Below are 57,671 nucleotides of genomic sequence, written 5' to 3'. Positions count from 1 at the left end.
TTACACAATTAAGTATTTCGGTTATGCTGCTTAGCTTGTTCTTACAGATGTTTGCTAGTTCTGCGAATGCTCAAGGGATTACCCAAGTCACAGGCAACGAAATCGTCAGTAATGGCTATTATGTGTTTGCAATCCCAGGGATCAACAGCTACTTGCAGGGGCGTGGCCAATATGCACTCTCCTCGAATCCTAACACGAACACATCGCCGTTACTGCGCAGCCATATCAAATTTGATGAGACACTTCCTCAGGTAAACGAGGCAATCGTATGGCAGGCAATACCATTCGGTTCAGGCTACAGTCTGAAAGCCTACTCTGAGGATGGAACCAATGCCTACTTGAATATTTCGGAAGTGGACTTGACGCTTGGCGAACAGCAGGAGTTAGTCCTGACAGTAAATGATAACGGCACTATTCTCATTAGTCGTGAGGTAAACGGTACCTATTATTATGTGCGGTTCACCAATGCAAACGGCGTAGGCTGGCAATCCAGCCCGGATAATTCATACCTGCCAAGTATGTCATTCCGTGTATTCCCCGTTACAGAAAATATGATTATTTCAAATGATAGAATCCTAGAGATTAACGCGCATGAGATCGTCAGCGGCGGGTTCTATTCACTCTCTATTCCCGGAATTAACAGCAATACGCTTGGGCGGGACGAATATGCTCTGGCAAGCGAGAGCAATGGCAATGCTGCCCCCTTATTACTTCGTCATATTCCATTTGATGTCGGTCTGAAGAGCATATCAGCTGTTCTCGTATGGCAAATTGAAAGCTATGGAAGTGGCTATAGCCTGAAAGCCTATTCCAAAAGTGGAGGCGCTTCCTACTTGAATCTTAATGGAAATGATTTGACGCTGGGTGAACGGCAGGAACTAAGCCTGATTATCAATGACGATGGAACCGTACAGATTTCCCGCAATGCAAACGGTTCGATTTATTATGTGCGGTTCACTAATTTAAACGGCGTAGGCTGGCAATCCAGTACAGACGCTTCTTATAAGCCAAGCATGTCATTTCGCGTGAGCGCTGTTCCGCTTTCCTTGCTTGAGAACAATCCGATCAAGCCTGTTTCCTCAAGCAATATGCATAGCGGGGGGTATTATATCTTTGCCCATCCCGGCATTGGCAGCACCGACCAAGGCCACGGTCAGTTTGCTTTATCCGGTATCGAAAATATCAATTCTAACAACCCTATGCTCAGACATGTGAAGTACTCTGAATCACAATATGGTCTGGATGATACCATCGTATGGAAGTATGAAGCTTACGGGTCTGGCTTCAGCTTGAAGCTGCTCGGTGCTGACGGGACGGACAGCTATTTGAACCTTGATATGAATGGTTCAACCGCTAGCGCAACACTCGGGCCCAGGCAAGAATTGAAGTTTACTAGAAACGCTGACGGAACGGCAAAAATTTCGCGTAGCCTGAACGGGACCACCTATTACGTTCGTTTTACGACGGCAGGCGGCGTAGGCTGGCAGGCAGGCACTTATGATAGCAGCAATGCTTTCCGAGTGTTTGAGGTTCCTAGCGCTCGTATTATGCCAATGCCAAACATCGTCAAAGGTCAGCAATTAACGGAAGGCACGAAATATATATTGGCCATCCAGAATATTTCCAGTAACGATCAAGGCAGAGGATTGTTTGCGCTATCCAGTAAGCCAACGGCATACACGGATCAGAAGCTGTTCCAGCACGTGAAGTTCAGCGATACTGTTCAACCTCCGGTGAATCCAAGTCTGGTATGGGTTTTTGAGAAATTTGGCGGTGGTTATAGCTTGAGGGCAGAAGGTGTTGAGGGAGACAACAATTATTTGAATATCAGCATGGCAAACAGCAAGCCCAATGCATATCTGGGTTCAAGGCAAGAGCTGAATGTGGTTGTCAACGAGGACGGGACAGTAATGCTGTCTAAAGCCTTGGAAGGAATCCCTTTTTATATCCGGTTTACGAATTTAAGAGGAATCGGATGGGAAGCAGCTCCTGCAACAAGCTCTGCATCGTTTCTGCTATACCAAGTATCCGATGTTCCGACGCCTAGACCGACTTACTACAAAGTCGGGGCAACTCACCTAACGAGCGGCAACGATTACGTACTTGCGATTCCGGGCATTACGCCAACTGGCGGCACCAAGGATCAGTATGCCGTTTCCAGTGAGAATACAACGAGCTCAGACCCATTGCTATTGAAGTATGCCAGCTTTGATGCCTCTAAAGACACAGTGGACTATCGACTGGTATGGAAATTCGAACAAGTTGAAGGTGGATGGGCGATTAGGTCTCATAATGAAGCAGGTGAGAACAGTTATCTAAACATTCATCTAAGTAACAGCAATCAACCTTCAATTTCACTTGGGCCTAAACAAACATTGACTGTTAATGCTGATGCTACAGGACTAGCGAGCGTGTCCCGAGTCATTGACGGCAAGACGTATTACGTTCGTTTTACGACAGTGAATGGTCAAGGCTGGCAGGCGAGCGCGACGAACAGCAACAATCTCTTCCATGTGTACGAAGTGAACATCGATAAGACAAAGTTGGATCTGGAAGAGCCTCGTGAACAGCCTTTGTTTACGATTTCGGCTCTGTCTGATTTGCATGTTGATTACGGTTTGCAGGATAATCCGGACGTGATTAGACCGCAAATTCGCGCTGCACTTGGAACCATTAAGACGAATGAAAATCCGGATCTGGTCGTTGTGACCGGGGACAGTTCGAGTACAACTGGCAGCATCCCATGGGGTCAAGAGACATACAATAAGTTTGTTTCGCAGGTGACAGGCGCTTTCGCAGAGACGAGCAAATACGGAAAAGTGCTATATGTTAACGGGAATCACGATTATGAAGCAGGTTCGACTGCGTACAATTCCGGCGCCTATATCGATTCAACGATGCTAAGCAGCCTTGGGCAATATGAAGATGTGTTATATGAAGGTGTAGATCGGACTTCCAATCTGTTGGCTTATCACTACATGATTAACGGAATTCACTTTATCGGGATTAATACTCCGTATAATGGGGACGAAACCATCGATTCCAATGTGTATACGCCCGAAGCTATCGATTTCGTGGAGAACACACTTTTGACCATCGGCAATACCGAACGGGTTATCGTACTTGGTCATTATCCTCTTCAAGGATCAAAAGCATTAACTGCGCCAGCGAAAGCTCTCTCTGATGAGAATGGCATGAACACCCGCTTGCATCGCATTTTTTTGAACTATCCGAACTTGATCTATCTCTATGGCCACGACCATGGTGGTCCTTTCATCGAACAGGACACTTTCGAGCGGGTGACAGCCTATAACGCTGACGGCAGCATAGAACAGGATCGTAACGTTCGCTCTACAGGCTATGTCTCTAGCTTTGCAGGTTCACTAAGCTATTATAACAATCGATATAATCCAGGGCCGCTCTCAGCCGAGCAACCTGCAGTAATCCAGTCACTCATGGTCTATGTTTATGAGGACTATGTAGATTTGCAGATGAAAAACTATGGGGAGCGGAACGGAATTAAGAAAAACCTTGCGCCGTATACGATTCCTTTCAGGGAATGGATAACCTCTCGGACATACACGATCGATCATACGGCGGGAACGGTTACGGACATTCCACACCAAACGACCATTGAAGCCTTTTTGGCCGGGTTTGATCAATCGGAAGAGCTTTCCGTATTTGGATTGGATGGGAATGAAATCACTGATCATAGCAGAATCATCCGTTCTGGGATGGAACTGAAACGAATGAGCGGTACAGCTGTGCTGGACTCCCTGCAGGTGCTTGTTAATCAGGCTGCCGTGACAACGCTGCCGATCGAGGGCAACTCGAAGGTTCCTAGCTCGGCAGAAACCGAGATGGTTGCGCTTACGGATCAGCAATTCAATAAAATCGTTGTATACAAGCAGGATAGCCCAGATTGGAATGATCCGAATGCAATCGTATGGAAGTGGCAGCCGACTACCGCATTAGGATTTACGGGAATTAGCACCTTTGACCTTGTGACGGATGCGAAGCTTCGCTATAGTGAGTTTTATGGCGGATATGTTGTTGTGACGACCGCTTCTCGTGGATTTGTGGGTATTATTGATTACGAAACTGGTGAACGGCTATATAGCCGCGCTACGAAGAATGAGGAGAATCCTCATTCCATTGAATTGCTGCCGGACGGAAACATCGTTGTGGCAGATAGTGTCGGCAACGCTGTGACCATATACGCGTCCAGTCAGGGGGATGCAAATGGTTATTATTACCGAGTAGAGCTTCCTGGAGCTCATGGCTTAGTTTGGGATAACCAGCGCAAGCTGCTATGGGCAGTTGGAGATTATGAGGTGGTCGCTTATGAAATCACCGGCACGACAGAGCGGCCAACTCTAACATTGAAGGAAGGTTTGGGGGCTGATCTCCCGGCAATGGAAGGCAAAGAAGGGGCTTGGGGCCATGATTTGTTCCCTGTTACGGAAGGCGGGGACCTGCTCTGGGTGACAGCCCAATATGAAGTGTATCAGTTTAATATGGTTACTGGAGAACTGTCTAACACATTCGACTCGCATGATGATATTTTTAGCACTCATGTCAAGTCCATTGGAACACAGCCGTATACGGGCAACATTATCCGTACTGTACCTAATGGAACGATGGCATCTTGGGCCACGAATGCGGTGGATATATTCCGTTTCGATGGACAAGGCAGCTACACGCATGATCTAAGAATTCATAACAGCGAGGCGTACTACAAGGCGCGTACCTGGTATCCTAGCATTCGGATGATCAATGATATGATCAAGGAGGAACCTTCAAGTCCACTGGCGACAGACAAACCCGGCAAGCCGGTATTGTCGAGTGACAGTGGGTACGACACGGGCCTAAGAGACGGCAACTACACGATTACCATGAATCAATGGTGGGGCAATAATGGGACGACATACAAGTTGTATGAGAATGGGGGGTTAATCGATACGCAGTCATTAATTGATAAATCTCCTGATGCCCAGACGGCTGCAACCGTCCTAACAGGCAGAATTAACGGCACTTATGTATACACATGCGAATTGATTAATTCCTACGGGACGACAAATTGCGATTCGATAACCGTTGTTGTTGCAGATGCCTTACCGGGTAATGCTGTGCTCTCCAGCGATAACTGGGATGGGGACGGAAGCTACAACGTGATGATGAATATGTGGTGGGGAACCAATGCAGCTACCTTCGAGCTCTATGAGAATGGGGAATTGGTACAATCCGTTCCTCTGCTCGAAGCGACACCTGGAGCTCAATTCGCAACGGTAACCATGACAGACAAACTAGCAGGAACGTATGAATATTACGGTAAGTTAATCAATGCAGCTGGTGAAACGATAACGGAAAAAATTGTCGTACATGTATCTTAAAAAGCAGTGGAGATCTAATAGTGGAGAACAGCTAGCTTAGCAGATGATACCGGGATCCCCACTGCTAAGCGGGGATTGCTTCTTAGGAAAATGATGATAGAAAAGGAGGGGAATGAAGGGGTCGAGGTGATCATTACACCCGATGCTCCGAACGAAAAGTGGCAGGCAGGGAAGGAAATGTCCGGTATCGTTGAAGCGATATTGACGGGGATCAACCATTCCATCCCGCAAAGGAAATATGTACTGACGGCCAGTGGGGCGAAGGCGGACTGGATCCGGCAAAATTTGCAGATCGGGGAAGCGATTTCCGTTAAAATAGAGATAGACGGCGGCCTCGAGGAGGCTGAGTATGTCTTGGCCGGGTTCAACCATAGATTCGCTAATGTCTTGGTTCATGAGGGCAAAGTGAGCGAAGCCGTTCTGAATATCCAGGATCCAAAGATCATCGTCTAACTGACAGGTTAACGAAACAGAGGAGAGTGAAACGGATGAGGCAACCGGAAAGATGGAAGGTCGGTACTTCTTATAATGTCAAGAATACCGCCGGACTGGAAGAGATCAAGAGTGCCGGATTGGATTGTATTGAATTGGTATTGCACAGCAAGGACTGGAACAGTCAGTTCCAGGAGCTTTCCGAGCAGTTTACCGCGATCGTTCAGGAAGCCAATCGCCTGAACCTGCATATATGGTCCGTCCATTTGCCCTATGGCCATGATTGGGACGTTTCCTGCCCGGATGACGCCAAGAGAGAGGCGATCATAGCCAATCAGTATAAATTGCTGGAGCTGGCAGAGAGTTGGGGAGTAGGCCGGGCGGTACTGCATCCGAGCTATGAGCCGATTCCGATTGAGGACAGGCGCCGTCGGTTAAGCATATGCCGGGACGGACTGCAGCAACTGGCCCGCCGGGCGGGGCATCTGAATATTCGAATAGCGGTGGAATGCCTGCCCAGAACCTGTCTCGGAAATACGAGTGACGAAATTTTGGAGTTGATCGGGTCTGAAGATCGATTGATGGTTTGCTGCGATGTTAACCATCTTCTTCAGGAAACCGCGGTCGATTTCATCAACAAAGTCGGTTCGCGGATCATTACCGTTCATATGTCCGACTATGACGGGGAGGATGAGAAGCATTGGATGCCCGGAGAAGGAATTATAGACTGGAAGAATGTTCTTCGAGCCCTCGCCGGCCACGGATATGAAGGTCCGTTTATGTTCGAGGTGAGAAACCCTTCCCCGGAAGATCTTACGGCATGCTGGAGGCGGCTGTTGGCATTGAATCCTTAATTATGCGTCATTCTTCTTGGAAAGGCTGCTTGGCAGGACCGCCTGCTAAGCGGCCTGCTTGTTTTTTACCAGAGCTATTAGCCTTCGATGTGCTTCCGGTATTCATGACAAGAATCTACATTCGTTTATAATGACGGATTGGATCGAAAAAATGAATATTCATCATCCGACGGTGCCGAATCAACGGCAGGGCTTCTTGAAAATCCATCAATTTTCATCATCTGCTGGTGCCGCGGCCAGAGGCATGGGAGTCTAAATGGATTTTTAGAGGCTGTCGATTAATGGTGTACGATTATGATCATGGAAACCTGCACGGTTTGGTTTTAACAGAACCAGACGACCTTAATCGCTCCAAATGGGCCTTTCGGTCATTTTAACGGAACTAGATGACCTTATTCCCAAGAAATGCAGGCGAAAGTAGGATAATTCTATGAAATAAGCGCGTCTGGTTCCGTTAGTCTAAAAAAACCGCCTATTTTGACGAAATAAGATCTCCCAGTTCCGTTACGTTTACGCTTTTATCCATTACTAGTTTCATTGATGCTACACAATTTTGCTTTTACTATTACATTCATCCAGTTGAACACCTTTTCCACATTAAATCGACTGCCTCTTTTTATACAGTTAGTTTACTCCTACGAGGTGAAAAACTGAAAACTACCCTGAAAATCCATCAATTTTCATCATCTGCTGGTGCCGCGGCCAGAGGCATGGGAGTCTAACTTCTTTTCTCTAGCCGTCACCAATTTTGGATATACTTATGTTGAACGAAACCGAGTTACCGCCCTATGGACTTTCAATTACCGCATTTATGCTCAAATGATTGCCTTTATGGAAATGGAGCGTATATGGTCGATAGGATTGGAAACAACGTTAAATAGTGTTGCGAGTTCGGCTGGCACCAGAATGACGGGTAACTTTTTTGGTTTTTTTGACCTCGGAATCTCCTGTATGTCCCATGTGCGATGGAACGTGTTGACATACAGAAATTTCAAGGCGCTGTAGATCACGTTGGAGACTGACCAACCACCACGCGAGGGGTCGGGAGCTTTCACATACAGCGCACTGGCACGCTTTCCCGGCACGCATTGTAGTGAAGATATTTTTGGATTTCAGCTGTTCCAAGATTTACCCTCCCCAAGAGCGATCAGGGGAACTCCTGTTTCCGCCAGTTCAAAGAGGCGACGGGGCTCGAAACTGGACCTAGGTCCAGGATACGACTTGCCTGAAGTTGGAGGTAACCACTGTCTAAATATGTTAATCTGTTTAAAGAACAGGACTACAGGACGGGCGAAGGAGGAAAGGAGTAGTCGTATGAATGCTAAGACGATTTTAGGAGCGGTTTTGCTTCTTCTCGGGGCGTTTTTGTTTTTAAATCAGGGGGAGACATTCGGAGTGGGGACGATTTTCGCCCTATTCTGGCCCAGCATGTTTATTATTCCGCTAGGCTTGTTTTTCCATTGGATGTACTTCTCGCTGACGAACCGTCAAGGGGTAGGGCTGCTTGTTCCCGGCGGGGTGCTCCTGACGGTAGGAGTTGTCTGCCAAATCTCCATGCTGTTTGACAGTTGGGGCTACATGTGGCCGGGATTTATACTGGCTCCGGCAGTGGGACTGTTCGAGCTGTATTGGTTCGGGGGCCGCAATAAGTGGCTGTTGATCCCGATCAATATTTTGACGGTGCTGTCTCTCTTGTTTTTTGCCGTCTTCTCTATCGGCTCCATGCTTACGCATCTGTCCAGCGGTTGGCCGATCTTCCCGATACTGATGATTCTTGTGGGAGCTTTTATGCTGGTCTGGAAGAAGAGAGAAGTTTAATGTGAAAAATATGTAAGGCCGTCGCATGTAATGACCAGTCTTGCCGGCAAAGGGGCTGTCTCACAAGTCGATTTATCATTTTTCAAGCCCCGCCTGGAGTTAAATCTGGCTGTTAGCAAAGGACCCTGTTCCTACAAAATAGTGGGATTGGAGGTCCTTTTTGCTTCATTTTGGAATGTTCCCGTTTTATGCAAACGCTATTGAGACAGCCCCTGCTTTGTGGGGTATGAACAGGCTCCGCCAGGGGCTTTTTTTTATTTTCAGGTTAGGAAATGACTTGGCGTAAATGACTTGGTGTAACGGCATTACCGGAATGATCACACTCCGCCGGTAGTTTCTGCTTCGCTAGCATCGATCTGTCCCCTATAAAAATTGTATATAAAAATTGAGCATTGAATAACGGCCGGAAAACCTGTTATTGTGCTAGTACCGACAAGAAAGGAGTGTACGCCTGAATGCCGCCACACACTGAAGCCGCGCCCCATTTCAAACCCGGTCTGGCGCCGCGCATGAAGAATTATGCCCGCTTCCTCAAGAAAGATTTGCTCCGCAATAGAACGATCTATTTGATGTCGCTGGCCGGTCTCGCGTATTACATTTTGTTTAAATATGTCCCTATGTACGGATTGACCATCGCCTTCAAAAATTTTACGCCTGCCAAAGGCATTATTGGTAGTCCGTGGGTGGGATTCACACATTTCGAGCAGTTCTTCAACAGCCATTACTTTTGGCGCATCCTGAAGAATACGCTGCTCATCAATGCGTATGAGCTTATATTTGCATTCCCGGCGCCGATCATTCTGGCTTTGCTGCTAAATGAGGTGAGGAGCACTTTTTTCAAACGTTCTGTGCAAACGGTTACATACCTCCCGCATTTCATCTCTACAGTTGTAATTTGCGGTATGATCGTTGATTTCACAAGCAAAAGCGGGCTGATCAGCTCAATTATCGAAGCCTTCGGAGGAGAGCGGTCGAATTTGCTGCTTAATCCGGATTACTTCCGAACGATCTTCGTCGGTTCGGGCATTTGGCAGGGAGTTGGCTGGGGATCGATTATTTATCTGGCTGCCCTGTCCGCCATCGACCCGCAGCTGTATGATGCCGCAACGATCGATGGGGCCAACCGATGGAAGCAGATGCTTCATGTCACGCTGCCCGGTATTAAGCCGACTATCGTCATCATGCTCATTCTGAACATCGGCGGGATTATGAACGTCGGATTCGAGAAGATTATTCTGCTGTATAACCCGATGACCTACGAAACGGCAGATGTCATCTCCAGCTTCGTGTACCGAAAGGGAATACTCGAAGCGAGCTACAGCTACAGCACTGCAGTCGGCATGTTCAACTCCGTGATCAACTTCATGATGCTTGTTCTGGCCAACCGAATCAGCCGTAAGTTCAACGAGACAAGTCTGTGGTAGAGAAAGGGGGGACTTCTATGAAGAGAAAGAAAAGTTTGGGCGATCTTATTTTCGATACGTGCAATTATATCCTTTTATTCGCTTTAATGCTGGCCACGCTGTACCCTTTTGTCTACGTCATCTTTGCTTCCGTCAGCGAGCCGCAGCAGCTTGTAAAGCACACCGGCATTTTGTGGAAGCCTTACGGTTTCACGCTTAAAGCTTATGAGATGGTGCTGAAAAATCCGATGATCGCCATCGGGTATCGGAACACGCTGATCTATGTAGCCGTCGGAACGGTACTCAACGTATTGATGACGGCGATGTTCGCCTATGTATTGTCCCGTCGGGGTGTTCACCTAAAGAATTTGATGATGATGCTCGTAGTGTTCACGATGTTCTTCGGAGGCGGACTGATCCCGGAGTACATCCTGGTCAAAAATTTGGGGATGCTGGACACACGCTGGGCATTGATTATCCCCGGGCTTATCTCTACCTGGAATCTGATCATTATGCGAACCTCCTTCATGTCCATTCCTTACGAGCTTGAAGAATCCGCACGGATAGACGGAGCCGGCGATTGGACCGTCCTATTCCGGATCATTCTTCCGCTATCGATTCCGCTGTTGTCGGTCATGGTCCTTTTTTACGGAGTCGGACATTGGAATGCTTGGGCCAACGCTCTGATCTTTCTCAAGGACCGTGAGCTGTTCCCTCTGCAGCTTGTCCTTCGCGAGATTCTGATCGTGAACAGCACGACCGAAATGACGGAAGATGCCGGGGCCGGAGACGATTTCGCGCTGTCGCTCATTATCAAGTATGCGACGATTCTGGTGGCGACTGTGCCGATTCTTCTGTTGTATCCGTTAATTCAGAGGCATTTTACGAAAGGGGTAATGATCGGGGCGTTGAAAGGATGACTCGTGCGTGGTTTTGGAGCCGTATACCAGCAATGGGCGGCTTTGAAAATAAAATTGAAAAATCATGACTGAAAGGGGTTCCAACATGAGAAAATGGAAGAAGTCGACGATCAGCATGTTAGCCGTCGCATTAAGTTTCACGGTTGTAGCGGGCTGCGGGGGCGGGGCGGACGAAACGCCAGGAAACGGACAAGGCAGCGGTGCGGGGGATGACAAGCCGGTGTCGCTCACCTTTTACGTGCGGCCGATTAACAACAAGTACTTGAAGAGCTATAAGGACATTGCCGCCTTCCAGGAAATTGAGAAGAGAACCAATACGAATGTGAACTGGCAAGAGCCTTCGGCCGGCGATACTTCGCAGCAATTCAACATCATGCTTGCATCCGGCAGCTATCCGGACATGATCTACTGGGTTACCGACAGCTATCCGGGCGGATTAAGCAAGCTGATACAGGATGAAGTGGCCGTCAAGTTAAATGATTTGATCGACAGCCATGCTCCGAATTTCAAAGCACTGCTTGACGGCAATCCGGAATTGAAAAAGCAGATTATGCTGGATGACGGAACGATCGCCCTGTTTCCCAAAATCGAGCTCGACTTGCAGCGCAACGCTTATACCGGTTTCCAGATTCGGAAGGACTGGCTTGATCAGGTTGGTATGGATGTTCCAACGACCGTTGATGAATGGTATGCTGTTCTGAAAGCGTTTAAGGAGCAGGATCCGAACGGCAACGGCGAAGCGGATGAAATCCCGCTCGGTGAACAGAAAGGAATGGAGGCTATTAAAAACTTCGCTGCGGCTTGGGGGATACGAACAGGCTTATATCTCGACCCGGCTTCCCGGAAAATAGCCTATGGCCCGCTGCAGCCGGCTTTCAAAGACTATATGGAAACGATGCATAAGTGGTTTGAGGAAGGATTGATCGAGCCGGAATTCGCCTCCTTGGACGGCAAGGCATTCGATGCCAAATTTACGAACAATCAATACGGTGCCATGGTTGGATACATGTCCTGGTTTGACAAGTTCAACAACTTGATGAAAGGAGAAAATCCGGATTTTAAGCTCATTGCCGCACCGGATCCGATCGGCCCCGGCGGGAAGCCGTACAGCAGCAATGACGGGTTGATCCGTTACGTAAGCGGGGAAGGCGCCTTCATTACTTCACAGAACAAAAATCCAGAGCATTCGGTGAAATTCCTTGACTTTATGTATGGACAGGAAGGCTCCGATCTGTTGAACTGGGGCATCGAGGGCGAATCTTACCAGGTGGATAACGGCAGCAAAAAGTATACGGAAAAAGTGTTGAAAAATAGCGAAGGTTTGACTCGGGTCGATTACACGCTCCGATACGCCATTCCCATTTACGGCTTCACCAAAGTAATGGATCGCGAAGCGTGGGCTCAGCTCAGTGTGACAGCGGATGAAGCCAAAGAAGCGAATGAGGTCTGGTATCAATCGGACAAATCGCTGCTGCTGCCGAGTTTGACCTTGACAGCCGAGGAAAGTCAGAAATACTCTCAAATAATGAGTGAGGTCAATACCTACTATGATGAAATGTTCATAAGGTTCATCATGGGAGTCGAGCCGCTTGATAAATGGGACGCTTTCGTCGCAACGCTGAAGAAGATGGGAATTGAAGAGGCGGTTCAAATCCAACAGGCTGCTCACGAGCGCTACCAGGCAAGAAAATAAGCGCGGCTCTAAGGGAGGACACAGGACTCCCTTAAGCTGCGTAGGGCATGCTTCTTTCTCCAATAAGATCGCTATCTGCCTTATAATCCCTCCGTTTACACCGGAATTGGTATGGAGAAAGGATGGTTGCAGTTGATTCTCGGAAAGAAGTTCCAGTTTTTTGTAAAATACTTGTTCTCTTATGTCATTATTTTGCTGCTTCCGTTGGTGCTGATGGGGTTATTTGTACAGAGCTTTTTGATCGACACTTTGAAGAATGAAATAGTAGTGAATAATTTGAACAATTTGAATCGGGTGAAATATGTTCTGGATCAACAGGTGCTGCAGCTTCAGAATACAAGCACGCAGTTGATGTATGTAAACAATAATTTGAAACCGTTTTACCAACTGAACCAGGATCCGCTGAAAGCCCGGAAAATCATGAACGAGCTGCAAAAATATACGACGACAAACCACTTTATCCATGAAATGATGATTTATTTCCGCGGGGAAGAGCGGCTGTATTCCAATCGCAGCGTATACACCCTGTCCATGCTGTCTGATCATATTTATCCTTATCCGAATTGGAGCAAGGAAGAGATTTACCGCGATTTGAACCGGTTGACGGAACCGCTGATCCGGCCGGCCGAAATGCTGCAGGACGAGGGAAGGTTCATTACGTTCCTCTATCCGATATTGCCGAGTTCCTCCACTCCATATGCTGCGGTTATTTTTATTGTGAAGGAAGAGGCGGTCCATCGAATACTCGAGGATGAGTTCAAAAGCTACAACGGAAACACCTTTATCCTCAATCAAAACAACGAATTGATTACCAGTTTGGACTCTGGCGGATCTGATCTGCCGGAACAGGTTATAAAGAGGCTTCCGAACGACTTCGAATCTTTTACAGAGACCATAAGGCGGGGTGGAGAAACCTATTATTTCCTCTCCGTGCAATCGAAGGAAACCGGCTGGACCTACGTATCCACGCTGCCGGTCAGCCAGGTGTTGGCCAAGGTAACGGCGGTGCAAACCTGGTTTGTGCTCGGAATCATCGTCATTCTTACATTGGGCGTAATGGTGATATACGGAAGCATGAATATGAATTACAGGCCTCTCAATCAACTAAAACGGTATACCGAGAGTATTTGGAAGCATGCGGAACCGATGAATGAGCTGGAGACGGTCCGTCTGACCATCGATTCGCTGTTTACTGAGAACCGTGCGCTTAACGTCAAGGTCGAAAGCAGCCGTGAAGCTGCCGAAGATTATTTGCTGGATCAGCTGCTTAAAGGGCGGAGTACGGATGCGGAGTCTTTCAACGAAGCCGGAAGGGAATGGGGAATCGTTTTTACCAAGCCGAAAATCCGGGTCGCTATTTTACACTTTCACGGATCTCAAGCCCCCATTTCTTCTGACGAAAAGCGGGCTTTGCTGAAATCATTGAGTCAAGGGCTGCCGAAAAGCTACGAAGGGTACTGGCGGGATCATCTCGACGAGAACAAATGGGTGATGGTGCTGGCCTGCGATGCAGAGGAGGAAGCCGATCCGTCCGATGCGCTGTCATTCTTTCATCAATATGTACGAAATCTGCTGCAGCAAGGCATTACCATTGGGGTGGGCGGCGCTGTCACGGATTGGCGAGAAGTGCCCAAATCCTATTTCGAAGCGGCCACGGCGATTGATTACCGGTTTATCAAAGGGAAGGAACAGGTCATTTTCTCCAAAGACATAATCATCGATCAGCAAACGCTGGAAGCCTATCCCCGTCAGGAAATGGCGGAACTGAGGAGCGCGATAAAGCAGGGTAATTTGAACAAAATCGAGAAGCTGCTTCAGCAGCTGCAGCAATATTTGAAAGAGAACAATATGCCTCTTTTCATTGCCCGCGGCTTGTGCTTTGATCTAATTAATGTGGTGATTCAGACGATGGGCGACATTCCCTCCCAGGGGACATCCCCGGGCCTTGACGATTATCCGGATGTCTTCCTGTTGGAGAAATACGAGACCGTTGAGGAATTCACTTCCCTGGTGAAGCAGATCTGCCGGGATGTCGCAGTTCACCTTGACCGTCTGGCAGGAGAAGATCATCTGGATTTGGACATGCGAATGATGCTGTATATCAAGCAGAACTATGCGAATCGGAATTTCTCGGTTCAGGAGATGGCGGACTATTTCAGGATGGCGCCTCCGAACCTCAGCCATTATTATAAGGATCGGACCGGTCAAACCGTGCTGGACTTTGCGACGCAGCTCCGCATCGATAAAGCAAAACAGCTTCTCCTGTCAAGTACGCTTTCCGTTAAATCTATAGCCGAACAAACCGGCTTCGATAACGTATCCAGCTTCATCCGCCGTTTCAAGCAATGGACGGGGGTAACACCCGGGGAATTCCGCAGCCGGGGTGAAGCGGTATAAGATCAGAGCCTTGATCCGCTTGCGGACATTCTGACCGCTTATCCGCTAATTTTGCAACGCGCACCCTCCGGCGCGCGTTGCGCGTCAGGCCAGGAATGGCTTTTGTTTCAAATATTAGAAAGTATAAGCTTCATCGAGAAACTGTACGTCCTTGGACAAGGACGGCGATAGCCGTTTATCCTTGGGTCCGCTTAATCTATTTCGGCGACAGGCTGATCCAGCACCTCCGCCTGCAGCCTATGCAGCTCTTCCTTAAGCTTCACGACGGTCTCCGAATAGGCCGGATCTTTATACACATTGTTCATTTCATAGGGATCAAGCTGCAAATCAAACAGCTCCCACTCCGGCTCGCGGTTCTCATCCGCAGACCCGGTAGTTCCCAAGGCTTGGGCATAGTAATAAATCAGCTTGTAGCGTTCGGTCCGAATGCCGTAATGCGAATAAACATTGTGATGCTCGTCCAGATGCATCCAGTATCTGTAGTACATCGATGTCCTCCAGCCTTCGGGAGTAGACCCTTCAAAGATGGAGCGAAGCGAGCGGCCCTGCATTTCGGCAGGAATCGGCACTCCTGCATAATCCAAAAACGTCACCGGAAAATCGATGTTCAGAGCCATCACTTCTGTTACGCTTCCGGCCTCGATTACACGCGGATAACGAACGATGAACGGCATTCTCAATGACTCCTCGTACATAAAGCGCTTGTCAAACCAGCCATGGTCCCCTAGGAAAAAGCCCTGGTCGGAGGTATAAATCACTATGGTGTTATCCTCGATTCCTTCTTCCTCCAAGTAATCCAGCAGCCTGCCGACGCTCTCATCAATAGAAGCCACACACCTTAAATAGTCTTTTATATACCGTTGATACTTCCACCTTTTCTGCTCCAGTGCGCTTAACTCCTCGGGAGGTCTGCCCTTGACATCCGATTCTCTCGTATCGCGGTCAATCCGCATTTTGGCCTCGACCGCCGCCTGCGAGCGATTTTCATAAGTATCATGGAAGGTTTCCGGCTCCGGGATTTCTACGTCTTCATACCATTGAGCGTATTTGGCTGAAGGCTGCCAGGGCCGGTGCGGCGCTTTATGATGGCACATCAGCATGAAAGGGCGGTTGGAATCCCGCCGGCTCAACCAGTCGATGGACAAATCCGTAATGATATCGGTAACATAGCCTGAATATGGTTTCTCGCCCTCTTGATCAATGAAGGTAGGATTATGGTACAGTCCTTGCCCCGGCAGGACGTTCCAATAATCGAAGCCAGTAGGATCCGCATCCCCTCCATGGCCCAGATGCCACTTGCCGATCATGGCCGTTTGATACCCGCTTGCCTGCAGCAGCTTGGGGAAGGTCATTTGACGCCCATCCAGATGATCCTCGATCGATTTGACGCCGTTCAAATGATTGTATTTGCCCGTCAAAATGGCAGCGCGGCTGGGGGAGCATATTGAATTCGTGCAGAAGCAGTTATCGAAGCGCATTCCTTCGTCGGCAATCCGGTCGATATTCGGTGTCTGATTGATTTGGCTGCCGTAGCAGCTCATCGCGTGCGAAGCATGGTCGTCTGACATAATAAACAGAATGTTAGGCTGCCGGTTTGGTTTCAAGCGAGATCACCTCTACGTTAAAATTTTCGTTCTATACGTTTAAGAATGAAAAGCTCATATGTTCATCCAAAGCGAAATTGGCTGCCCCTAAAGCTCCGCCGATATCCTTGAAAATGGCCGGATGCACAACCGTGGAAGCCGAAAGCAAATGAATCGAGCGCTGGCGCATAACTTTGACGGCGGTTTCCAGGTAAGTGGAACATTCCATCGGAATCATGCCGCCGAGAATAATCGCCTCGGGATTTAGCAGATTCACCAGGTTGGCCATCGTCATTCCCAAATAGGTGGCTGCGTTATTCACGACTTGCACCGCCAGTTCATCTCCTTGATCCGCCACCTGGCAAATTTGCTTGGCATTCAGCAGCTGAAGGTCAAATTCGGGTTCCCGCAGCAGCGAGGAATCGGTATCTTCCCGAAGCCGCTTCCGGGCCTCGAGCTCTATCGCCGGCGCTGCTGCATACATCTGCAGGCAGCCTCGATTTCCGCAAAGACATAATACACCGTCGAGCTCCACCGAGGTATGGCCAAGTTCCCCGGCTCCGCCGATAGCGCCATGAATGAGTTCGCGCTGCACATAGATGCCGGCGCCGATGCCTGTATCAATCCCGATGTAAATCATCTGATTATAATGTCTGCCCGCTCCGTAACGGCTTTCCGCAAGTCCTCGTGCCCGGCTCCGGTTAAGGACAACGACTGGCCAGCGCAGCTTGTCCGTCATCATTCTGCTCAGCTCGACCTGCCTCCAGCCCAGAACGGCGGAGCTGTGAAGAAGTCCGCGATTCGTGTCCACGAGGCCGGGGATACCGAGACCGATAAGCGGAATCGGCTCTTTGTCCAGCTTGTTCACAAAATGGGGAAGCTCTTCGGCCAAAGCCTGAACCGCCGCTTCCGGCGTCGGTGAAGCATAAGGGATGCGCTGCATCAGCAGAGTGTTCCCCAGCAGGTCGAATGCGCCCAGGACCCAGGCCTGATCGATCAGATCAGCGCCCAGAATGATGTGTGAGTTCGGAACGAGCTCCAAATTAATGGCAGGGCGGCCCCCGGTTGATTGCTGCGGCTCGGTTTCGCGGATGAGCCCCAGCTCAATTAATTCATTCACCGCTATCGAGATTGTGGCCCGGCTTAAATCCGTTAATTTGGTCAGCTCCATTCGGGAGATGGAGCCATGAACTCTTAACATCTGAATGATCGTAGCCTTGCTTCCTCTCTGATCCTTGTATTTGCGGACGGTCTCCATACAATCTCCTCAACTATAGTCTAATTTATACGTAAGTGTCCTTTCGAATATAACAAAACAGATCGAATATAGCAAACCGTTTTACACAGTTTTTTACCCATATTTTTGATGAGTTCAGAGCCTGATTACCAGCTTCCCAAATGAATGGAATTTTATTTTATTGTCGGCGGATACTTTGTTTATATATTGACAAAAGTGGGGAGCGATTTTATGATGGAAGCAATGAAAAAGCCTGTATCGGGAAGGACAAAGGATGTAGAGGCTTTTCAAATGGAAGCCGCCATACCATTAAAATTAAGGGGATAGAAGAGCATGAACTTATATTGGGGAGATCTGCATAATCATTGCGGGATAAGCTATGGCTACTGCAGTCTTGAAAACGCACTGAAGGCGGCCAAGGGGCAGCTCGATTTCTGCGCGATTATCGGACACGCGTCCTGGTTCGATATTCCGGAACGGAAGGAACCGCTGGAGTATCTGGTTGATTTTCACAAGGAGGGATTTGCCAAGCTCCAAAGAAATTGGGAGGAAGTGCGCAGAACGGTCAGAGCTTATAACGTTCCGCATGAATTTGTTACTTTTCAAGGCTTCGAGGCGCATTCCAGCAAGTACGGCGACCATCATTATTTATCTCCTGACGATGAGATACCTCTAGTTGCCGGAGAAACGCCGGAGGAAATCATTGCCAAGCTGAGCCCGCATCGAGCAATTGCGATTCGGCATCATGTCGGCTATACGCCAGGATATCGCGGGGGAAACTGGGAAAGCTTTAATTCGGCCATCAGCCCTGTGATCGAGGTGTACTCTAAGCACGGCTGCGGCATGTCTGAGCAAAGCCTGTATCCATACTATCACGATATGGGACCGCGTGATCCGAGAAGCACCGTCTTTGCAGCTTTGGCCAAGGGACATCGCTTCGGCTTCGTCGGTTCGACCGACCATCATGCGGGATATCCGGGGTCATACGGAGACGGAAGACTGGCGGTGCTTGCCGGGGAGAAGACTCGTGAAGCGATCTGGGAAGCGATTCTGGCCCGAAGAACCTATGCGGTGACCGGAGACAAAATAGCCTGCCGCTTTAAATTGAACGGCCATGATATGGGCAGCGAGGTTCAAGCCGGCCAAAGAACTCTGTCTCTCGATGTAAGAGGCTGCGATCAACTCGATAAAATCGTCGTCTATAAAAACTTAAAGCCATGGAAAATTATTAACGGCGAAGAGCTTCGCCGGGCAAAGACGGCAGGGGAGCAGAAGTATAAGATCAAAGTCGAATTAGGGTGGGGCAATAACAAAACCGGCTTCAAATGGAAAGCCTCCGCCTCCGTTCATGGAGGCAAGCTGATCTCCGTAGAGACCTGTTTCCGCGGACGGAGCGTCCTTGCTCCAACTCCGGAAATGCGGGAAGACCCCGATATGAACGCCTTAGGCAATGAGGTCGTTTCACAATCGGAGAGTAGTGTGGTATGGAACTGTACGTCATTTCCTAACCCGACTACGCTGCATCCGCACACCTCAGGTGTCATTCTGGAAGTGGCCGGTCATGCTGATACTCGAATAGAGGTCCGGGCTAATGGAAAGACGATTACGGCTGCGATCGGCGAATTGCTGGCCGGCGGCCAAAGCGTGCATTTGCACCCTTACAATTCGGAAGCGATCTTCGTTCATCGCGCCGTACCGGAGGAGCTGTATAGCTTCCATGGACAATGGGAGGACAGTGCGGCCGAAGCGCCATGCGATGTGTATCATGCGGAAATCCGGCAGATGAACGGGCAATGCGCCTGGATTTCGCCGATCTATGCTTTGGCTTGATTGTAAGGGGTAAGGAAGCGTTCGCGTGGAAGGCCCGCCGCTTGGTCGAAAAACCGGGCCTATACCGGGACAATATGAATTCGGTACCGCAGTGGAAAGTTGAATACGGGGTAGTTTCGACTGTTGTTAACCTTGTTTTAAAAGGCCGCCCAGTCCGTTAGGCTGCGCGGCTTAACCGCTAATATTGTTAAAATGCGAGGTGGACCTGCAATAGTGCAGGTCTTTTTGTCGCAGCTATAAGGACACGTACGAAACCATCCTATGGGGAAAGGGAGAACCCTGCGCCTCTTTAGAACGGCACAGGGTTCCATGAAGAAACTGATAGTTTGTAAGCTTCTAATCGGACGAACAATGTTCACCGGAGAGCTTAGATAGGAATGAATGGATTGCAAGCATGACGTAATGGCCGGACCGCTCGACTACGTGCTGTTCTGACTCGCCCTGGCCTTAGCCCCGAGAAAATCCCGATATATTCCTGGAGTGGAATCCGGAATCAGAAACGCGCCGACGCTCTTCTCATAAAATTCGGCGGGCCCTACGCCGCCGATGATGGCATAGACATAGCCGGCTTCCCGCATGCTGTGAAGGCACTTAAGCAGCAGCGCTTTGCCGATACCTTTGCCCTGTTCCGAATCCAGCACGCGGGTGGGGCCGAAGAAATTGGGCGCGGTAGCTTCATAGCAAGCGTAGCCGAGGATGTCTGCGCCCCGGGTGGCTATGTAGCAAGTAACCGGGGTACGGGAGAAGCTGACATCGCATTCTCCCGAAGCATTGCGGCCGGAATGCTCCGCCACCCACTCGACGACCCGGTGCTTATCCGGAGCCAGCGCGCGATGAATGCGAATTCCCTCCCGTTCCAACCGGGAGAGAAGCTCCTCCTGTGGAGGCAGATTGAGTAATGGGACAAGCATATCGGCCATTCAAGCTCACTCCTTAATAGGTAATCAATTTGTTAGCCTCTATCATTCATTCGCCACGGCACCATCGGAAAGGCTGCTGCCATCCCGGTTCCCGTTCCCTGCGGCTGAACGGCTTCTCACGTCACGGATCGCCGCCTTGAGCCGGCCTTCGTGCCTGTTCAACAGTGCTGCCGCTTCTCCGGCATCCGTACCGGTCTCCAGCATCAGAATCGCGGTCTTCACATGGAGCCCGGCTTGCTGCAGCGCCTCGGCAGCCTGCGGCTCGGAGACTCCGGTCACCTCCCGCACGATGCGGATGGAGCGGTCGTAAAGCTTCTTATTGCTGGCTTTCATGTCTACCATCAGATTGTTATAGACTTTGCCCAGCTTGATCATAACGCCGGTAGTCAGCATATTGAGCACCAGCTTCTGTGCGGTGCCGCTTTTCAATCGGGTGGAGCCGGAGATTACTTCCGGTCCGACAACGGGAGCGATGCAGATGTCGCACAGTTCGCTCAGTCGGGAATTTTTGTTGGTGACGACGCCCACCGTCGCGGCTCCAATCTCCCGGGCTTGGCGAACGGCGCCCAGTACGAAGGGGGTCGAGCCGCTCGCGGTGATTCCGATGACCACATCGCCCGGACGGACACCCTTCTCCCGAATCAGCTGCGCTCCGCTCTCCGAATTATCCTCGAAGCCTTCCACGGCGGTGCGGAGAGCGACATCTCCGCCGGCAATGTAAGCCTGGACCAGCCCGGGATCGGTTCCGTAGGTAGGAGGGCATTCGCTGGCGTCCAGCACGCCCAGCCTTCCGGATGAACCGGCGCCCACATAAAACATCCGTCCGCCGTTCTTTAGCGAGTGAACCAGCAATTCTACCGCTTCGGCAATGGCATCAATCTCCTCGCGGACGGATAAGGGAACCCGCTGATCTTCATCGTTCATAAGAAGCAGCATTTCCCGGGTTCCGCATTCATCGATAGAGGCAGTAGCCGGATTATTCATTTCCGTTGTCAATTGCGCAAAGTATGAAGTCATTCGTCATCCATCCTTTTCTGGGAGGCATAGAGGTTGATTCCGTCTAACGCTCTGCGTATTATTGAAATTTAAGCCGGCTCAGCCCTTGACGGATCCTACCGTCAAGCCGGCGACGAAAAAGCGCTGCAGCATAGGGTACAGAATGATGATGGGCAGCGTTGAAGTAATGATGACGGCCGATTTAATGGACATGGCGATGGTGCTCTTGTCTGCCGAACCTGCCCCGTCTCCAACCATAGTCGTTCCGTTGACGATGTTGCGCAGAAACAGCATGACCGGATACTGGTCAGTGTTGAGATAGATCAAGCCGTTGAACCAGTCGTTCCAGAAGAAGACAGCGGTGTACAGACCGATCGTTGCCAGCGCCGGAGTGGACAGCGGCAGAATAACACGCCGCAATATCCCGAAATAATTCAAGCCGTCGATGATAGCGGCTTCTTCTATTTCCGAGGGGATAGCCCGGAAGAAGTTGATCAGAATAATCAGGTTGAACTGGTTAATGGCGAAAGGCAGCAGCATCGCCCATACCGTACCGGTCAGATGAAGATTGGAAATCAGGAGATAAGTCGGAATCAGCCCTCCCGAGAAAAACATCGAGAATACAATGAGCTTCATGACGATCTTATGACCTACAAGAAAACGCTTGGACATGGCATAGGCGAACAGAGAACTCAGAAATAGAGAGATCAAGGTACCGCCAGCCGTATAGAAAATGGTATTACCGTATGCCCTGAAAAAGTTAGGGTAGTTAAAAATTTGGAGATACGCTTCAAAATTTAGCCCAACCGGAAGTAATGTGACTTCGTTGTTGATGATTGCATTAGGGCTGGACAAGGATAGGGCGAGCATATAGAGAAACGGGACGAAGCATATCAAAATAACGAAAAACATGACAGCATAGATGAGCATATCAACGATCGTCAAGGGACGAAATTTTCGTTGCTTGTGCATGGAGGCCGCTCCTTTCGATTAGTAGATGCTTTCGCCGGTCGCCTTCCTACTGAGCCAGTTGGTGCTGGAGACAAGGATGACACCGATGATCCCGCTGAACAATCCGATGGCTGTGGCGTAAGAGTAATTCTGATTGGTCAGACCGGTGCGGTAGACGAGTGTGTCAATAATGTCGCTCACCATGGCATTGGATGGCGTATACAGCAGAAGCACCTTCTCGAAGCCGAGACTCAGCAGCGATCCGACGTTCAGGATCAGCATGACCATGATCGTTGACATTATCGAAGGAATGGTTACATAAATGACCTTCTGGAACCGGCTGGCCCCGTCGATATCCGCCGCTTCAAAGAGCTCCCGATTGACCCCGGTAATGGCGGCCAGATAGATGATGGCGGTCCAGCCCGTGTACTGCCAGGTTTCGCTGAGAATATAGATCGGGCGGAAGTATTCCGGCTCATTGACGAAATAGATCGGCTCCATTCCGAACAGTTTTCCCAGCAGCTGATTTAAAAGACCGGAGCTCGGAGAAAGCAATTCGCTCAGAATCGCAATGACCACCACCGTGGAAATAAAGCGGGGCATGTAGGAAACGGTTTGCACAAATTTGCGGAAGCGCGGGGCCCGCACTTCATGCAGCAGCAGGGCGAAAATGATCGGAATCGGAAAGTTGATCAAGATGTTCCCGAAAGACAGTATGATCGTATTGTAGAAGGCGCGCCAGAATGCCGGGTCTTGGAAAAAGCGTTCGAAGTAGGCCAGTCCGACCCAATCGGAACCGTACGGCCCCATCCCCGGGCGGTATCGCCGGAAAGCCAGGACGTTGCCGATCAGGGGCGCATATTTGAACAGTAAAAAATGGCATAAGGGCAGAATCATCATCACGTAGAGCTGCCAGTATCGGCGAAAATGGCGCCTCGCAGGAGGACGGCGGGTTTCAAGCTGCCGGGTGGATTTCGGGAGAGTTGTCGTATCGGTCATATCATTCACCTTCTTCACTTGGTTGAGAGACGATAATGGCGCACATATCCGGAATAGCAAAGACCTGCTGAGAGAACATCGGTCAACCTGTGACTCCATTGATCCCCAGCAGGTCTTTATTCAAGTCTTTTGCAGCGGAAATTCCGGAATCCTAGAAATTATTTCAAATTATCGTTATATAGCTGGGTGAAGCGTTCAATCTGCAAATTTTTCATTTCCTTGACATATTGATCCCAATCTTTATCCAGGTTCTTCTTGCCGGTCAGGAATCCGTCCGCCCAGACTTCAAATGTATCGGAAAGAGGAGTCTGAAGTGAACTGGCTTCCTCCGCCGTCATATCGTCAAACATCGGTGTCGGGGGAATGCTTTGAATCGCGTTGTCCATGGCAGCTACCGTGGCATTGATCTGACTGTAATTTTCATCGTATTTCGTCATCTCCCGCGCGTTCACCCAAACCATCTGGGTAACATCGGACCCGGCGCCATACTTCAACTGCATTTCCTTATAGATACCGTTAGGCGAATTAACAATTTCGTCGGCGTACTTGATCTTATCGCCATCCATCGTGTAGGTTTGTCCTTCGACACCGAGGCACCATATTTTAGCACCTTCCTCGGAATAGAAAATTTCGTCGATGGCCTTCACCAGACGTTCGAAGTCCGGACGGTCCGCCGTCTTCTTAGGGAACAAAATTCCGCTGCCGGTGCTGCTCTTCGGCTGATGGTGCGCCCCTGCAGGACCTTCTAGAGGAGGATACATCTGCAATTTGAACCCGGGCTCAGTTGCTGCACTTTCTACGCCGCCGATCTGGTCGTAATACGCATAGGTGGCGAAGGATTTACCGGTGGCCAGCTTCTGGGACCACTTGTCTCCGTCGATCGGATCAGCCATTTCCGGATCCAGCAGGCCTTCCGCGTACAGCTTGGAGAAGAACTTCATATATTCCTTGTATTCGTCGCTGATGGCGCCGGGGAAGTAGGTTTGCTTATCGTAATCCCAGCTTAGCGTATTCGTGCCGGAAGCACCGTTCTTGCCGACACTGATGCCGAAGGAAGGCATCGTCATCCGGTACAGAACCCGAGGTCCGGCGAGAATCGTCAGCGGATAGGAATCCGGGTTCTCTTCCTTGAATTTCTTCAGAACAGTATACAGATCATCGAACGTCTTGGGCGCATCCAGCTGGTATTTGGCCAGCAGATCCTCTCTCATGATGAGACCGCCATCATAGAAGGGCTTGTCATAAAGCGATGGCAGGTAGTACCGCTTGCCGTCCTTCAGCTTGAGGGCATCGACTTCCTTCTCGAGACCGAACTCCTTGACGCGGGCATTGAAATTGGGTGTCCAATCGGAATAATCGCTGATAGGGACGATGGCGCCGTTCAGGGCCAGAGAAGCATTCTCCCCTTTGGTGGATTGATACAGGATCACATCCGGAGCATTGTTGCCTGTGTTAAGGGCAAGAGAGACCTTCGTCTGATAGTCCGCGATCGGAATCACTTCAAAGTCGATATCGACGTTGAAGCGTTTCTCCACTTCCTTGATCACCAGCCAGTCCTTCTGGAAGGGGAGAGTGGCGTTGTCCGAATAGAAGACTTTAAACTTGAGCGGTTCTTCCGTTTTCCCGGGTGTTGCCGCATCCGGGCTTGGGCTGGTGCTTGTCGGCGACGAGGAAGGCTCACTGCTGTTAGTCTTGGTGTTACACCCTGTAAGCGCTGACATAAACATGATAGATGCAAGACTGATAACTGCGGATTTCTTCTTCAACATACTTGCGATGACCTCCCTGATTTCGAATGTAAAAAGCAGGTTTGGCGGGTCCAATTTCCGGCAAACTCCTCTGAATTCATTGGAGTGGCGCCATGTTTTGGTACGCTTGAGCGAATAATAACATATTTTATTTCCGCGGTCAATGGCATTCTATGAAATATTATTTCAATCGCGGAGGTGTGTCCACAAGCTGCAGCTTACCGGCGTTGAATCGTTCAATGGATTGGTCTAGAATAAGGAAGAATTCATAACGTCAGGGAAGACTGAAGACTGCTTCTTCCCGCAATGTTTGCAAGCTTCTCAAGAGCGATAAGTACTACAGGTGGGTAGCAACGCTGATGAAGATAATCATTGAATAGGATGGGGACAGATACTATGGGAAAAATTGCGGTAGTTGGAAGCCTTAACATGGATTATTTCATCGAAACCGACGTACTTCCCAAGATGGGGGAGACGGTTCTCGGCAATCACTTCTTCCGCTCCCCCGGAGGAAAAGGCGCTAACCAGGCGGTGGCTGCCTCCAGACTGGGCGGTGATGTGACCATGTTCGGTTCGTTAGGGGAGGACGAGAACGGTCACGCCATCCGGGAACATTTGCAGAAAGAGAGAGTTGATCTTGCCCACCTAAATCTTGTGGGGGATAGGCCGACGGGCGTCGCCTTTGTCGAATTGTGCGGCGGAGATAACCGGATCATCGTAGTTCCGGGTGCGAATCGCTCCACGAATGTGAACTACATGCAGAGGATTACGACGGAGCTCTTGAGCTATGACGTCATCGTATTCCAGTTCGAAACGCCGCTGGAAATCATGGATTTCATCATTCCTGTTCTTCACCGGCACGGCAAGATCATCATTGTCAATCCAGCGCCTGCCGCCAAGTTAAACCAGACGATCATCGACAAAATCACCTATTTAACACCTAATGGGCATGAATTTCAAGCGCTGTTGGATACGAATGGGTCGATTGATGAAATACTGCAGGCCTATCCCAACAAGCTGATCATCACGCTTGGAGATAAGGGAGTCTCTTATCATGACGGCGACCAGGTGGTAAACATACCTTGTATTGAAGTGACGCCTGTCGATACGACGGGCTCCGGCGACACTTTCACGGGAGCACTGGCCACAGCGCTTGCGGAAGGAAGGAATTTGCATGATAGTATCTTGTTCGCCAATACGGCAGCAGGGCTTTCGGTGACTAAACGTGGTGCGCAAAGCGGAATGCCCTACCGGAATGAAGTGGAGAGTCTGCTCCGTGAGAGATGATGACTCACGAGTTTCAAATTTCAATCGCATTTTCCCGGAGCCTGCACTATTGCTGGCATTTTTTTACCACATTAGAAAGTTTAAGTTCATTAAAGTATTAAAATGGAACAACTTTCTAATTGGCATAAAAAGCCACCTTTAAAATCGGGTTATTCGTCTTCGAAGAGGCTCCGTTAGGAGCTTTTTTTAAAATATAAGAAATTATAAGTTTTCATCTATACCTGTTCTCATATTTCATCGGTAAACGCGCACGTCCTAAGGACGGCGATAGCCGTTTATCCTTGCCATTTTAGAAAGTATAAGTTTCAAGAGCTTATTTAGTTCCTTATTTAAAACCGAAAGTTTTGGCGGATAGCTCTTCTTTCAATCAAGGGGCTGCCCCAAAATCCAGTTTGCGATTTTTCAGCACCGCTAGACCGGAATTTTTCGTTTCATAGTGAACTTTTTTGGAAAACCCCGGATCGTCCACCGGATGGTGTAAAAGATAAGCAAAACTGCAGGTCTTTTTTGGAAAAAAACGTGGAGTGCCCTATTCTAAGGCGATAATGCACGTCTTTTTGGAGAAAAGTCGCCACATACCTGATTCTAGAGCAAAACTGCAGGTCTTTTGAGCGATTTTTGCGAAATGGCCCCATTTTGTGAAAAAGACCTGCACATTTGAGCGTCTTTCGCCTTCTTTTTGGAAAAAGGGACAATTTTAATGTATTTTTGCTCGTCTTTCCGATGTCTTTACCGACCCGGATGCGACTTGTGGCTTTCCCTCAGGGCTCCGTTAGGAGCTTTTTTTACCACATTAGAAAGTTTAAGTTCATTAAAGCATTAATGGAACAAACTTTCTAATTGGCATAAAAAGCTACCTTTAAAACCGGGTTATTCGTCTTCGAAGAGGCTCCGTTAGTAGCTTTTTTTACCACAATCAGAGTTTATAAGTTATTGCGTCCTGAAAAACTTTAAATTCTATTTGGCGATAAAAACATCCTTTAAACGCGGTCGCTCATCCATGAAATACTCCGATAGGAGTTTTTCTCATATTTCATCGGTAAACGCGCCTGTCCCAAGGACGGCGATAGCCGTTTATCCTTGATTTATAAGTCGAATCCTGCATTATCCTGCATTGATGTGCAGGATTTTTTGTCGTCTGCATTAATTGGAGTAAGTCTTCTTGAGCGTCCCGTAAGTGATAAACCCTTCCACGTAAGAAGGAAAGAGGACAAACAGATACAAAAACAGGAGGAATAAAGACATCAATATTCGTAGAATCCAGCCGGTGTATTTATATACTGTATTAATAAGTGCTGTGCCGTTATATGCCGTTAACGGGAATGAGAAAGCGGAGGTTGTAGAAAGCCAACTGCTGCATTTTCATGATGTTAAAATTTGCCTTAGAAGTGTAAATATGTATTTACTATCTGAACTGGGGTGAGGAAATGAGTCAACCATGGTCACTAAAAACAACTGCAACGATTATTAATCAAGCAGGCGATGACGGTTTGCATGAAGAGCTGAAAAAAAGATGGGCTTATGTGCCCGGCATGATGCTAATGGCTATCGCGCGGACAGGAGAAATCTATATGCACGAAGAGTGCTACGATTTCATGAAGCGGCATATGGACTTGTTCATCCGGGAGGATGGAAGGATTACCGGTTACAGGCTTGAAGAATACAATCTTGATCAAATCAATCAAGGCAAAAATCTTTTCCTGCTTATGGAACGCAGCGGCGAACAGCGATACGAACAGGCTGCGCATTTGCTCGCTGCCCAATTGATCGGCCACCCTAGGACGTCCGAAGGAGGATTCTGGCACAAAAAAGTGTACCCCTTCCAGATGTGGCTTGACGGCTTGTATATGTCCTCTCCCTTCTTGGCGCAATATGCTCAGGTTTTCCAGCGTCCCGAGTTGTTCGACGAGGTAGCTCATCAACTATTATTAGTTGAACAAAAAACTCGCGATCCGTATACAGGCTTGGGCGAATCCGCAAACGGGCTGCTCCGCGAACTTCTGGAGCCGCGCGCTGGGTTGGTATGCGATGGCCTTGGTAGATAGCTTGGAGTTTTTCCCGATCGATCATCCGAAGAGGGGGACGATCATCGGTATCTTTGAACGAATGTGCAGCGCTCTTTATCGCGTTCAGGAGGAACAGAGCGGTTTGTGGTTTCAGGTTATGGATCAAGGCTTCCGGGAAGGAAACTACCTGGAGACCTCCGGTTCCGGCATGTTTATATACGCTCTGGCGAAGGGGGCGCGTCTTCAATATCTCGAAAACCCCGCCCGCCGGAAAGCACTGCAAGCATACAATGGACTAATTGAACGTTATGTGGAAGAAGATAGCGAAGGAGTTCATTTGCATAATATTTGTCATGGCGCGGGACTAAGTCTTGACCGGGATGGTTCATATGGCTATTACATTAGGGAAAAAAGGGTGTCCGATATACATATTGGAGTTGCCCCCTTCATCCTTGCCAGCTTAGAGATTGAGCGTCTGCAAGAATTAGAGAACAGGAGTGACCGGCATGAGTAACCATGTAAGTCAAGGGCATCGCAAGGCTTGGATTACAGACCAGGGAGACGGAACGTTTATCAATCCAATCCTGCATGCGGACTATTCCGATCCCGATGTGATCAGAGTAGGTGAAGATTTCTACATGACGGCATCCAGCTTCGGGCATATTCCGGGTCTTCCGATTCTACATTCCAAGGATTTAATTAACTGGAAATTAATCAATCATGTCATTAAACATATGGATCTTCCGGGATATGACCAACCACAGCACGGCAATGGTGTATGGGCACCGGCAATCCGTTATCACGACCATAAGTTTTGGGTGTTCTACGGCGATCCTGACACCGGCATCTGGATGAGCACGGCTTCAGACCCCGCCGGTGAATGGACTCCGCCCCATCTTGTTCAGGAAGGCAAAGGTCTGATAGATCCTTGTCCCTTCTGGGATGAAGATGGCGGAGCCTATCTCGTCCACGCTTATGCCAGAAGCCGCGCCGGAATCAAACATATACTGAGGCTGTGTCCCATGTCTCCGGACGGCACTAAGCTGTTGGGCGAGGGGCAAATTATTTATAACGGTACGGTGCATCATCCAACGCTGGAAGGTCCGAAAATGTATAAACGCAACGGTTATTACTATATCTTCGCACCGGCCGGCGGAGTTGCGACCGGCTGGCAGACGGTTCTTCGCTCGAAAGCCGTCAATGGACCTTATGAGGATAAGATTGTGCTGCATCAAGGGACTTCGCCGGTTAACGGGCCCCATCAAGGAGGCTGGGTTGAGCTCGCTTCAGGTGAATCATGGTTTATACACTTTCAGGATAAAGGCGCTTATGGACGAATCGTACATCTGCAGCCTGTAGAATGGATCGATGATTGGCCGCTTATGGGACAGAACCGGAATGAAGACGGCATCGGCGAGCCTGTATTACGGTATACAAAGCCTGATGTCGGCAAGGTCTGCCCGATAGAGGTCCCTGCTGATTCCGATGAGTTTGATAAACCGGAATTGGGTTTGCAATGGCAGTGGCAGGCGAATCCGAAAAGCGACTGGTATTCCTTAACCGATAGAGCAAGCCATCTGAGGCTGTTTGCGCAGCCACAGCCGGAAAGTGCCGAGAATATGTATGGATCTCCTAACTTATTAATGCAGAAGTTTCCGGCCCCTTCATTCCATGCGTCAGCCAAGCTGGACTGCCGTGCAATAGAGCCGGGCGAGAGGGCAGGTCTGATCGTATTCGGATACCATTTTGCGTACCTGGGTGTTCAAGCCCGTCAAGATGGAACGGGTCTTATACTACTGTATGTTGAAGGGAATGCGGATGAAGAACAAATAAAGTGGCGTACGGAGCTGCATTCTGATGAGATCGTGCTATCCGTAAATGTAGATGAAGGGGCGCATTGCAGGTTTGCCTACAGCCAGGATGATAATGAAGCGAATTGGATCGATGTGCCCGGGTTTCAGGCGGTTAAAGGGCACTGGGTAGGCGCTAAAGTCGGTTTGTTTGCCGTATCGCAATCATCCAAGGATCGGCGCGGTTATGTCGATGCGGATTGGTTTCGGGTCGGCAATTATCTCGATCGGTTTTAGTTATTCGGTTGAGGAGCAGCTAAGTTTGTAAGCCGATCATACATTGTTCTTGCGGTAGCGCAGCGGAGTAGTTCCGCACATTTTTTTGAATATTTTGTTGAAGTGGGCAATATGTTCAAAGCCGGTTTGCTCCGAAATGAACTGAACGGAATCTGTGCTGTTGACCAATCTTTTCTGCGCTTCACGAATGCGTACGACTTGGATGTACTCGCGAAAGTGGAAGCCGGTCAAACGTTTGAATATACGACTCAGATAGGAAGGGCTTATGTAAAATTGTTTGGCTACTTGCTCCAGTGTAATTTTCTTATAGTAATTCTCATTGATATATTGAGCGATTTCCGACACCCGATGATGCATCGGGTGTTCATATACCTGTACTTCCTCGGGCTGCAGCAGCCAATGAATTCGATGCAAACGGATGAGCAGCTCGTTCAACAATGAACGTACGTATGAAATGTAGTGATCTTCCTGTTTCTCGCATTCGTCCAGCATTTTATACAGGATGCTTTCAATTTCCGGCTGCTCCTTCTCGGGAATTCGCAGGAGTCCCGATTTGCCATTTTGCAATATTTTTGCCAAATGGAAATCTCCTTCCTCAATAAATTCCTGCGTAAAATTGATTAGGACACGTTCGAATTCAAGCTTATCCGAGCTGGCTGTGGAATGGAGATCATGCGGATGAATAATCATCATGTCTCCCTTCTTAACGGAGTACACGTTGCCGTCTATAAAGTAAATTCGTTCGCCATTCAATAGGTAATACAGCTCAAAGCAAGGATGCTCATGCGGCCGGGGCATACGGTTGGGGCCCGTTCTATGCATGTATTGAATCGAGAACGAAACCTCGCCTATGAAATACTTAGGTTTAATTTGATCCACCATGGCTCAGCCCCCTCGTACAGAGGTTATTGTTGAATATATATCAGCCTTTTTCGAGCCCGTCAAGAGAATCTCCTATTTCTCTTTCTAATATATCGGCATCTACACATTATCTTGCTTATTCCATACTAAAAATCGATGGCCTAATATAAATGTAGTTAAAGATAGCCGTTGCAGCAATAATCTACAAAATATTAATTTTGGATTGACAAGGAGTAGGTTCTACTATAGAATCTACGTTAATTCATACTAATCCTATATGATATATTCGTTCATGCTGCTATATCATATTTTTATTGTAGTTACCCGTTCTTTTAGTTCCGATTAAGCAGCGAATCGTCCGAAGACCAGGATGAATGACTTTACCAATAGATTCTATTATAGCAGCAATAAAGGGGATATGCTCAATGACTACATTATCATCCTCTTTCCGTGAGCAAGCTGAAAGGCTTCAGCCTGAGCTTGTAGCGATGCGGAGGGAGTTACATCAATTTCCCGAACTTTCCAATGAGGAGTACGAGACAACTAAACGGCTTCGGTCCTGGCTGACGGAAGCTGGGATTCATCTGCTAGACCTTGGTTTACCGACCGGCGTACTGGCCGAAGTGAAGGGGGCGCATCCCGGACCGACGATTATGCTTCGCGCCGATATCGATGCACTGCCTGTAACGGAGGATACAGGTCTGCCGTACGCTTCGACGATCCCCGGGAGGATGCATGCGTGCGGCCACGACTTCCATACAGCATCGATGATTGGAGCGGCGAAGCTGCTTCAGGCTAATGCCGGCGAGCTTCACGGAACCGTACGCATTCTGTTCCAGCCGGCGGAAGAGCAGGCGGTAGGCGCCCGTGCGGTCATTGAAGCGGGAGCCTTGGAAGGAGTCTCCGCCGTCTTCGGGATGCATAACAAACCGGAGCTGCCCGTCGGAACCGTCGGCATACGAACGGGTCCTCTGATGGCGTCTGTAGACCGCTTCGAAATCAACGTCACGGGCAGAGGAGGCCATGCGGGAATTCCCGAAGCCGCCGTCGACCCGATCGTGGTGAGCAGTGCCATTGTTACGGCGCTGCAAACGTTGATAAGCCGCAATATCAGCCCGCATCACTCAGCGGTTGTCAGTATATGCCGGTTCGAAGCCGGATCCTCCTGGAACGTCATCCCGGACAGAGGAGTTCTGGAAGGGACCGTGAGGACATTCCAGCCGGAGGCCAGAGAGAGCATTCCAGGCCATATGAAACGGGTGGTCGAGAATGTCGCGGCCGGATATGGGGCAGAAGCGCAATTGAATTGGACTTCGATGCTGCCTGCGGTAAACAATGATCCGAAAATGGCCGAAATCATGAATACAGCGGCGGCAGCACAAGGGCTTAACGTGGTGGAGGCCGTACCTACGATGGGAGGCGAAGATTTCGCTCTGTATCAGGAACGGCTGCCGGGTTGCTTCATTTGGATGGGAACCGGTGGGACGGAGCAGTGGCATCATCCGCGGTTCACTTTAAAAGAAGAAGCGATTTCCATCAGTGCGGCATTGTTTGCGGAAGCGGCAGTTTGCGCGCTGAAATCGCTCGGATAATTGCAACTGCCCGGCAAGACTGCCGGTTCACAGAGGAGACATGCGTCTGTTTATTCTGCGTCATTCGGGAAATAAGGGGCCGATCTAACGGCAGCCCCGAAATCCTTTGATAATACTTTTCATCATCTTCGGACAGGCCCAGGAGTGCCGGGCCTGTAACGGATTTCATAGAATTTACCTGACATCTGGGAGGAAAGCTAATATGCCATCACATGTAATCGATATGTTCATGCTTCAAAATAATTTCGGCACCGCGGAAATGCGCGAGGTCTGGTCTGACGATAACCGCCTGCAGAAGCACCTGGACGTTGAAGCGGCCCTGGCGCTTGCGGAAGCGGAGGTTGGGCTTATCCCGGCTGAAGCGGCGCAAACGATTGCTTCCAAGGCGAAAGCAGAGCTCATGAATATTCCTGAAATTGCGCAGGAAGTACTGAAGGTCAAGCATTCCTTAATGCCTACTCTGAAGGCGCTGCAGAAGCTCTGCGGGCCCGAGCACGGTGAGTGGGTCCATTACGGCGCAACTACGCAGGATATCGTGGATACGGGGATGATGCTGCAGCTTAAGGAAGCCCATCAAATCATCGTGCGCGATGTTCGGGCCGTAGCCCGCGAGCTGGCCAGGCTGGCCCAAGAGCATAGAACAACTCCGATTGCCGGGCGCTCTCATGGCATGCAGGGACTTCCGACTACCTTCGGCTTCAAAGTCGCGGTCGTACTCGATGAGATGATCCGTCATCTGGATCGGCTGCGCGAAGCGGAATCCCGGGTATTCGCCGGCGTTTTGGGAGGCGGTGTAGGGACCTACGCTTCGTTCGGCCCGCTGGGACCGGAAGTGGAACGCCGGACGATGGAGCGGCTGGGACTGCAAGCACCCAATATCTGCTGGCATTCGTCGCGGGACCGCTCGGCCGAGTATGCCGGTCTGTTGGGAATGATCAGCGGCACCCTAGGTAAAATGGCGAACGAATTTTACAATTTAATGCGCACGGAGCTGGATGAGGTGGAAGAGCCGTTCACCTCCGGCAAAATCGGCTCATCGACGATGCCGCACAAGCGGAATCCGGCGGCGCTGGAAGGGCTCGCCAGCCTCACCAAGCCGATCCGCTACAATGTTGCTCTTGTTCAGGAATCGATGATTGTCGAGCACGAGCGCGATGCGATGTCCTGGCGCGGGGAGTGGATCGCACTGCCGGAAAGCTGCATCTACCTTGCCGCACAATTGGCTTCCGCCAAGGCTATCCTCGCCGGACTGGTCGTGAAGCCGGAGAACATGCTGCGGAATTTGAACCAGCTCGGCGGACTCCTCCTTTCTGAGCGCGTGATGTTTGCTCTGGCGAAGCCGTTGGGCAAGCAGACCGCCCATGAGGTTATCTATGAGCTGTGTATGAAGAGCGTGGAAGAAGGGATTCCGTTCCGCGAGGTGCTGCTGGACGATCCTCGAATCCGGGAAGTCGTCAGCCAGGAAGAGCTGGAGAAGCTCCTCGATCCTTCCACCTACCTGGGCTCCGCCCCGCAGACGGTAGATCGGGTGCTGGCGGCGGCCGAAGCATCAGGCTGGCTGAAGGAGGAGGAACAGCATGGCTGATTTCCGAATGGCGACCCTGGAGGATGCGCCTGCTCTCTTGGAACTGACCTTGCGCGCTTACGAGCCGATTCGCCAGCTTGGCATTAACTTCGCCGCGGCTACGGCTGATCTGGATTTGGTCAGGAAGAACATCCGCGAGAATATGTGTTTCGTTATGGAGGAGGACGGGAAAATTGTCTCGACCATCTCGGCGAGAATGCCGTGGGGACCGTCGCCTGGTCCTTTCGGCGTACCCCATCTTTGGTGGTTCGCCAGCGATCCGGATGTCGGGCGCAAAGGGGTCGGCCGCGAAATGATCACCTGGTGCGAGGAAGTGATGATCCGGGATACATTGAAGTCCCCGGCCGTCTCACTGGGCACGGCAGACCGTCATCCTTGGCTGATTGAGATGTATAAGCGGCGCCATTATGAAATTCAAGGATCGAAGGATCTGGGGCGCGGTCATATAACGATATACATGAAGAAAGATTTTGTTAAGGTTAATCCGGAAGACAGAAATTAACTGGGAATGATTTTTTCATTCAATAGCATTAATGTTTAATGTGGTTAAATAAATAACAAGCCGGAGTGCCCCGTCATTTCCGGCAGCTAATAGCTTCATGATTGAAATTACACGATAAAAAGGGGAAGTCCTACATGAGAAAATTTTATTCGGTTTTGCTTTCATTATTAGTAATAAGCTTGCTGGCGACCGCATGCTCGGGCTCGAACTCCGGAAGCTCGGGGAACAGCGGAGGGGAGAAGGTCCTTCGCGTGGGTGCAACCGGACAGTCCTATCCCAACAGCTATAAAGAAGGGGACAAGCTGGTCGGCTTTGATGTGGAAGTCATTGAGAAGATAGCGGACAATCTCGGTTATACCGTTAAATGGACAAATTCCGATTTCAGCGGATTATTGGGCCAATTGGAAACCGGTAAAATCGATACCATTGCCAATGCAGTCGCGGTTACAAGTGAACGGAAAGAAAAATATGCCTTCACCGATGCCTACTCTTTCGCCGGAATTACGATCGTAACGCATCAAGACAACGACAACATTAATTCGCTGGATGATCTGAAGGGCAAAACCGTATCCGGCGTCTTGGGCTCGCAAAACGTTAAAAACCTGCAAAAATTTGATGTGAACGGGGAAATCGATGTTCGTACCTATGAAAATCGTGACGGTGCCCAAAATGATGTCCTGAACAAACGGGTAGACGGCTATGTCAATGCCAAAGCTTCTCTGCTGGCTGAAATCAAGAAAAATAACCTGCCTTTGAAGTTCGTCGGCGATCCGTTCCATTATGAAGATATTGGATTTCCTTTTGTAAAGAAGGATGAGAATAACGCTTTGATCGAGCAAATCAACGCAGAGATCAAGAAATTAAGAGAAGACGGAACTTTGAAGGAGCTTTCGATAAAATACTATGGAGAAGATATTACAACAAAAGCGAAGTAATGGTCTTGCTCTATTGCGAGTGAGTGATAAGACATGAATTTTGATCCATCCTATATTTTCGAGCTGCTGCCCAAAATAGCCAAGTACATTCCGATTACACTGTTGATCGCGGTTGTTTCCATGATTATCGCGGTAGTCATCGGTTTGGTTCTGGCCTTAATCCGCAATAGTCAGCTCAAAGTATTGCGGTCGCTGGCCGGCGTTTATATTTCATTTTTCCGCGCCATTCCGATGCTTGTCCAATTGTTTCTGATCTATTACGGACTGCCGCAGCTGTTCCCGTTCTTCTCGAAAATGGATGCCGTAACCGCGGCCATTATCGGTTTTGGATTCAAGCAGGCGGCCTTCCTGGCGGAAATTTTCCGCGCGGCCTTCCTGGCAGTGGAGAAAGGTCAGATGGAAGCCTGTCTGACTGGCGGTATGACGAAGATGCAGGCTTACCGCCGGGTTATTCTGCCTCAAGCGGCACGTATTGCACTGCCGGCTACGGGTAACATTTTTATCAGTCTCATTAAAGAAACCTCCCTCGCTTTTACCCTGGGGGTTGTGGAAATTTTCGCCGAGGCCAAAATGCAGGCCGCAGAATCGTTCCGCTTCTTTGAAGCTTACCTGGCGGTTGCCTTGATCTATTGGGGACTGATTGTCGTCTATTCCTATCTGCAGGAACGGCTGGAAAAATTTTTGGATCGCCCATACAAGACATAAAGGTGAATGATTATGATAAAAGTCACTAATTTAAGAAAGAGCTTCAACGACTTGGTGGTCTTGAACGGGATCGATCTCGAAGTGAAGGACGGGGAAGTGCTCTCGATCATCGGCCCTTCCGGGTCTGGCAAATCGACGTTGATCCGCTGCCTGAATTTCCTGGAGAAGCCTGATGCCGGTTTGATTGAAATCGGAAATGCGCGATTGAATGCGGAAAGCTGCACGCGCAAGGAAATTCAGCAATTGCGTTCGCAAACAGCGATGGTGTTCCAGAACTATAATCTGTTCAAAAATAAAACGGCCCTGCAAAATATTACGGAATCCTTGATCGTTGTGAAGAAAATGCCTAAGAAAGAAGCGAACGAGATCGGCATGGAATTGCTGAAGCAGGTCGGGCTGGAAAGCAAGAAAGACAATTACCCGGCAACTCTCTCGGGGGGCCAGCAGCAGCGAGTCAGCATCGCCCGCGCCCTTGCTATGAGGCCGCACGCCATATTGTTCGACGAGCCGACATCATCCCTGGACCCCGAGCTGGTCTCGGAGGTGCTGCAGGTCATGAAGTCGATTGCAGAGATGAAAACAACAATGATTATCGTAACGCATGAAATGGATTTTGCCCGTGAAGTGTCCGATCATGTCATTTTTATAGCAAATGGCAACATTGTGGAGCAAGGGACGTCCAAAGAATTTTTCAATCAACCGCGGGAGGAACGGACCAAGCAATTCCTTAAGCATCTAGGTTCTGATTCGAATCCGAGTTGATTGTTTCCCAAGGAGTGCTGTGGAGGAGCCAGATACCTGGTACTTTCGCAGCTTCTTTTTTTTCTGCTTCAATCTATTGAAAGTGAAGGTGAGCATGAACGATGGATAAAGAGACAGTCACATACTCGTTTGTAAAAAAGCTGTGGGAAACTCCCTTTTCCGAGGAAGGCTTGGAAAAAGCAAAGTACGGCCTCGTGGATTATATCGCCTCCTCTTACGCTGGCAAGGAGGATACGGGGGTGACCAAGCTCATACGGATGGCCAGACTGGAAGGAGGGCATCCGCTCGCGCCCGTGCTGTTTCATCCGATGAAGGTTTCTCCTTCCCAATCTGCACTTATCAACGGCTTTATGGGACACGCTTTGGACTACGACGATGTTCATATCGAAGTGCGCGGGCATCCCAGCTCTGTCATTTTGCCTGCTTTATTGGCGTTATGTGATGCCGGCATGACAGGCCGCCGTTTGTTGGAAGCTTACATCATCGGTGTCGAGGCCATGGCCCGGATTGCTCAAGCCTTGTCGAGCGAACATTATGAGAAGGGCTTCCACAATACGAGTACCGCCGGTGTATTGGCGGCCACTCTTGCCGGTGCTTATTTCAAGTCGTATACGGTGGAGGAGGCCTGTTCGGCACTCGGTTTAGCCGCGACTCAGGCCAGCGGGCTGCGCGTCCACTTCGGAACGGAGACCAAACCGCTGCATGCCGGCTTGGCCGCATCCTCGGCGGTGAGATCGCTGCTCTTGACGGACGCCGATTTTCAATCGAACCAGACAAGCCTGGATGGGAAGCTTGGTTTCTTTAACGTATTCGGCCAAGGATGGAATCATGCCCGCCAGTGGCTGCTTCAAGATAACGGGCATACGTTGCGCATCGTTACGCCCGGGTTATGGTTCAAGCTGTATCCATTCTGCTCGGGAGCCTACTATGGGCTGGATGCATTGGAGAAAATCGGTCCGATTCCCTTCCAGCAGATCAGGGATATAAAGTTCATCTTTACGCATAACAGCGATGCCGCATTGATTAATCAGCGGCCCGACAACGGGGAAGAGGGCAGATTCAGCATCGAATATATCGCAGCGTTGATCCTGAGCGGACAAGGCTTAAATCCGGACGATTTTCAACGGGTTCCGATCCGTGAGGAGATTCGGGCATATATGCAGAAAATGAAACGTTCGCGTGTGTTCGAAGTTCCCGACAACGTAAAATATACGCAGGTTATCGTAACCTTGAAGAACGGGGAGAAGGTCAGCGAAATCGGGGATTGCCCGAAAGGTTCGCCGGACCATCCGGTAACGGAGGAGGAGCTGCTGGACAAGTTTAACCGTATCGTGAAAGGTCCGCGTGCTTCGGATATTTTAGAGATCATATTAAGCTTGGATGAGCTGGAGGACGCTCGGGAGCTTACACGGCATTTGTCGGAGGCCGCTTACGAGTGAAAGAGAAGCAAGCGATAACATTCTCCTCCTTATAAAGTTGACCGGCAAGCTGAGCCAATCCCGTTCGTTCTTCGTTAATCGATGCTTCATCGACTTTCGGATTTTTGCTCTCTTATTCTCGCAGCATTAACATTCTCCCGCCGAAACCCTATAATGAAAATCGGGAGGTGTCATCGTATGAACGAGGAGTATTGGAAGGCCATTGTGGAATGCAACGGCGCTTTCGACGGCCGATTCTACTATGGAGTCGCATCAACGAGAATCTATTGTCTGCCTTCATGCCGGTCCAAAACCCCGAAGAAGGAGCATACCCGCATATTTGCCACTGCCGAGGAAGCCCGCAAGTCAGGCTTTCGGGCGTGCAAGCGATGCCGGCCGGATTATCCCATCCGGTATGGGCCGGATGGAGAGATGGCTATTCGCGTAACCGAGCTTATCGAGAGTGAATATGACAAACCTTTGACACTGGACAGACTGGCAGAGGTGCTGCATACAAGCTCCTCGCATTTGCATCGCACGTTTCGGAGGGTAACCGGGATGACACCGGCCGAATATTTGCGGAACATCCGGATCCAAACCGCGGTGGAGAAGCTGAAGGAACCCGGTCTGAACATCACCGACATCGCCCTGGCCACCGGCTTTCGCACAGCCTCCCATTTCACAACCGTTTTCCGTGAGAGCATGGGGTATTCGCCTTCGGAATATCGCCAGTTGCACAAATATGCTGCAGCCAACGCAGTAGAAAAGAGGCGACCCATATGAACAGCAACCAAGAGGTCATTTACTGGGCTCCGTATTCCCGGGGCCGCTCACAATTTTATCTGTCCGCGTCCGAGCGAGGGCTTTGCTGCATAACTCTGCCGAACGAATCCTTTATTCGACTGGAGCGGCAAATAATCAAGCGGTATCCTAGGGCGCGCATGGTGCGCAGCGATGACCGGCTAGCCTCCTATATCCGGGAGCTGGATGAATATTTTCACGGGATTCGAACCCGGTTCGAAAGCCCGCTCGACCCCGGGGGAACCCCGTTCCAGCAGCAGGTATGGAATGAGCTGCGCCAAATTCCGTATGGACAAACCAGGTCCTATTCGGAATTGGCCGACGCTGTCCGGCGCCCGAAGGCGGTCCGAGCCGTCGGTGCCGCGAATGCAAACAATCCGCTGCCGATCTTCGTTCCGTGTCATCGGGTGATCGGAAAGAATGCTAAGTTGGTCGGCTATCGCGGGGGGATCGATCTGAAATCGGAGCTGCTTGAGCTTGAACGGCAAACGAACGGCATTCGCACAAGTATACGGGCAGAGTAGAAATGGTTAATGACATCAGGGGCCCTTTTCGAAAGATGAGTTAATAAATTGAGGTTGGATGTCATAAAAAAAGCTCCTAACGGAGCCTCTTCGAAGACGAATAACCCGGTTTTAAAGGAAGCTTTTTATGCCAATTAGAAAGTTGTTCCATTTTAATGCTTTAATGAACTTAAACTTTCTAATGTGGTAAAAAACACTGACTTTCTGTCAGTGTTTTGCTATATAATGGAGACCGTACCATTAGAAATCGTCAATGGATATCGTCTATGGCGGAAGAGAAGAGAGGTTAGGGAATGGTAAAAGCGGGCTTTGACAAGCTATTCTGGGGTTTTCTGTTCATCATGATTGATTTTAGAGTCCAAGGCTTTGATATTTTGCCGGATATCATCGGTTATATTTTGTTTGCCGTAGGATTCAGCACGTTGGCCGGACACAGCCCCTATTTCAAAAAGGCGGGAACCCTGAATCTCGTCATGATTGCCGTATCTATTTTCAGCATCTATGAACAGCCTAATACGGACGGTGGAGTTCATTTCAACCTATTAGGTCTACTTATCGGAATCGTTTCGTTAATACTGGGTCTGATCCTTGTCCATCATTTGTTCATGGGGATTAAGGAGATGGCCAACCACCAGGGGAAGACACAGATCTACGAAGAGGCGGAGAAGAGGTGGACGCAATACCTGCTGCTGCAGGTGGCCGCTATTTTGGCCATCGTTATGTTTATCATTCCGCCGTTAGCTTTTATTTTAATTATTGCTTTGTTTGTCTTTTCCATTATTCTGACCGTCGTTATTATGCGATTTATGAAACGCTGCGGAGAGAATTTATAAGGTGGGGGCATAGAACCGCTCCTATAGAATGACTCGTTCTAAACAAACAAAGAGGATTACACAAAGCTGAGCTGTCCCAACAAGGATAAGAGGGAACGAGTCAATCGCAAATGATTAACAACCGCTTCCCAAATCACCGGTCTTTCACAACGCGCGCCTCCCCCGGTGCGCGTTGTTGCTGCGCTACATGTCTTCATTTGATCCCTACCCCATATAAGGCCTTTTCCGAAACGAAACATATGTAGATTTTGACTTGGTATCCCCACATCAATTATGACCAATTTTACGGTATTTGCGGCGGGCAGAAGGGGGAGAGCGGTAGCGTCAAATCCGGCCCCCACGCGAATTTATCCGATAACACTGACAATACATAATCGACATATTTACGTTCTTCATAGAAATTGTCTACAATCTTGATTGAAAGCGCTATCCTAAAGGGCGCGGCGTTATGCATAACGACAATGTACTGGAACACTTGCCAAGGAGGGAGGATCCGATGCGAGACAACGGAAGGAACACTCTTGCCGTGAATTTGGAACCCGTCAAGGTCGACGACAAGTTAAGCAAGAGAAAGTCGTTCCGGAGAAAGCTGCTCAAAAACTGGGAGCTCTATTTGTTTATTGCCCCAGCGTTCTTTTACTTCCTGATCTTTCACTATGTCCCTATGTATGGAATACAGATCGCTTTCAAAAACTTTATTCCCACGAAGGGAATTTTGGGAAGCCCTTGGGTAGGATTCGATCATTTCGAACGATTTTTCAACTCCTACTATTTCTGGGATCTGCTGTGGAATACGCTCAGTATCAGCCTGTACGAATTAGCGGTTGGCTTTCCGCTTCCCATCATTCTGGCGTTATCCTTTAATGAAGCCAAGAATGTTTTTTTCAAAAGAGCTGTGCAAACCGTTACCTATGCGCCTCATTTTATTTCCGTGGTCGTGATGGCCGGCATTATTATCACGTTCTTATCGCCAACGACGGGAATCATTATTCATATGTTGAATTTTCTAGGAATCGATGCGCCGGCATTCCTGACCGATCCGGCCTGGTTCAAGACGGTGTACGTCCTGTCCGGCGTCTGGCAGAGTACAGGATGGGGAACGATTATCTATCTGGCTGCCCTGTCCGGGGTGGATCCACAGCTTTATGAGGCGGCCATTATGGATGGCGCAAGCCGTTGGCAGAGAATTTGGAATATCAATATTCCGGCCATCATTCCTACCATTACGATTTTGCTCATCCTGAACATGGGCAGTATTCTGGGCGTTGGTTTTGAAAAGATATTACTCCTTCAGAACCCCCTTAACATGGAAGCTTCGGATGTTATTTCCACTTTCGTTTATCGTTCCGGTCTGTTGGATGCCCAATACAGCTTCTCCACGGCAGTAGGCTTATTTAATTCGGTAGTTAATGCCATATTGCTCGTTACTGTCAATCAAATTGCGCGCCGCACCAACGAAACCAGCTTGTGGTAAAGGAGGGGGTGCTGTATGGCAGCCGCCGTGAAAGAAACGAAAGCGGATAAAATTTTCATCGTCTTCAACTATATATATCTTGTATTGGCCTTCATCATTGTGGCGTACCCGATTCTGTATATTATCAGCGCATCGATCAGCGATCCGAAGCTGGTCAATTCGGGGGAGATGTGGTTATTTCCTAAGGGAATAACGTTCGAAGGCTATATGAGGGTATTCGAGAACGCCAAAATATGGTCCGGCTACAAAAATACAATCATCTATACGCTGGTGGGGACGGCAGTCAATTTGTTTGTCACGCTGCCCGCGGCCTATGCATTGAGCCGTAAAGATTTTATCGGACGAAACTTCTTCATGGGGATGTTTTTGTTTACCATGTTTTTCGGCGGCGGTCTGGTACCCGGATACCTGCTTGTCAAAAATTTGGGGCTCGTCAACACCATGTGGGCGCTCATCCTGCCGGGAGCTGCGTCCGTATGGAATATCATCGTCGCCCGCACCTTCTTCCAATCAACGATTCCGAAGGAATTGCAGGAGGCCGCTCACATCGACGGCTGCACCAATCTCAGACTGTTCGTCAAGGTCGTCCTGCCGCTGTCGACGCCAATCATTGCCGTTATGGCTTTGTTCTATGGGGTCGGGCATTGGAACAGCTATTTTGGAGCGCTCATTTATTTGAACGAAGAAACGAAATACCCACTGCAAATGATTTTGCGCCAGATTCTCGTTCTGCAGGAGATGTCCGCCATGACCAAAGGAGCGGCGATCGATTCATCGGTCGCAGCGGCTATGAACAACAAGGCGGAAGTAGCCGCGCTCGTGAAATATGCAGTAATTATTGTATCGTCGCTGCCGGTTATCGTCGTCTATCCATTTGTGCAGAGGTACTTTGTGCAAGGGGTTATGATCGGTTCGGTCAAAGGCTGATTCCTTGATCTGGAACCCCATTCTTCACACAATTGCTTTGGTGTCGGATGCTTTTCAAATCATGAACAGAATAAGGGAGGAAGCAAGCATGCAACAGCTTATCAACATGCGGGCGGCTGCGCTGGCTGCGACAATGCTCATGACAGTGTTGGCGGGTTGCAGTTCACCCGACAAGCAGGGAGCAGACAACCCGGAGCATAAGGATCCGGTCTCGGGAAGCCATGTTAATAAAGAAGGATTCCCGATCGTGAACGAACCGCTCTCCTTAACGATGATGGGACCCGATGTCGGAATTCAGAACTGGCAGGATATGGTCGTATTCCAGGAAATGGAGAAGCTGACGGGCATCAAGCTGCAGTTCCGCAATGCCCCGCTGGACAGCTTCGATACGAAGAAGAACCTGGTCTTCGCCAGCGGAGATTTGCCGGATATTTTCTATGCGGCACAGATTACGTCGGCCGAGGAAGTCAACTATGGGGGACAGGGGCTTCTTGTGCCGCTGGAGGAATTGATCGACCAGTACGCACCGAACATTAAGAAGGTGCTGGATAAACACCCGGACATTCGCAAATCGATTACGACGCCGGATGGGCATATATACTCCCTGCCGCGCATCGACCTGTCCGCTGTCTGGTATCGGGGCCCTATGTGGTATAACGGCAAATTTCTGAAAGCGCTCAACATGGATAAACTGCCGGAGACTACGGAAGAGCTGTACACCTATCTGAAAAGGGTTAAGGAAGAAGATCCGAACGGCAACGGCAAGCAGGACGAAATTCCGCTCGTGTCCGTCAAGCTGGATGATATTCGGATGTTCATGCTGGGCTTCTGGGGAATCTACGGCGAAGTGATCTATGCCGATAAAGACGGTAAAGTTCATTATACTCCGATGGAAGAAGGATATAAGGGCTATCTGACCTTTCTGAACCGGCTGTGGAACGAAGGCCTGCTGGATAAGGAAACCTTCTCCCAAACGGACGATCAGAAGAAAGCCAAAGGGAAAAACAATCAAGTGGCGCTGTTCTCCGACTATCATCCATACTTCACGTTAGGCGGGGAGCCGGGCACGGACGATCCGATGATGCTGCCTGTGAAGAGCGACATGGTCGATGCCCCGGTTTACGGCAAGCATCCCGGCCTGTCAACGGGTGCGTTCGCGATTACGAGCAGCAATCCGTCCCCGGAAGCGACCATGCGCTGGATCGATTACCTGTATACTTATGAAGGGGCGACGTTGTTCGGCCAAGGTCCGGAAGGAATCCTATGGAAGTATAAGGACAAAGAGAAGCAGATCAAAGAATGGCTGCCCGTTCCTGGCGGTGGCGACCGGGAAGACTACAGGGCAACGCTGACTCCCGACTACGGCATTGTGACGCCGGGAGTAGCGGATGCCAAGGTGAGCCAAGGACTGAGAGGCGAATTCGATGATTGGCTGGATAAAGAAACCTTGGAGAAGCTGGTGCCGTACGCCAAAGTCCCTTATCCAAAAGTATACCAGACACAGGAGGAGCAGCAGGAAACATCCAGATTGCGCTCGGATCTCGATACTTATGTGAAACAGATGGAAGCGAAGTTCGTTACGGGCCAAGAGCCGCTCAGCAACTGGGATAAGTATAGCGATCAATTGAAGAAAATGGGAGCGGATCGGGTTGTGGAAATCTACCAGGCCGCCTATGACCGTTGGGATTCGAAATAAAGCATTAAGATTCGGCTATTCATCATCTGCATATAGCAATGTCTTTTCACGTGCCGTATGCAACTTTCGATACTGCCCTGGTGTATATCCGGTCACCTTCTTGAATTTGCGAATGAAATTAGGCGCGTCCAGATAGCCGACCCGGGCGATAATATCCTTCAGCGGATCGCCGGTCGTCAGCAGCAGTCGTTTCACTTCTTCCATTCTGCGCTGCCAAACGTATTGCGAGAAATTGCATCCCGTCCGCTCTTTGAAGGCGCGGCTCAAGTAAGAGGACGAGATAGAATGTTTCTGCGCGAGCTTATCCAGGCTGAGCTGGTAGTCGGTGTACTCCTCATCGACCTGAGCGATGATCTCATCCATGATCGAGTGCTGTTTGGTTTCCGTGTTCATTTCGACCTGCTTGCAAATTTGCGCGGCGAACATTCCCAGCTTATTTTCCAGTTCCTCCAGTGATTCGAAGGAGGTCATGTTCGGGATATCCCGGACAAATTCGGCCATTCCCAGCTCCGACGCCGTCTTGAGGAGGGTGTTCAGGAGATCGAAGCAAATGCAGCGCAAAAAAGCTAATGACAGCTTCTGCTACTTGATGTTGGCAAAGATTGTACGGATCATTTGTATCGCGACGGTTTCGTTGCCGTGCCTCAAGCTTTGGACCAGCTTGAGCAGCGCATCCTTCGGAATCCAGTAGGTTGAATGCGGAGTATCGGAGAGCTTCTCGAAGTAAGTCGTGCTGCCCTTGCCGCTGGCCATGCGGTATTCCAGCGCCGAGGAGGCTTCAATATAGGATTGGTTCAGCATCCCGGGGCTCGAATAGCACTTGCCGATCCCGAAGGACGGAATCAGATGCGAGTTCTCCATCACGATAGCACGTAAGGCTTCCACGATCCGCTCGATCCGCCGATTCGGCGAATGGCCGTGATCTGTTGTTCCAGCCATGCAGATAATGAGTGCAATTTGATCGGACTGCGGTAGCTCAACGCCATAAACCAGCGTTTTATATTCGGGAATACTCACTTCCGTCAACAGATGGATAATTTTCTGGCGATCCTGGAATGGCTCCGATAAGCCGGGATATTCGTCCCAAGCCATGGAAATGACGAAGTAACGGTCACCAACCAATTGCACGCCGAACATCTTCAAGAGCTGCCCCGCTTGCTGTTCCTCAGGCAACCCGTGCGTCAACAGCATAAGCAAAAACTGGTTCCTGGCATAGGGCTCCTGAAGATCGACACGGGTACTGTAGTTATGCAGCATCTGGCGAATCCAATCCAGTTCATTGGGGGATTTCGTCAGAGCGGGGGCGGTGGAGTCCGCCTTCAGCTTGGCAAATTCCAGCAAATCGTGAATAGGGTGATACTGCCTCTTGGCGAGGATAACGGCTGCGAATGTCCCGACCAAGACAACGATGGCAAAGGCAAGCAAAAAGAAGGTCTGGATATGGAAAACATGACTGAAAAATTGGTCGCTCGGTATAGCGGTCACGTAGGTCCAGTCATTGAAGCTCGACTTGACGGCCACAACAGAGTGCGATTGGTTGTTCAGCTTCAAGCTGTGGGTGCCCGGGCTCAATTCCGGGAGGACGTGCAGTTCTTCCGTTGGTATGGGAGCACCGTGGTTATTTCGGGCAAGCACTCGGCCGTCCTGGTCAAATATGTAGCTATTCCCTTTAAAATCATTAAGGATGGAGTCCATCAGTCCCGTAAGCCGGGATTCCTCCATTAAATACAGGACTGTGCCATGTGGATAAGAATGGTTCGGCATGATCGGAACTAGATAAGCCAGCAATGATTTTTCAAGATGCACGTTGGTGTTTACTGAACCCGCCGGGCGTACTACCGGGTAAGCGACATTATTCAAATCGTCGATGATCTCTTCCTTGCTCCAGTCCTTGAATGAATAGGATTGATCGAACAGCACATCAAGATTCGTCAGGCCGCGGGATGAGTAGATAACGTTATCTTTGCGGAAATACAAGAAGATTTCTTCCAGGATCGAGCTGTTCGCTTTATACTTCTCGAGGGTTAGAATGGCGTCGCGGGAATAATAAGGATGGCTGACCATATATGGAGTCAGTCGTTCATCGTAAGCCATCCGGGTTGCAATTCCCGAAGCTCGGTCATACGCGCATCGATGTTGTGCTTGACCTGGTTCAACTGGTTGACAAAAGAATGCTCGATCTCGGCGCGTAAATTTTGGACGGCATTATGGTAGATGAAGAAGGTAAGTATAATTAGAGGAATAAGAAAGATTAAGAGATAGGACCAAATGTACTGCAGCAGCAGTTTGGACTTAAAGTTACTCCAACTCATTAGGCACCTCCCCATTCTTTTGAAAGCCGGGAAATGTTACGCCTACAAGCAGATACGGATAACCCCAGATAGAGGTACGGTCAACAGTATGATATTACCAGTATAGATAATTAAAGGAATGGGGGCAATGGGAAACCTTCGTACAGACAACTGCTCAAGATATATCATTCAACAGGAGACTCTTGCGGGACAGGGATGATTAGAGTCACCCTCGTTCCCGCTCCTTTCTTGCTATTCACTTCCACTCTTCCTCCCATTCCTCTAAGAATGCTGTAGCTGTACATCGTTCCAAGACCGGTTCCCTTCTCCTTCGTGGAATAGAACGGCATACCCAGTCTGTCTATTTCCTCCTGAGTCATTCCGACCCCTTGATCAGTAATATCTATGACGAGTTCGTTCTTCCTCTTCACAGCGTTAATCTGGAGAACGCCGCCGTCCTCCATGGCTTCAATTCCGTTTTTCATAATATTGATAAAACATTGCTTTATTTTGGCCAGGTCGGCCACCAAATGAAGACCAGGCGGGATCAAGCTGTGAATTTCAACCTTGTTAAGGTTGGCATAGGGAGACATGGTCCTCGTGACTTGCGCGATGACTTTCCCCAGTTCAAGCGGTTCGGTGATATCGGGGTCAGGCTTCGCAATGGACAAATACTGGGTAATGATCGATAGAGCTCTTTCGAGTTCCTGTTTCATCAGCTGCTGATACTCCCGGTTTTGCTGTTCCGTCCCCCGATTTTCGATCAATAGCTGCAGGAAACCGTTCACTACCGTCAGAGGGTTTCGGATCTCATGTGCAATGGAGGCGGTAAGATTGCCGAATAAGGACAGCTTCTCTGCTTGCCGAATCTCTTTTTTCAGACGGGATTTCTCTATCAGATTTTCAAGTAAGTAGACAGACATCCATATAGTAATCAGGTTAATGGCGATGTACTCAAGGAAAAACCGTATATAGATTTCTGATTGTCCCAAGGTGGCCATAGAGGAGATGCTGACGATTATGGAATAGAACAGCGTAAAGAAAGTAGCTATTGCCATTTTCTTGCGTATGGAAAAAGAGTCGCGAAAAGGCCCCGCAATCATCAAGCCAAGCATAAGAATACAGGCTACCTCGATAGAAGCATAGAATCCGCCGCCTCCTAAGAGATACCGGTAAAGCAGATGCACTGCCGTAATAATAACCAGATTGCGATACCCGCTGTAGAAAAAGCACAAGATGACCGGAATGAACCGCAAATCAAAGAAAAATCCCGAATAAATGTGGATAGGGAAGGTCATACATAGAAGATTGGTCGCGGAAAACAGGAGCAGGCTTATGAACGATTTGTATTTTTCTTTTTCTCTATCCAGACATAAGACTTGATAAAGAAATATGGAAATAAGGACAATAAAGGCGTTTAACAATAATGTATGGATATTAATCATATCAATCCGCCGCCCTTTGTCTTAGAATAAGTAATTTCAGTGAAAAGCGAAACCGTATCGCTTCCTGAGAACGATTAACACTCGGGGCGGGTGGCCGCCGATGCTCCGCCAATCCAGCCATCCAACATCCGACTATTAAACAGTAGTATTAATTTCAATATAGTGCTGTAAAAATCCTGCAAAAAGTGAGGATGACCGAGCAAATTTGACCTTTGTAAATGCTGGAAATAATGAATCATTAACTAAACATACGAATAGGTATGGTTATGGTTGCTTAGCTGCAGGTTGAAGCGATTCGTGATATATTACAAAAAAAGAAGACAGCTTGACACAACGGCAAATTCAAGGATATTATAGACCCAATAAGTCTGTGATGAGGTGAGGTGCTTCCATGAAATTTACAAAAGCGACGAATTACGCCCTGCACACCATGCTCATGCTCGTTGCCGCTTCTCCGGTCAAGCCGGTAGGGGTTCAGCAACTGGCGGAGTCCCAAGGCGTTTCACCGACCTATCTATCCAAAATATTGACGAGACTCGTAAAAGCGGGGATGATCGAATCGATTTCCGGCGCTAATGGCGGCTATCGGTTGTCCAGCAACAAAGACGACATTACTTTTCTGGATATTATCCACGCTATTGAGGGCACCGCCTCCATGTTTGAATGTGGTTTCGTCCACAGCGACGAGTGCTTGATACAAGCGGTCATGAAGGAAGCCGAAGAGAAGATGGAGTCGCATCTTAGAGAAACAAAATTAGCCGATCTGGCCCAGAAGCAGTTGAAAGGATTAAGGTGAGCTTTTTATATTTTTAGGAAAGATGGTGTTTCGTTGAGGTAAAGCATGTTTTCTTGTTCTTATTACAGACATTAAGAGTCTCTAATATCTTCGAAATCAATAAGAAAGGATGAATTTCATGACGATTTACGATTGCGCGATTATCGGAGGAGGTCCTGCAGGCTTGAATGCGGCCCTAGTGCTAGGCAGGGCAAGAAGAAGTGTGGCTTTGATCGATAACAATCAGCCCAGGAATGCCGTTACGCATGCGTCTCACGGCTTTATTACGAGAGACGGCGTAACTCCGGCCGAATTCCGCCGCATTGCTTATGAGGAGGTGCTCCGTTACCCTACTGTCGAACATTTACCAATCGAGGTGGCCTCGGTGGGCAGGATCGAATCCGGATTTGAAATATGCGATTTGTCAGGACAGCGTGTTCAAGCACGAAAGCTGATCTTGGCAACAGGCGTGAAAGAAGTTTTTCCGGAGATCGAAGGCTTCTATCCGCTATACGGAAAGAGTTTGTTCAATTGTCCCTATTGTGACGGCTGGGAGCTGCGGGACCAACCGCTCGCCGTCGTTTCCGAATATCCGGACGTCTTTCATAAAGCCAAACTGCTCCTCAGTTGGAGCAAGGATTTGATCGTCTGCACGAACGGGAAGGCTACCTTGTCGGATGAGCAGAAACAACGGCTTCAATCCTGGGGAATCGCGATCATGGAGCAGCCTATTATGTCGTTCATCGGGCACAACGGGCGGCTTGAGCGTATTCGATTCGCTGATGGGACCGAAATTCCGAGAACCGGCGGCTTCGTATCCCCCAAATTTGTTCAAAGCGCGCCATTCATTGAGCAATTGGGCTGTGAAAGGACGGATATGGGCGGGATCAAGACGGATAAGGGGGGAAGAACCTCGGTTCCCGGACTCTATGCCGCCGGTGATGCCTCATACATCGGACCCTCCCAAGTAGTGTTCGCCGCAGCTGACGGCAGCCGAACCGCCATGAGTGTCCATATGGATTTGACAGAGGAAGAATACGGATAAAATGAAATAAATCCGTACGAGGCCTTTATTTGTAACTCTTACGCTTGGAGAATAAGCTTTGTAGATAATCCCTTGTCAGAAATAAGAAATTTGTCTTTTGCAAACAAACGTTCTATTATAGTAGTAATTGCCGTATTTGAACATAAAGTTCATAATTTAGACGATTACGATTTTACCCTGTTTAGAATCGGCGAAAGGGGCTTATCATGGAGTGTACTTGGTTTGGTCTTGATGAAATAAATTCTAATGAAATTAAATATGTTGTCATGATTGCCGAATATCAAAACCAGTTGATAATTATACGGAATAAGCTACGTCAACAATGGGAATTGCCCGGGGGTAAGAGGGAAAAGAATGAAGATCTAATTCAAGCTGCAAGTAGAGAATTATATGAAGAAACAGGGGCGGTACAATTTGAATTAACACCGTTTGCAGTATATTTGATGAATGGTAGTTATGGCATGATGTTCTTCGTCAAAGTTACCGAATTATACGAATTACCGAGCTATGAGATTGAAGAAATTATGTTAGTTGCTCAACTACCGGAAAACTTATTATATGGACCGGTATATTACGACATGTATGCAAAATGGCTGGATGCAAAAAAACTGAACTTAAGGTCATATGTAATTAATTATAATGACTCAGTCCCGATTAACTAAGCCGAAGACTCGTCTAACGGATTTTTTAAGGACTCCTTGATTTGGAAAGAAGTAAGGACTTTCCACGCTATAAAGTATCTGCTACCTTGAAAATCTGTTTTCAATTTCTGCTGGTGCCGTGCAAACGGATTTTCTAAACTGGAATAAGGATGCAATAGAACTCCATGCTGAAAAAGGTTAGAATTGAGTCTAAAGATGGAAATAAGTTCCTGATTGATCAGGAGCGGAGGTGATGCTCTTATGAACAAGCATTACAGCTTCAAGCCCAAGGAAACCGAAAATATCATTAACCGTTTTGGCCAAGAGTTCTATGCGAAAGTTCTTAGGGATATCGAAGAATATACAGACAAGTGGAGGCTGACCTCTTTTCAGTTTATCCCTTCCTATTCCGCAAACTTGATCTTTAGATGCTGCTCGGAAACCTTCGGGAATGCAGTGCTTAAATTAGGCAACCCTGCTTTTCGAGAAATCTTTACGGAGTATAGCACTTTATGTGAATATAACGGCGGACGATTTTGCAAAGCGTTTGATGCCGATATTGACAACGGCGTCATCCTTGAAGAGGATGTGCGTCCGGGAATTCCTTTAAGAAAAGAGAGCTCACTGGATAAGAGACTAGCTGTATTCTGCTCAATATATAAAGGCTTGCACATTATGCCCGCCAATGCGGAAATATACCCGACTTACCTAGAGTGGGTCGGCAGGATCACAGAATACATGAGCACGCGGCATGATTGTAAAGAATTGTATGGTTATATGAAAAAAGCAAAAGAGATCTGCTTATCGGTTTCCTCGATATATTCACAACAGATGCTGCTTCATGGAGATTTGCACCACGATAATCTGTTGCTCGGCCGGGACGGACAATATTTCATTATCGATCCTAAAGGCGTAATAGGCGATCCCGTATTTGATGTTCCGCGGTTTATATTAAATGAATTCGGCGATGAAATCACTCCGGAATTGTTTAAGAAAATTAACGATATCATAGGCATACTGGAACAAAACCTTAACCTTCCAAATGAAATTATAAGGCAGTGCCTTTATGTGGAGACGGCAATGGGTGCCTGCTGGAGCGCGGAAGACAGCTCAATCCCTGAAAAATATCCGAAGCTTATTAAAGACGTTGCTTTCGCAGAAAGCCTTCTGACCGGTTGATGACAAGGCGAACCACACGGTTCGAGCTTGTGGACGGGAGATTGACTTTATTAAGGTTTAGATATACTATTTTACAAAATATCACAAAATTTAATGACCGGGAGAGTACCTGTTGACTCGAGTCAAAGAGAGCCGGAAGAGGTGAGAGCCGGTACGGAGTGAGCAGGGAAACGGACCCGCGAGAATGGCTTCTGAATGGTAAGTAGGAAGTCACGGCCAAGACCGTTATCTTATGGAGTGGTTAAACGACACGTTTAACAACAAGAGTGGTACCGCGAACGCATAAGCCTTCGTCTCTTTTATAGGGATGGAGGCTTTATTTTTAGTTTAGGAGGAGGGTTTTAAATGTTGATCAGTCAGCAGCTTCAAAACAGCATCGCAAAGTCGGTAAGGAGTCTTTTGGACGAAGCCGGTCTCGACTACAGCGATGACGTAAACATTTATGTCGAACAGCCTGCTCATCTGGAACATGGAGATTATTCAACGAACGTTGCGATGCAGCTTGCCAAAAGTTTACGTAAAGCACCCCTGCAAATTGCAAACATGTTGAAAATCAAGCTGGAAGAGGAAGGGAATATCGAGAACCTGTTTCATCGCGTCGAGGTCGCTCCTCCGGGATTTATCAATATGCATATCGATTGGAAGGAATGGGCTCACCGCGAATTCACCCTGCCTCTGAATAATGGTGAGAAGGTCATTGTTGAACATACTTCCATCAATCCGAACAAATCCGCCCACATCGGTCACCTGAGAAATTCTTGCATTGGCGATACCCTTGTACGACTCTTGAAAAGAGTCGGGTTTAATGTCGAAGTGCATAATTATATCGATGACCTGGGGAATCAGCTTGCCGATACGGTTGTAGGTATTTTGAATGTTCCCCATAAGAAAGAGCACTCGCGTTTTGGCGACTTCTGCTGGGATATTTACTCGGAGGTTAATAGAGAGTATGAAAAAAATACCCCATTGCTGGAACAAAGGACTAAAGTGCTTCATTCTCTGGAAGAGGGGAATGGGAACTTATCCTGGATCGGATTTCTTATAGCTGAACGGATTGTACGCGAACACCTCGAAGAGATGAGCGAGTTTGGCATTCACTATGATTTATTGGTCTGGGAGAGCCATATTGTCAGGGGTGGGTTCTGGGCGGCGGCATTCGGCTTACTGCAGCAGACGGCGCAGTTTTACCGGGAAACTTCCGGCAAGCTGGAGGGATGCTGGGTATTAAAACAGCCCTCGTCCGAAACGGAAGCTAAAGAGTCCGAACACAGTATGGACAAAGTTTTGGTCCGTTCCAACGGCATTTTGACCTATACCGCTAAAGATATCGCTTATCATCTATGGAAGTTCGGGCTGCTGGAAAAGGACTTCTTGTATAAACGCTTTTCGGAAGAACTGTGGACGACGAATGGTCATGGAATCCATTCCTCCTTTGGCAAAGCGGATATCGTCATCAACGTAATCGACCATAGACAAGTATATCCCCAGGCCATGGTGAAACAAGCTCTTGAAATCCTGGGGTACACCCAACAAGCCGAGAAGCTTCGTCATGTCAGCTATGGTGTGGTTTCATTAAGTCCGGGGGGCCGCGAAGGAACTAGGCATAGATACATCGGATGGCAAAGCCTCTTATGCTATGTCGGGAAGACAAGGAATAGGGATCAAGATCTCCGATTTACTTGATCTTATGGAAGAGATCATTGATAACAAACGTTCGGATAAAACCGGGCTAGCGAGCCGGATGATCGCCGCTGCCGCCATCCGTTACTATCTTCTTCGGTTCAGCTTGTTGACCGAGGTTGTTTTTGACATGCAGCAGGCGACAGAAGTAACCGGAAATACGGGTGTCTACTTGATGTACTCTTACGCTCGCGCGGCTAGCCTCTTAAATAAAGCCGAACGCGAATTGAATATGCAACCGATGGTTCCGGAAGAAATCCGTTCTATGGAGCAAGCGGAATACTCATTAATCAGACATATCGCTGCTTGGCAGGATACGCTATATGCAGCCAGTAAGGAACTGTCTCCAAATATGATATGTAATTACGCTCATGAGCTGGCTACCTTGTTCAACAATTTCTATGCCGCTTGCCCTATAATAAAGGCGGATAGCGATAAACAAGCGCTCAGGCTTTGGCTCACCTGCAAATTCAAAGAAACCATCGGCGACGCATTAACGGTTCTCGGTCTTCCTGCACCTGAGCGTATGTGAACTACGGATGAATATGAAATGTTTGATGGAGGGGACAAAATGCTCAAAATTACATTGCGTGGGACACCTTATGAAATTGGCTTCCAGCACGGTCAATCACTAAAGCCTTTGGTAAACGGAATTGTCGGTTATTTGCTGCATTCGGATCAGAATTGGCAAGAGAAAGAGATAGAAGAAACGATCAATCGACTGAATGAATCGGCTCCTGAATTGTTGGCGGAAATGATAGCTCCGAAGGATATAAACGACACCTTGCCCTCGAAGATTTGCTGTCCCAAAGCCAGTTGTCCGAACAAACCATGAAGACCATACTAAGCCACAAAGAGGGCGATTACCCGGTATGTCGAAAGACTACCCAGGTCAGTTTTATGGCTTTTCCAGAGCAACTAACGCTCAAGGTGTCCGACGGAAAACCGACTCCTGAAGGCTACCAAGACTTCATACTTACTTTATGACAAACTAATCATTAAAAAAATCATGAATTATCCCGATACCCCTGAGTGGAGGAGCAAGGAGAGTGTAAGAAGAGCAGAGTGTTTGCGAAAAAACTGTTTCGAACAGGATAGTTTAATTATGTTCAATCTTTACTATCTGAAAATTTCGGGGAAGAAGTACAATGATAGGAAAGGATAGGATCGTTGGACAGAAGCAAAGGAAGGTAGGGTGTGGATGAGTGATGTTCAAGCGCAATCGATACTCGTTCAGTTGAAGAATCAAGGAATTCTTCAACCGGCATGTATTTTGGACCGGGAAATGTCGGGTACGACTGCGGGCAAAGTATACACTGTCGGCTTTCGTGACGAACCGTTATATGTTCTGAAAATCGATGATCCTAAGCACGTAGAATTAGTGGCAAGCTTTCTTCATACCTACACAGGATTGATTTTCCCCAAGCTTCATTTTGTCGATCCGGCTCATCAATTCTTCGTCTATGAGTATATTCAAGGAACCGCCAATAAAGAGATGGGGTCCAAATCAGAATGGCTGTCCGCCTTGGCGGAGTCGCTCATAAATCGATATCAACGCGACAGTGCTGACCAAGGTTGGGGGTGGCTGGATGAGCCTCTTGCCGACTCATGGCCGTCGTTCCTGCAGCAGCGAATCTTGGAAGCTCGTGATCAAATAGGAGGCTTGCTGCCACAAGACGACCATGATTGGGTTAAGCAGCTTCCTGAAGCCATATACCGATCGGACAATCTGCAGGCATATTTGCTGCACGGGGACTGTGGGGTACATAATTTTATTTTTGATTCGTCCGTACTGAGAGGCGTCATCGACCCAGCGCCAATGGTCGGACCTCCGCATTATGATTTTCTCTTCGCCTTTTGCTCGTCTCCCGACGACTTGACTATGGATACACTTCGGCAAGCGGCCCGTACCTTACACCCTTCCTTGTGGCAGTGGGATAATCACCGGTCGTTGGTGGAAGAGGTGCTGGTTCAGCTTTATTGTAGAATTGCGACATGCTTAAAGTACCATTCTTCACATTTGCCAGAATATTTGGAAGCTTGGGCTTATTGGAGCAAGCTGAGGAACGAGGCGATTACATGATCATCGCTACTTATAATATATGGAACGACGAAAGAACGCTAAGCAGCAGACTGGCCGCCCTCTGCGAAGAAATCGGTTCGGTTCATGCGGATGTTATCTCTTTGCAGGAGGCTGCCACACAGACCCCCGGTTATTCGTCAAAACCGATTGCTGCCTATATCGCTGAACAGACGGGATATCCCTATGTCACCTTTCAGGCGTATCCGGATCTGGAAGATGCCGGGGAAGGTCTGGCGATACTAAGTAAACACCCTTTTGTGATGGAAAAAGCGATTTGGGATAGCGATTCGAATCCTTCGGTTTATTGCGCTTACCGGGCTATCCTGCAGGTCAATTCGGTTCGCATCGGCATAACGAATGTTCACCTGGACTGGAGGTGTGTGCTCACCCGAGAAGTTCAAATATGAGCTGTACTGGATTGGATCGACTCTATGGCCGAAATGGACACTGTGGAGTGGTTATGCGGTGATTTCAATGATTTGCCCGATTCTAGTATCCATAGGCTTCTGCAGGGGCGCCAATCGCTGAATGGCCGTGCCGCTAAATGGCTGGATCTCGCCGAATATGAGCAATGGCGAACAGGATTGCAGGCTCAACCAACCCTCGATTTTGCCCGAAATCCTCGCTGGAACGGCCTTCATACACTGCAAATGCCTGCTCGTGTGGATTGGATTATGCTGAGGCAGGACCCGCAGTATCAAGATCCGGAGCCCGTGGTCAGAAGCCTGCGCCTTTTCGGAACAGAGCCAACACCGATAGCGAACAAAGTTCCAAGCGATCACTATGGTGTTGTGGCCGAGCTTATTTTTTCGTGAATCTATTTAGGGCGGTAACTATTTATACTAAAAATCGCCTAGGCAACCCAATTACTTATTCCCTCGATGTGATTCCGACGATGTAACTGGATTTTATACAGGTAAATTCTATTGAATGGTAGAAAGCCGCTAGACTAACTGGAAAAACTACATTTAAAATGGAATACTTCGTCCTATATCATCATTTTTAGGAAATATAGATGGAGGATTTCCAGTTAGACCCCCATGCCTCTGACCGCGGCACCATCAGATGATGAAAATAGGGTTGTACGCTATAATTATTTTACGGCTGGCGAAGGTAGGTCGTACAACTATGGTGTTTCGAACCCGTCAGGTAGACTGATCACAACGACCAGGTGCACCACAGATTGTCGCTGCCGTTTGGCAAGCACGCAAGGTAGATTAACCCGAATATGGTTGTTGCACCAGCCTCGAATTTTACAGCCGTAGAAGGGATGTACGTTTATGCAAGTAGTTTATCCACACTGCTGCGGGCTTGACGTACACAAAAAAACCGTTACAGCCTGCGCTATCACACCGAAGGGCAA

At 48.8% G+C, this 57,671-nt stretch carries 44 protein-coding genes, 2 pseudogenes and 1 other annotated feature (1 of these 47 running past the window's edge); of the genes and pseudogenes, 34 read left to right on the top strand and 12 right to left on the bottom strand.

The features are described 5' to 3' along the window. From ACTHRH_RS04885 to ACTHRH_RS04850, 8 genes are all read left to right on the top strand, one after another. A protein-coding gene (locus ACTHRH_RS04885; RefSeq protein WP_440414362.1) for a DUF6528 family protein crosses the window boundary here: on the top strand, window positions 1-5,393 show its 3' portion. It extends 22 nt beyond the left edge of the window; the window shows 5,393 of its 5,415 coding nt (coding positions 23-5,415); its start codon lies beyond the left edge, outside the window; the stop codon is at window positions 5,391-5,393. Window positions 5,394-5,483: 90 nt separating this feature from the next. After that, entirely contained in the window at window positions 5,484-5,846 is a 363-nt protein-coding gene (locus tag ACTHRH_RS04880; protein WP_144940296.1) for a hypothetical protein, read from the top strand. A 35-nt stretch (window positions 5,847-5,881) separates the two neighbouring features. Continuing rightward, a complete protein-coding gene (locus ACTHRH_RS04875; RefSeq protein WP_144940294.1) occupies window positions 5,882-6,679 on the top strand; it encodes a sugar phosphate isomerase/epimerase family protein in 798 nt (265 codons plus the stop codon). Between the two features lie 1,314 nt (window positions 6,680-7,993). After that, window positions 7,994-8,497, top strand: coding sequence for a hypothetical protein (locus ACTHRH_RS04870; RefSeq protein WP_379287576.1), 504 nt, complete (start codon window positions 7,994-7,996; stop codon window positions 8,495-8,497). Window positions 8,498-8,952: 455 nt separating this feature from the next. Next, a complete protein-coding gene (locus ACTHRH_RS04865) occupies window positions 8,953-9,921 on the top strand; it encodes an ABC transporter permease (protein WP_379287574.1) in 969 nt (322 codons plus the stop codon). Window positions 9,922-9,938: 17 nt separating this feature from the next. Next, complete coding sequence (locus ACTHRH_RS04860) at window positions 9,939-10,820, top strand: carbohydrate ABC transporter permease (protein WP_379287572.1); 882 nt, start codon at window positions 9,939-9,941, stop codon at window positions 10,818-10,820. An 85-nt stretch (window positions 10,821-10,905) separates the two neighbouring features. After that, the gene (locus ACTHRH_RS04855; RefSeq protein WP_440414359.1) at window positions 10,906-12,513 is read left to right on the top strand and encodes an extracellular solute-binding protein; all 1,608 of its coding nucleotides are present in this window, start codon (window positions 10,906-10,908) and stop codon (window positions 12,511-12,513) included. Between the two features lie 132 nt (window positions 12,514-12,645). Next, entirely contained in the window at window positions 12,646-14,910 is a 2,265-nt protein-coding gene (locus ACTHRH_RS04850) for a helix-turn-helix domain-containing protein (RefSeq protein ID WP_440414357.1), read from the top strand. A gap of 191 nt (window positions 14,911-15,101) precedes the next feature. Here the strand turns inward: ACTHRH_RS04850 and ACTHRH_RS04845 are convergent, their stop codons facing one another. Both ACTHRH_RS04845 and ACTHRH_RS04840 read right to left on the bottom strand, forming a co-directional pair. Beyond that, the gene (locus ACTHRH_RS04845) at window positions 15,102-16,514 is read right to left on the bottom strand and encodes a sulfatase family protein (protein WP_440414355.1); all 1,413 of its coding nucleotides are present in this window, start codon (window positions 16,512-16,514) and stop codon (window positions 15,102-15,104) included. Between the two features lie 31 nt (window positions 16,515-16,545). Next, entirely contained in the window at window positions 16,546-17,751 is a 1,206-nt protein-coding gene (locus tag ACTHRH_RS04840; protein ID WP_379287564.1) for an ROK family transcriptional regulator, read from the bottom strand. 312 nt (window positions 17,752-18,063) lie between these two features. On the opposite strand from ACTHRH_RS04840, the gene ACTHRH_RS04835 reads away from it, so the two are divergent. Next, the gene (locus ACTHRH_RS04835) at window positions 18,064-19,560 is read left to right on the top strand and encodes a DUF3604 domain-containing protein (protein ID WP_440414353.1); all 1,497 of its coding nucleotides are present in this window, start codon (window positions 18,064-18,066) and stop codon (window positions 19,558-19,560) included. Between the two features lie 419 nt (window positions 19,561-19,979). On the opposite strand, the gene ACTHRH_RS04830 is transcribed toward ACTHRH_RS04835, so the two are convergent. From ACTHRH_RS04830 to ACTHRH_RS04810, 5 genes are all read right to left on the bottom strand, one after another. Then, window positions 19,980-20,480: a GNAT family N-acetyltransferase gene (locus ACTHRH_RS04830; protein WP_144940279.1), complete on the bottom strand. Its 501-nt coding sequence runs from the start codon at window positions 20,478-20,480 to the stop codon at window positions 19,980-19,982. A 42-nt stretch (window positions 20,481-20,522) separates the two neighbouring features. Next, a complete protein-coding gene (gene murQ, locus ACTHRH_RS04825; RefSeq protein WP_440414350.1) occupies window positions 20,523-21,497 on the bottom strand; it encodes an N-acetylmuramic acid 6-phosphate etherase in 975 nt (324 codons plus the stop codon). 78 nt (window positions 21,498-21,575) lie between these two features. Further along, complete coding sequence (locus tag ACTHRH_RS04820; RefSeq protein WP_379287558.1) at window positions 21,576-22,448, bottom strand: carbohydrate ABC transporter permease; 873 nt, start codon at window positions 22,446-22,448, stop codon at window positions 21,576-21,578. An 18-nt stretch (window positions 22,449-22,466) separates the two neighbouring features. Further along, window positions 22,467-23,426, bottom strand: a complete 960-nt coding sequence (locus ACTHRH_RS04815) for an ABC transporter permease (protein ID WP_440414348.1) — start codon at window positions 23,424-23,426, stop codon at window positions 22,467-22,469. Between the two features lie 158 nt (window positions 23,427-23,584). Further along, complete coding sequence (locus ACTHRH_RS04810; RefSeq protein WP_144940271.1) at window positions 23,585-25,195, bottom strand: extracellular solute-binding protein; 1,611 nt, start codon at window positions 25,193-25,195, stop codon at window positions 23,585-23,587. A 375-nt stretch (window positions 25,196-25,570) separates the two neighbouring features. Here ACTHRH_RS04810 and ACTHRH_RS04805 point away from each other — a divergent pair, with 375 nt between their 5' ends. The 3 genes and pseudogenes from ACTHRH_RS04805 to ACTHRH_RS04795 all read left to right on the top strand — a co-directional run bounded on the left by ACTHRH_RS04805 (window position 25,571) and on the right by ACTHRH_RS04795 (window position 30,554). Continuing rightward, on the top strand, window positions 25,571-26,461 hold the full coding sequence (locus ACTHRH_RS04805; protein WP_379287553.1) for a ribokinase: 891 nt from the start codon (window positions 25,571-25,573) through the stop codon (window positions 26,459-26,461). Window positions 26,462-27,888: 1,427 nt separating this feature from the next. Next, window positions 27,889-28,981, top strand: a pseudogene (locus ACTHRH_RS04800) (glycoside hydrolase family 88/105 protein). Next, window positions 28,974-30,554: a glycoside hydrolase family 43 protein gene (locus ACTHRH_RS04795; RefSeq protein WP_440414345.1), complete on the top strand. Its 1,581-nt coding sequence runs from the start codon at window positions 28,974-28,976 to the stop codon at window positions 30,552-30,554. Before ACTHRH_RS04800 ends, ACTHRH_RS04795 begins: the two are co-directional and overlap by 8 nt. Window positions 30,555-30,590: 36 nt before the next feature. Here the strand turns inward: ACTHRH_RS04795 and ACTHRH_RS04790 are convergent, their stop codons facing one another. Then, window positions 30,591-31,436: a helix-turn-helix transcriptional regulator gene (locus ACTHRH_RS04790; protein WP_144941102.1), complete on the bottom strand. Its 846-nt coding sequence runs from the start codon at window positions 31,434-31,436 to the stop codon at window positions 30,591-30,593. A 404-nt stretch (window positions 31,437-31,840) separates the two neighbouring features. On the opposite strand from ACTHRH_RS04790, the gene ACTHRH_RS04785 reads away from it, so the two are divergent. The 13 genes from ACTHRH_RS04785 to ACTHRH_RS04725 all read left to right on the top strand — a co-directional run bounded on the left by ACTHRH_RS04785 (window position 31,841) and on the right by ACTHRH_RS04725 (window position 45,169). Continuing rightward, on the top strand, window positions 31,841-33,007 hold the full coding sequence (locus tag ACTHRH_RS04785) for an amidohydrolase (RefSeq protein ID WP_144941104.1): 1,167 nt from the start codon (window positions 31,841-31,843) through the stop codon (window positions 33,005-33,007). Between the two features lie 202 nt (window positions 33,008-33,209). After that, complete coding sequence (gene purB / locus ACTHRH_RS04780) at window positions 33,210-34,592, top strand: adenylosuccinate lyase (protein WP_440414342.1); 1,383 nt, start codon at window positions 33,210-33,212, stop codon at window positions 34,590-34,592. Next, window positions 34,585-35,094 carry a GNAT family N-acetyltransferase gene (locus ACTHRH_RS04775; protein WP_144941108.1) on the top strand — a complete coding sequence of 170 codons (510 nt, stop codon included), beginning with the start codon at window positions 34,585-34,587 and terminating at the stop codon, window positions 35,092-35,094. The genes purB and ACTHRH_RS04775 overlap by 8 nt, the downstream gene beginning before the upstream one ends. 134 nt (window positions 35,095-35,228) lie before the next feature. Next, entirely contained in the window at window positions 35,229-36,029 is an 801-nt protein-coding gene (locus tag ACTHRH_RS04770; RefSeq protein WP_144941110.1) for an amino acid ABC transporter substrate-binding protein, read from the top strand. A 33-nt stretch (window positions 36,030-36,062) separates the two neighbouring features. After that, window positions 36,063-36,734 carry an amino acid ABC transporter permease gene (locus ACTHRH_RS04765; protein ID WP_144941112.1) on the top strand — a complete coding sequence of 224 codons (672 nt, stop codon included), beginning with the start codon at window positions 36,063-36,065 and terminating at the stop codon, window positions 36,732-36,734. A 12-nt stretch (window positions 36,735-36,746) separates the two neighbouring features. Further along, complete coding sequence (locus tag ACTHRH_RS04760) at window positions 36,747-37,496, top strand: amino acid ABC transporter ATP-binding protein (RefSeq protein ID WP_440414339.1); 750 nt, start codon at window positions 36,747-36,749, stop codon at window positions 37,494-37,496. Between the two features lie 101 nt (window positions 37,497-37,597). Continuing rightward, window positions 37,598-38,935 carry an MmgE/PrpD family protein gene (locus tag ACTHRH_RS04755; protein ID WP_440414337.1) on the top strand — a complete coding sequence of 446 codons (1,338 nt, stop codon included), beginning with the start codon at window positions 37,598-37,600 and terminating at the stop codon, window positions 38,933-38,935. A 177-nt stretch (window positions 38,936-39,112) separates the two neighbouring features. Then, window positions 39,113-39,697 (top strand): bifunctional transcriptional activator/DNA repair enzyme AdaA, encoded by a 585-nt coding sequence (locus tag ACTHRH_RS04750; protein ID WP_186328489.1) that lies wholly within the window; start codon window positions 39,113-39,115, stop codon window positions 39,695-39,697. After that, window positions 39,694-40,239 (top strand): methylated-DNA--[protein]-cysteine S-methyltransferase, encoded by a 546-nt coding sequence (locus ACTHRH_RS04745; protein WP_379287537.1) that lies wholly within the window; start codon window positions 39,694-39,696, stop codon window positions 40,237-40,239. The genes ACTHRH_RS04750 and ACTHRH_RS04745 overlap by 4 nt, the downstream gene beginning before the upstream one ends. Window positions 40,240-40,532: 293 nt before the next feature. Beyond that, window positions 40,533-41,072 carry a hypothetical protein gene (locus tag ACTHRH_RS04740; protein ID WP_379287535.1) on the top strand — a complete coding sequence of 180 codons (540 nt, stop codon included), beginning with the start codon at window positions 40,533-40,535 and terminating at the stop codon, window positions 41,070-41,072. 496 nt (window positions 41,073-41,568) lie between these two features. Beyond that, the gene (locus tag ACTHRH_RS04735) at window positions 41,569-42,546 is read left to right on the top strand and encodes an ABC transporter permease (protein ID WP_440414334.1); all 978 of its coding nucleotides are present in this window, start codon (window positions 41,569-41,571) and stop codon (window positions 42,544-42,546) included. Window positions 42,547-42,561: 15 nt separating this feature from the next. Further along, window positions 42,562-43,473 carry a carbohydrate ABC transporter permease gene (locus tag ACTHRH_RS04730; RefSeq protein WP_379287531.1) on the top strand — a complete coding sequence of 304 codons (912 nt, stop codon included), beginning with the start codon at window positions 42,562-42,564 and terminating at the stop codon, window positions 43,471-43,473. An 88-nt stretch (window positions 43,474-43,561) separates the two neighbouring features. Beyond that, window positions 43,562-45,169, top strand: a complete 1,608-nt coding sequence (locus tag ACTHRH_RS04725) for an extracellular solute-binding protein (protein WP_144941128.1) — start codon at window positions 43,562-43,564, stop codon at window positions 45,167-45,169. Between the two features lie 15 nt (window positions 45,170-45,184). Here the strand turns inward: ACTHRH_RS04725 and ACTHRH_RS04720 are convergent, their stop codons facing one another. From ACTHRH_RS04720 to ACTHRH_RS04705, 4 genes are all read right to left on the bottom strand, one after another. After that, entirely contained in the window at window positions 45,185-45,670 is a 486-nt protein-coding gene (locus ACTHRH_RS04720; protein WP_440414331.1) for a helix-turn-helix domain-containing protein, read from the bottom strand. 81 nt (window positions 45,671-45,751) lie between these two features. Continuing rightward, window positions 45,752-47,263, bottom strand: coding sequence for a hypothetical protein (locus tag ACTHRH_RS04715; RefSeq protein ID WP_440414329.1), 1,512 nt, complete (start codon window positions 47,261-47,263; stop codon window positions 45,752-45,754). Next, complete coding sequence (locus tag ACTHRH_RS04710) at window positions 47,242-47,481, bottom strand: hypothetical protein (RefSeq protein ID WP_440414327.1); 240 nt, start codon at window positions 47,479-47,481, stop codon at window positions 47,242-47,244. Before ACTHRH_RS04710 ends, ACTHRH_RS04715 begins: the two co-directional genes overlap by 22 nt. 164 nt (window positions 47,482-47,645) lie before the next feature. Continuing rightward, window positions 47,646-48,905, bottom strand: a complete 1,260-nt coding sequence (locus ACTHRH_RS04705) for an ATP-binding protein (protein WP_440414325.1) — start codon at window positions 48,903-48,905, stop codon at window positions 47,646-47,648. 391 nt (window positions 48,906-49,296) lie between these two features. Here ACTHRH_RS04705 and ACTHRH_RS04700 point away from each other — a divergent pair, with 391 nt between their 5' ends. From ACTHRH_RS04700 to ACTHRH_RS04660, 9 genes and pseudogenes are all read left to right on the top strand, one after another. Then, window positions 49,297-49,701, top strand: coding sequence for an Rrf2 family transcriptional regulator (locus ACTHRH_RS04700; protein WP_440414323.1), 405 nt, complete (start codon window positions 49,297-49,299; stop codon window positions 49,699-49,701). A gap of 118 nt (window positions 49,702-49,819) precedes the next feature. Next, window positions 49,820-50,725 (top strand): NAD(P)/FAD-dependent oxidoreductase, encoded by a 906-nt coding sequence (locus ACTHRH_RS04695; protein ID WP_440414321.1) that lies wholly within the window; start codon window positions 49,820-49,822, stop codon window positions 50,723-50,725. Between the two features lie 206 nt (window positions 50,726-50,931). Next, window positions 50,932-51,387 carry an NUDIX hydrolase gene (locus ACTHRH_RS04690; protein ID WP_440414319.1) on the top strand — a complete coding sequence of 152 codons (456 nt, stop codon included), beginning with the start codon at window positions 50,932-50,934 and terminating at the stop codon, window positions 51,385-51,387. Between the two features lie 435 nt (window positions 51,388-51,822). After that, a complete protein-coding gene (locus tag ACTHRH_RS04685) occupies window positions 51,823-52,545 on the top strand; it encodes an aminoglycoside phosphotransferase family protein (RefSeq protein ID WP_440414317.1) in 723 nt (240 codons plus the stop codon). An 84-nt stretch (window positions 52,546-52,629) separates the two neighbouring features. Next, window positions 52,630-52,846: a binding site (T-box leader), on the top strand. Window positions 52,847-52,893: 47 nt separating this feature from the next. Continuing rightward, window positions 52,894-54,757: pseudogene (locus tag ACTHRH_RS04680) on the top strand (arginine--tRNA ligase). A gap of 39 nt (window positions 54,758-54,796) precedes the next feature. Beyond that, window positions 54,797-55,060 (top strand): hypothetical protein, encoded by a 264-nt coding sequence (locus tag ACTHRH_RS04675; RefSeq protein WP_440414315.1) that lies wholly within the window; start codon window positions 54,797-54,799, stop codon window positions 55,058-55,060. A gap of 366 nt (window positions 55,061-55,426) precedes the next feature. Beyond that, window positions 55,427-56,308, top strand: a complete 882-nt coding sequence (locus tag ACTHRH_RS04670) for a phosphotransferase (protein WP_440414313.1) — start codon at window positions 55,427-55,429, stop codon at window positions 56,306-56,308. Then, window positions 56,305-56,715, top strand: a complete 411-nt coding sequence (locus ACTHRH_RS04665) for an endonuclease/exonuclease/phosphatase family protein (RefSeq protein ID WP_440414311.1) — start codon at window positions 56,305-56,307, stop codon at window positions 56,713-56,715. The genes ACTHRH_RS04670 and ACTHRH_RS04665 overlap by 4 nt, the downstream gene beginning before the upstream one ends. A gap of 24 nt (window positions 56,716-56,739) precedes the next feature. Beyond that, window positions 56,740-57,123, top strand: a complete 384-nt coding sequence (locus ACTHRH_RS04660) for an endonuclease/exonuclease/phosphatase family protein (protein WP_440414309.1) — start codon at window positions 56,740-56,742, stop codon at window positions 57,121-57,123. Window positions 57,124-57,671 lie beyond the last annotated feature (548 nt).

The sequence above is a fragment of the Paenibacillus sp. SAFN-117 genome, from assembly GCF_051966115.1.
Classification (GTDB): Bacteria; Bacillota; Bacilli; order Paenibacillales; family NBRC-103111; genus Paenibacillus_L; species Paenibacillus_L residui.
The sequence above is the reverse complement of the archived record's forward strand: the minus strand, read 5'-3'. Positions and strand labels throughout refer to the sequence as shown.

Coding starts and splice junctions, on each gene's coding strand:
- ACTHRH_RS04880 (WP_144940296.1), top strand. CDS start 5,484: ATGATGATAGAAAAGGAGGGGAATGAAGGGGTCGAGGTGATCATTACA.
- ACTHRH_RS04875 (WP_144940294.1), top strand. CDS start 5,882: ATGAGGCAACCGGAAAGATGGAAGGTCGGTACTTCTTATAATGTCAAG.
- ACTHRH_RS04870 (WP_379287576.1), top strand. CDS start 7,994: ATGAATGCTAAGACGATTTTAGGAGCGGTTTTGCTTCTTCTCGGGGCG.
- ACTHRH_RS04865 (WP_379287574.1), top strand. CDS start 8,953: ATGCCGCCACACACTGAAGCCGCGCCCCATTTCAAACCCGGTCTGGCG.
- ACTHRH_RS04860 (WP_379287572.1), top strand. CDS start 9,939: ATGAAGAGAAAGAAAAGTTTGGGCGATCTTATTTTCGATACGTGCAAT.
- ACTHRH_RS04855 (WP_440414359.1), top strand. CDS start 10,906: ATGAGAAAATGGAAGAAGTCGACGATCAGCATGTTAGCCGTCGCATTA.
- ACTHRH_RS04840 (WP_379287564.1), bottom strand. CDS start 17,751: ATGGAGACCGTCCGCAAATACAAGGATCAGAGAGGAAGCAAGGCTACG.
- ACTHRH_RS04835 (WP_440414353.1), top strand. CDS start 18,064: ATGAACTTATATTGGGGAGATCTGCATAATCATTGCGGGATAAGCTAT.
- ACTHRH_RS04830 (WP_144940279.1), bottom strand. CDS start 20,480: ATGGCCGATATGCTTGTCCCATTACTCAATCTGCCTCCACAGGAGGAG.
- murQ (WP_440414350.1), bottom strand. CDS start 21,497: ATGACTTCATACTTTGCGCAATTGACAACGGAAATGAATAATCCGGCT.
- ACTHRH_RS04820 (WP_379287558.1), bottom strand. CDS start 22,448: ATGCACAAGCAACGAAAATTTCGTCCCTTGACGATCGTTGATATGCTC.
- ACTHRH_RS04815 (WP_440414348.1), bottom strand. CDS start 23,426: ATGACCGATACGACAACTCTCCCGAAATCCACCCGGCAGCTTGAAACC.
- ACTHRH_RS04810 (WP_144940271.1), bottom strand. CDS start 25,195: ATGTTGAAGAAGAAATCCGCAGTTATCAGTCTTGCATCTATCATGTTT.
- ACTHRH_RS04805 (WP_379287553.1), top strand. CDS start 25,571: ATGGGAAAAATTGCGGTAGTTGGAAGCCTTAACATGGATTATTTCATC.
- ACTHRH_RS04795 (WP_440414345.1), top strand. CDS start 28,974: ATGAGTAACCATGTAAGTCAAGGGCATCGCAAGGCTTGGATTACAGAC.
- ACTHRH_RS04790 (WP_144941102.1), bottom strand. CDS start 31,436: ATGGTGGATCAAATTAAACCTAAGTATTTCATAGGCGAGGTTTCGTTC.
- ACTHRH_RS04785 (WP_144941104.1), top strand. CDS start 31,841: ATGACTACATTATCATCCTCTTTCCGTGAGCAAGCTGAAAGGCTTCAG.
- purB (WP_440414342.1), top strand. CDS start 33,210: ATGCCATCACATGTAATCGATATGTTCATGCTTCAAAATAATTTCGGC.
- ACTHRH_RS04775 (WP_144941108.1), top strand. CDS start 34,585: ATGGCTGATTTCCGAATGGCGACCCTGGAGGATGCGCCTGCTCTCTTG.
- ACTHRH_RS04770 (WP_144941110.1), top strand. CDS start 35,229: ATGAGAAAATTTTATTCGGTTTTGCTTTCATTATTAGTAATAAGCTTG.
- ACTHRH_RS04765 (WP_144941112.1), top strand. CDS start 36,063: ATGAATTTTGATCCATCCTATATTTTCGAGCTGCTGCCCAAAATAGCC.
- ACTHRH_RS04760 (WP_440414339.1), top strand. CDS start 36,747: ATGATAAAAGTCACTAATTTAAGAAAGAGCTTCAACGACTTGGTGGTC.
- ACTHRH_RS04755 (WP_440414337.1), top strand. CDS start 37,598: ATGGATAAAGAGACAGTCACATACTCGTTTGTAAAAAAGCTGTGGGAA.
- ACTHRH_RS04750 (WP_186328489.1), top strand. CDS start 39,113: ATGAACGAGGAGTATTGGAAGGCCATTGTGGAATGCAACGGCGCTTTC.
- ACTHRH_RS04745 (WP_379287537.1), top strand. CDS start 39,694: ATGAACAGCAACCAAGAGGTCATTTACTGGGCTCCGTATTCCCGGGGC.
- ACTHRH_RS04740 (WP_379287535.1), top strand. CDS start 40,533: ATGGTAAAAGCGGGCTTTGACAAGCTATTCTGGGGTTTTCTGTTCATC.
- ACTHRH_RS04735 (WP_440414334.1), top strand. CDS start 41,569: ATGCGAGACAACGGAAGGAACACTCTTGCCGTGAATTTGGAACCCGTC.
- ACTHRH_RS04730 (WP_379287531.1), top strand. CDS start 42,562: ATGGCAGCCGCCGTGAAAGAAACGAAAGCGGATAAAATTTTCATCGTC.
- ACTHRH_RS04725 (WP_144941128.1), top strand. CDS start 43,562: ATGCAACAGCTTATCAACATGCGGGCGGCTGCGCTGGCTGCGACAATG.
- ACTHRH_RS04720 (WP_440414331.1), bottom strand. CDS start 45,670: ATGGCCGAATTTGTCCGGGATATCCCGAACATGACCTCCTTCGAATCA.
- ACTHRH_RS04715 (WP_440414329.1), bottom strand. CDS start 47,263: ATGGCTTACGATGAACGACTGACTCCATATATGGTCAGCCATCCTTAT.
- ACTHRH_RS04710 (WP_440414327.1), bottom strand. CDS start 47,481: ATGAGTTGGAGTAACTTTAAGTCCAAACTGCTGCTGCAGTACATTTGG.
- ACTHRH_RS04705 (WP_440414325.1), bottom strand. CDS start 48,905: ATGATTAATATCCATACATTATTGTTAAACGCCTTTATTGTCCTTATT.
- ACTHRH_RS04700 (WP_440414323.1), top strand. CDS start 49,297: ATGAAATTTACAAAAGCGACGAATTACGCCCTGCACACCATGCTCATG.
- ACTHRH_RS04695 (WP_440414321.1), top strand. CDS start 49,820: ATGACGATTTACGATTGCGCGATTATCGGAGGAGGTCCTGCAGGCTTG.
- ACTHRH_RS04690 (WP_440414319.1), top strand. CDS start 50,932: ATGGAGTGTACTTGGTTTGGTCTTGATGAAATAAATTCTAATGAAATT.
- ACTHRH_RS04675 (WP_440414315.1), top strand. CDS start 54,797: ATGCTCAAAATTACATTGCGTGGGACACCTTATGAAATTGGCTTCCAG.
- ACTHRH_RS04670 (WP_440414313.1), top strand. CDS start 55,427: ATGAGTGATGTTCAAGCGCAATCGATACTCGTTCAGTTGAAGAATCAA.
- ACTHRH_RS04665 (WP_440414311.1), top strand. CDS start 56,305: ATGATCATCGCTACTTATAATATATGGAACGACGAAAGAACGCTAAGC.
- ACTHRH_RS04660 (WP_440414309.1), top strand. CDS start 56,740: ATGGCCGAAATGGACACTGTGGAGTGGTTATGCGGTGATTTCAATGAT.